The sequence below is a fragment of the uncultured Shewanella sp. genome, assembly GCF_947491715.1.
Taxonomy (GTDB): domain Bacteria; phylum Pseudomonadota; class Gammaproteobacteria; order Enterobacterales; family Shewanellaceae; genus Shewanella.
The window spans coordinates 57,672-112,430 of record NZ_CANLKR010000017.1 but is presented as its reverse complement, the minus strand read 5'-3'; the positions used below and the strand labels follow the sequence as shown (position 1 = coordinate 112,430).

Here is a 54,759-nt window from a genome sequence, read left to right as displayed (position 1 = left end):
GCCCTCAACTCAATGCCTTGCCTAAACGCGTTTTAATTCCAGCTGAATCCTGCATCTTCAAGTGGTTTGGGTATAGAATGACAAAAGCATTGATTTAATGCTTTGTCATTATCGTCAAATCCATTGCTTTAGTAATAGTGATAAAAGTCAGGATAACATTTCTTAGAATTTATAAGATACGCTAGCCATTACACTGCGACCTTGATTGTAATAGCATGATCCCGCGCTGGTGGAGCTACTGTTAGTACAAGTTGTGACAACTTGCTTATCTTCAAGGTTATTCACATGTAAACTGATGTCGTAATCGGTAAATTCATATCCCACCATGAAATCAGCTATTACATAACCATCGGTTTTGGTGTATACAGGGTCATTATAAATGGCTTCTGTATCACCATTTTCTGACATGGCTTCAACATTACGGGTTGTTAACCAAAAGTAATTGTTACCAACATAGCGCGCACCAAGACCCATTTTAAAACCATCAATCTGTTTTGGCCTGTAAGTGACCCAAGTAGAAAGTAAATTATTGGGGGTCGACTCTAATGGGTTACCGACTTCATAGTCATTAACACTTTCCAGTACTTCAGAGTCCGTATAGGCATAACTGGCATAAACATCAAATTCATCCCAAGCAAGTTGTGCTTCTAGTTCAAACCCTTTAATGAGGACTTTACCTATTTGAGAGTAGTTCCAACCAGTATCAGTGTCATAAGTAGAATTGACTCGATTTTTCTGAGTGATGCGATATGCACTCGCGGTGATTAAATGATCAGTCCCTCTAGGTTGATACTTTATGCCCACTTCGATTTGTTTACCGGTGACAGGATCTAACAAGTTGTTGCCGACATCGGATAAATTGACCACTTCAAAAGATTCACTGTAGTTAATGTATGGAGAGATCCCCGCATCCATTAAATACATCAACCCTGCACTTTTTGAGACCGCATCTTGATTTTGCCAGCTGGTATCGAGATTTGTCTGTTGCAGATAATCGTAGCGTAATGCGCTTGATACAATGAACTTATTGGCAATTTTCATCACATCTTGTGCATAGGCGCCTGATTGCTTAAATTTATTTTCTGAAGCGACATTTTCAGACCACCAATTGATATCGGTGCTGGCATTAAAGGCACTATAATCTGGGTTATAAACATTAATTGTGCCGCCGTCACCATAGCTATAAACATTGGTATAGGTCGAGTCTTGATAATCTAATCCAAAAACCAGATTATGTTCTATGAGTCCGGTCTCTATATCACCATTGAGACGAAAGTCTGAGGTCAACGTTTTTGATGTTGCATCACTTGAATAGGCGGTACGGTGCAGTGTTTCATTATCACTTTCAAGGTAATTTGCATACATGGTATCGTATTGGGCGCTGCTGTTCATATAACGCATTGCGCCGCGTATCGACCAATTATCATTTAAGTCATGATCTAACATGGCCGTTAATGCTTGAGATTGGGTGTTGTATCGATCAAAGTCTGGATCGCTAATAAAGGTTGAACTGGAAAAATTACCATAGTTAGGGGAAATAGAATCATCGATTGATACGACAGTGCCTTCCTGCGGATAAAACTGTGTCGTTGAGCCTGTTTCATTTTGCTGAAAATTAGCGAGCAAAGTCAGTGTTGTGTCATCATTGATATTGAAGGTCAAAGAGGGGGAGAAAATATAGCTATTATCATCGACATAATCGACTTGAGTGCCGCTCTTTCTAGCCAATCCTATTACGCGGTATAAAACAGAACCGTCTTCATCTAATGAGCCAGTAGCATCGCCAGATATTTGATAACCATCATAATTTGACATTGAAGCTGTTATACTGCCTGAGGTTTCTTCTTCGGGTAATTTACTCACTAAATTGACAATTCCCCCCGTTGACCCCTGTCCATAAAGCACTGAAGTGGGGCCTTTTAACACTTCTATTTGGCTTAAAGTATAAGGGCTTGGTCGCGTATTGTTGTAATAACCAAATAACATTTTCATGCCATCTAAATATTGTGTTGGTGCGACTCCGCGAATACTGGACCAGTCCCCTCGACTGTCATAGCCATATGTACCATTGTATAACCCTGATACATAACCGAGTGCATCTTGAACTGTCGTTGATCCTAAATCAGCCATGCGTTGTTCGGTGATCACTGATACTGATGAAGGTGTTTCAATAATCGGAACATCAGATTTAGATGCGCTGGCGCTAACATAAGAAATTAATCCGGTGGGATTAACGGTTATCACTTCAATATCATCATTTACAAGGGTAGGATCTTCTTCTGCTAAAGCTGAATTAAGCCATAAACCACTTCCCAATAAAATAATGCTGGCAGTTAATTGATTTATCTTGGGGGTGAATTGATTAATATTATAATAGTAGTGTCTTTGGCTAATTGGTTTTTTAAACATGATGATGCCTTTATAATAATACTTAATTTATAATGCGTTACTATCTGATTTTTATGATTTTATATCTTTCTTATCCTTTGGTTTATATTAAAAAGGATGATGTTAATCTGATTACAATTTGCTTTTTAATATAAAAAACCGCTGCATATTGTCTTAGAAGGTTAACTCGGGTGACTTTCAGGTCAGTTATCTGAATATGATTTGAGTAAGACATATTCACTGAGTGGCTTCCTCCGTTCTTCATCTGAATAGTAATGAAAATGGTTACTATTCGCATAATTGTTTGGTGAAATTTAAGCGTAATTTAACGTTACACCAACTAATTAGGGGTATTAAAAGAACATGCAATACTAAAGTATGAATGATTAAACACTTTTGAAACATGAATAGTGTGTATCTAAGTTTGATGGTCGACGTTTTTTATCGTTAATGTTTCCATTGGTAGGAGGTTGTACTTGAATTTGTGTTTTTACTTACAGAGGTGGGTTTTAGCTGCGTTTTGATGCTCAAGTGACTTCATTTTTCCTAGCGACTCTTGCGGTCTTTACATTTTATATCTAAAGCTGACAGATCTTGACTATGTGTGATCCGGTGCTTTTTTATGACTCTAATCATAATGACTTGTTTATTACTTAAGCTTTTTGTGATTAAGGTGTGAAAATAGCAATATTTAACAGAAATACTATTGCAAATGATAATGGTTATCATTATAGTTCAATTCCTTGTTAAAAGGGGTGCGACTAAAGGCGTACATGAGCTTTTATGATTTGATCATTGAGTGAGTACAGAAAGGCCATTTTGACTGTGTGAAATAGCATCAAGTCGCATGCATCCTAGGATTAGGATTTTTATTTAAATCTGATTTTTTCAATGTCGCTCAAGGGTAAAACATTATGATCAATGCTGAAACATCTGCTGCTGTAAACATGCCATCGGTAGCATTCAATAACGAAGAAAATCGTCAGTATGTTTTTAATAGTGATAACTTAGCTGAATATGAGCAAGGAATATTGCAAGGTTTATCATTGATTAAGAAGCAATTGACCGATCTTGATGGCCCTTTTACAGGGATTCTTCCGCATGAATTAGCCCCTAAATTTGATAATATTGATTTGGACTCGCCCTTTGAGAATATTCCTGATGCATTAAAAGAGTTAGAGGGCGTTTATTTAAAAGATGCTGTTTATTTTAATCATCCTAAATATATTGCGCATTTAAATTGTCCTATTGTTTATCCAGCTATTTTAGCCGAATTAATTTTATCGTCGATTAACTCTTCGCTAGATACTTGGGATCAAAGTGCTGGTGGCACATTAATCGAGCAAACATTACTCGACTGGACCGCGAGACGTATTGGTTTTGGTACAAATGGTGATGGTATTTTTACCAGTGGTGGAACGCAATCGAATTTAATGGCAATGTTGCTTGCACGTGATGCTTTTTGTGCCAATAGAGAACCAGGCTATGAAATCAAAGAGCGAGGCCTGCCCAGCGATGCGAATAAGTTTAGAATTTTCACTTCTGAAAGTAGTCACTTTAGCGTGCAAAAATCGGCGGCTATATTAGGGTTAGGTTACGATGCTGTTGTGTCTATACCCGTCGATAGTAAATTTAAAATGGATACGACGGTGTTAGAGCGCCGAATTATTGAAACATTAAAACAAGGGCTTATTCCTATTGCTGTTGTGGCAACGACAGGAACAACCGATTTTGGCAGTATTGATCCAATTAATCAGATTGCGGATTTATGTGAAAAGTATGGTCTTTGGATGCACGCCGATGCGGCTTACGGTTGTGGTTTATTAGTGACAGAAAATTATGGTCACTTATTAAGTGGTATTGAGCGAGCGGATTCCGTTACTGTCGATTTTCATAAATCATTCTTTCAACCCGTTAGCTGTGGTGCTTTTTTTGTGAAAGATAAGGCTAATTTGTCGGTTGTGACTCATCATGCAGAATATTTAAATCCATTGAGCCAGCAATTAGAAGGTACGCCTAACCTTGTCAATAAAAGTATTCAAACCACTCGGCGTTTTGATTCGTTAAAGCTGTGGTTAACCATGCGTATTATGGGGCCCAATAAAATTGGGGCTATTTTTGAACAAGTGATGGATTTGGCCAAACAAGCCTATGTCTTTTATCAAGCAGACAAGCATATTGAAGTGTTGCATAAGCCTGAAATTAGTACTTTAGTCTTTAGATATATTCCAGATGGTGAATGTTCGCCTGAACACGTTGATAAAGCAAATGAGCATATTCGTAAAGCCATATTTCGCTCTGGAGAAGCCGTTGTGGCGAGCACTCAAGTCCAAGGGCGACGCTATTTAAAATTTACCTTATTAAATCCCAGTACTCAGCTTTCAGATTTAGAAGATGTATTGAATTTAATTAAAGAACATGGCAGTCACTTCTTTAATTTACATGTACAAGCATAAGTCTATCTCAATATTATAAAAAATTAAGGAATGTATGATGCAAGATCCTATTTATGATTTTATCGCGATAGGCTTAGGTCCATTTAATTTAGGGCTAGCGTGCCTGTCTGAGCCCATTGAGGAGTTAACTGGGATATTTTTAGATAAAAATGAAGGGTTTGATTGGCATCCTGGTATGATGATTGAAGGTTCGCATTTACAAACCCCATTTATGGCGGATTTAGTGACGCTGGCTGATCCGACTAATCCTTTGAGTTTTTTAAATTACATTAAAAAACAAGGGCGCATGTATTCTTTTTATATTAAAGAAAGTTTTTTCTTAATGCGTCAAGAGTATAACCAGTACTGTCAGTGGGCGACTCAAGAGTTGTCTAATATTCGTTTTAATACGTGTGTCAATCAGGTAACTTTTAACGAAGATGAACAAGTTTATGTCATCGAAGCAAACGATACTAAGACAGATGAGTTAATTAAGTATAAAACGAAAAAACTGGTGTTAGGCACGGGGCCTGCACCTTATATTCCTGATGCTTGTGAAGGGATTATGCATGTGGCCCATCATTCAGCCACCTATATGGAAGATAAAGCGTCACTGCAACAACAAAAGTCTATTACCATTGTGGGGAGTGGGCAAAGTGCGGCAGAGATATTTTATGATTTGTTACAAGATATTGATACCTATGGTTATCAATTAAACTGGGTTACCCGTGCGCCGCGCTATTATCCACTTGAGTATTCAAAGTTAACCTTGGAAATGACATCACCTGAATATGTTGATTATTTTCACGATTTGCCAGCTCAAAAACGTGATGAGTTGATGAAGAATCAAAAACATTTATATAAAGGGATTAATAGTTGTTTAATTAATGAGATTTATGATCTTCTGTATATTAAACGTTTATCAGGTGATGTGAATGTCAATATGCTCACCAATGCTAATCTCATTGGTGCAAAAATGGACGATAATAATGGTCATATTCAGCTTGAATTTCATCAAGAAGAGCAAGACAAGCGTTATCAACTGTTAACTGAAGGACTCGTTTTGTCAACGGGTTATGCTTATCGTTTGCCTGATTTTCTTGAAGGGATCACCCATCGTATAAAATGGGATCAGCATGGGCGTTTTGATGTTAACCGTAACTACAGTATTGATCATCATGGGCAGGAGATTTTTGTTCAAAATGCTGAGTTACATACCCATGGTTTTGTGACACCTGATTTAGGTATGGCTGCGTACCGTAATTCTTATTTATTAAGAGAAATAACGGGAGTGGAACATTATCAAGTAGAAACACAAATTGCATTTCAGCAATTTGACACGCCTACATCGCCAATTACCCCCTTTAAAATGGTGGACGTCGAGAAAGATAATTCAGCGACATTCACCTCTGTTGAGTCAGCGTTAACATGAATTTAAAACTCGCTTTAATTTTATTGACCTTGGTATCGGTTGTTGCCGATACCATGTTGTTACCTTTCTATCCGCAGTTTTTCTCTCGAGTATTTAATGTTGAGAGCAGTGAACATGTCGGTATTTATATCGCTACCTGTTGCTTTACTGTCATGCTTGCTTTTCCTGTTTGGGCAAAAGTAGCAAAAAAAATCAATGAACTGCACCTTTGGGTCTATACCCAAATTGCAGCAGCAATATTAGGGATTGCTTGTTTTTATAGCACAGATTTGGTGATGTTTTGGATTTTATCCCAAACCATGCTTATTTTTAAAGCCAGCTATTTGTTAATGTACCCATTTATTTTACGTTTAGAGGAGAAAAGCAACCATCTTAATTTAATTGGTATTTTTTCTGCTTTGGTTCATCTTGGCGCAATTGGTGGTGCTGTTGTAGGAGGATTCATACTACAAATATTTGATCCCCAAGATGTGTATTTAATCATGGCCTCAACTGATATTTTACAAGTTATTGTATGTTTGGTTGTCATTCAGACGAGAAATGTGCCTTTTAAGGCTGAGGTTATTAGGTCTACGGAAAATGAAAGTAAGCAGAGATCAAAAGGTTTTGTTTATAAGATAGGTGTCATATCTGCGTTATTTTATTTTAGTGCCTATATTATTAGTCCCTTCTTTTCATCTTATTGGAAAGAGATCAGTCAAATTGATAATGATTTACTTGCAGGTATCGTTTATTCTATTCCCGGTTGGATAGCTTTGTTTGTTTTATATTATAACCATATGAATGGTCAGAGTAAGTCACACTTCAAAGTCTGTTTTTTATCTTTGATCGCAGGCAGTATTGGACTGGCTTTGCAAAGCGTTGAATTAAGCTGGTTAATTATATTGGGTCGAGTTATATTCGGCATATCATTATTTCAAGTAACAGTACGTTTAGAAGTGATCCTTTTTGAAATGAGTACACCTGATGCTTATGCTTCTGATTTTAGCAAGGTTTATTTCATGCAGAATATAGGTTTGATTTTCTCATCATTTATTTCTGGCGTGTTAGTTTTAGGGGATCAATTAAATTTACCATTTTATGTAGCAAGTTTGGGTTTTTTAATGACACTGATTGTTATTATGTCATTATTTAAATCAGAATATTATAACGAGAAAACAGTAGTGCTGTAGTTAGCAGTATTTGAATAGTTAACGGAATCGTTATTTAACATAGGTTATTTAAGATGAAGCATTATTCTCAACCTTTTAAAGGTATAGGTCGATTTTGTATTCAATTAATACAGTTTCCTGAAGATTTAGTGCATATTCATGAGTGGGTTAATATGCCATATGCGGAGTTTTGGGGATTACAAGGAAAGACTAAGGAGCAAGTGGTAGAGGAATATGCAAATATTATAAAAAGTGGTACTCAAGTTTTTATTGGGTGGTTGGATAATGAACCTCAGTTTTTGATTGAAGTGTATGACCCTAAAAAAGATCCGTTAAGCCAACATTATTCTGTTTGTGATGGTGATATTGGTTTACATATTTTGGTGGCACCACCCAATAAGTACGTTCATAACTTTACATTTTTTGTGTTGTGTTGTGTGCTTGATTTTTTATTTAACCATTTTCAGGCCATAAGAGTTGTTATAGAGCCTGATTACCGTAATAAAAAAATGCATAAATTAAGCATTCGAGTCGGCTTTAGCTTTAATGACGTTATTTATTTGAAGCATAAAAAATCCTATTTAGGCTTCTGCTCAAGAGACATATTTTATCAGCAAATATCAATGGAAACTCTAATATGAATCAATCAACTAAGCAATTTTCATCGCATAATGATGCTGATTATGCTTTAAGTGCAATCAATCAAGAGACTTGGAAGTTAGTCAATCGATTACATGTGAAGAAGTGTATAGCAGAATTGGCTCATGAGAGAATTATTTCTCCAGTTTTATTATCTGAAGAAACGATAAGTTTAGAAGAATGGGCATGTTATCGAATAGACGCAGATGAATCCAATGTGAATTATCTCTTCAAAGCTAAAAAATTAGCTTTAGATCATTGGTTTATTGATGCTAAGTCGATTGAGAAAAGAATAAATGATGATGTAGTTTCGCTTGATTCATTGCTTTTTATTATTGAATTTCGAGAGCGATTAGGCATATCTGAAGCCAATCTTGCGACCTATATGGAAGAGATAAGTAGCACTCTATACAGCAGTGCCTATAAGTATACTCAGCCCAGACTGTCATCAAAAGAGCTTGTACATGCAGATCTGCAAAAAATAGAGTCATCAATGAATGAAGGACACCCTTCTTTTATTGCGAATAATGGCCGTATAGGATTTGATGCCGTTGATTATCACCAGTATGCACCTGAAGTTGGCGAAGAAGTTGCTTTAATTTATCTTGCAGCAAAAAATAATAAAGTGTTTTTTTCATCGATAAGTGAGTTAAGTTATCAAACGCTGATCCATAATGAACTTGATATAGAAACGATAGATAAATTTAAAACAAAACTGGCTGAATTAGGTCATTCAATGAATGACGTTATGCTCATTCCTGTGCACCCTTGGCAATGGTATAACAAAATTGTTAATGTGTTTTCAGCTGATTTAGCTGAGGGGAATTTAATCTATTTAGGTCGAAGTGATGATAAATATTTAGCTCAACAATCTATCAGGACTATGTACAATAATACAGCACCTGATCGAAATTATGTTAAAACAGCATTATCTATTTTGAATATGGGATACATTCGTGGCTTGTTTGCCCATGATATGGCAAGTTTACCTAAAATCAATGATTGGTTATATAACTTAATTAATAATGATAATTATCTAGAGGAAAAAAACTTCCATATGTTAAGGGAGGTTGCTGCAGTTGGTTATAAAAGCTGTGTGTATGACTATGATTTCAAAGACTCAAATCCCTATAAAAAAATGCTTTCGGCGCTGTGGAGAGAAAGCCCTGCACATTTAATTGAACCGAATGAAAAAGCATTAACAATGGCTGCGTTGCTTCATGTCGATGTGAAAGGAGATGCATTACTGCCACTCATCATTGAAGATTCTCCATTAAATACAAAAGAATGGTTGATTCAGTATTTAGATGTATATTTGACACCATTGCTTCATTGTTTTTATACCCATAATCTCGTCTTTATGCCTCATGGTGAAAACATTATTTTAGTGATGAAAGATAATGTTCCTGTGAAATCTATTATGAAAGATACAGGAGAAGAAGCTTATTTATTAAATTCGAATTTAACCTTGGATCACCCTGTTAGTAAATTATCAATATCCTTACCAGAAGAGTTGGAATTGTTATCCATATTTATCGATGTTTTTGATGGATTTTTTAGGCATTTAACGGCTGTTTTATTTGAACATATGGGCATTGAAGATGATGACTTCTGGTCTCTTGTTGCAAATTGCGTGAGTGAATATCAATCTACATTCCCTGAGTTATCAGATAGGTTTGAGAAACATGATCTTTTTAAAGATGATTTTTCTTTATCCTGCTTAAATCGACTTCAATTACGAAATAACTTTGAAATGGTCAGTTTATCAGATCCTGCTGAAGCATTGCAGTTTGAAGGTAAATTAATTAATCCGTTGTCAAAATTTAGATAAATATTTTTAAATAAATTAAATTCCATTCCATATGGTTTACTGATTGTGAGCCATTGTGCATTATTATTAAGGGGATAAAATGGCACAGTTAACAACTCATTATTTTCGAAATGTCGAAGGTATTGGGCAAATTGAAATCCGTGATTTGCACGTGCCAGATGATTTAAGCTTAGTTCATCACTGGGTTAATTTACCCTATGCCAAATTTTGGGGAATGCAGGGACAAAGCTTAAACCAAGTGATTAAAGAGTACGATATAAAACCAGATCAATCTTGCCAAGTTTATATGGGGTGTATAGATAATACCCCTCAATTTTTAATTGAACTTTATGATCCTAAAGAAGATATTCTGGGACAACATTATGATGTTCAAAGTGGTGATATTGGTATGCATATTCTTATTGCACCTGCCGATAAACCTATTTCAGGTTTCACATTTGACGTTTTTTGTTCTGTTATGGATTGTATTTTCTCTATTTTTAATGCCAATAGAGTTGTTGTTGAGCCCCATCACAAAAATGAAAAAATATTACGGTTGAATAAAAAAGCGGGATTTATACATGAACGTTTGATCCAATTACCGGAAAAAAGAGCTTACTTAGGCTTTTGTACTCGAGAACAGTTTGATCATGCAATTGATAATCAGTTGGCTAATAAACGTCAACTGGCTGAAATCAAAAAATTTCAATGTTATCCAGAACGAGTGGTTAATTCTATTGAACCTAGTGTATGGGCTTTGGTTAATCGTTTACATGTGAAGAAATGCATCGCTGAATTGGCTCATGAGAGAGTCATTTCACCGATTTTACTCTCTGATGATGCAGATAAAAAAGAGGTTTGGAAACACTATGAACTTCAAGCTGATCAAGCAGGGGTAAGCTATTTCTTTAAAGCACAACAATTAGCATTATCACATTGGTTGATTGATGAAAAATCCATTGAAAAGCGTATTAATGATGAAGTGTCTAAGTTGGACTCTTTATTGTTTATCATTGAGTTTTGTCAAAGCTTGAATATTGATCCTGATAAGTTACCGACTTATATGGAGGAAATAAGCAGTACTTTATGTGGTAGCGCATATAAATACACTAAAAATGGCTTATCGTCTCAAGAATTAACACAGGCTGATTTTCAGCAAGTTGAGACGGCGATGAACGAAGGGCATCCCTCTTTTATTGCTAATAATGGGCGAATTGGTTTTGATGCTATCGATTATCGTGCCTATGCGCCTGAAGCTGCAGCTCCTGTTAGTTTGGTTTATTTGGCTGCACATAAGCGCCGGGCTCATTTTTCGTCTGCTCATGATTTGGATTATGACACATTGTTAGCTGAGGAGATGGATAGAGCTACATTGGATAGTTTTAATCAGGTTATCACTGATAAAGGTTATAATCCCAATGACTATTTGTTGATCCCTGTACACCCTTGGCAATGGTATAACAAACTTGCGACCGTCTTCTCCTCTGATATTGCCTGTGGTGATTTAATTTGCTTGGGTTTTGGTGATGATGCTTATTTAGCTCAGCAGTCTATTCGTACTTTCTTTAATATTAGTCATAGCCATAAACGATATGTTAAAACGGCATTGTCAGTATTAAATATGGGCTTTATGCGCGGTTTATCGGCTTATTACATGCGCACGACGCCTGTCATTAATGATTGGGTGAATAGCTTGGTCAATAAAGATGAATATTTACAGTCAAAAGGGTTTCGAATTTTAAGGGAAGTGGCTGCGGTAGGTTATCGTAATCCTTATTATGAGAATGAAGTTATTAAAGATAGTCCTTATAAGAAAATGTTAGCGGCTTTATGGCGTGAAAACCCAACGTCAGGTTTAAACGACAACCAACGTTTAATGACTATGGCATCCTTACTGCATATTGATCCCAATGGTGATGCTTTGCTGCCTGCATTAATTGCCTCCTCTGGTGTATCGATTGATGAATGGTTAACGCGTTATTTTGATGTTTATCTGACACCGCTATTACATTGTTTTTATCAACACAGTTTAGTCTTTATGCCTCATGGCGAGAACTTGATTTTACAGTTTGAAAATAACCTGCCCTATAAAGCCATTATGAAGGATATTGGTGAGGAGGTGTGTTTATTCGATACAGATAAAGTGTTGGATAAAAATGTACAGCGTATTGTGACTAAGGCATCTGAAGACATGGAAATTTCTTTCATATTTACTGATGTTTTTGATGGTTTTTTTCGTTTTATGTCAGCCATTCTCGTTGAGCAGGCAAATTATTCTGAGCAATCATTTTGGCGCTTGGTCGCTGAATGTATTCAAGGTTATCAAGGTGAACAGTTAGCGCTTGCAACGAAATTCAAACAATATGATATTTTTTGTGAGAGCTTTGAACTTTGTTGTTTAAATCGTTTGCAATTGCATAATAATAAGCAAATGGTTGACTTAGAAAACCCGATAGACAGTTTTCAATTTCATGGCAAACTGGATAACCCAATCGCAAAATTTAAATGATTACATTGAAAGACGACTCAATTTTTGAGTCGTCCTGCTGTTATATACCCGTGATACCTGAAGATGCAGGATTCAGCTGGAATTAAAAGCCTTTTAGACAAGGCTTTGAACAGCATGCCTAGTGATTCTAAGCTGATGTTCAGTAATGCAGTATAAAAGGCTTTTAAACCAGCCCTTTGGGAGTCTGTAAAATCACCTACTTCCGCGTTGCATTACCTTAAAAGGCAATAAGCATTCCAGTAATAATACGCCTTGAATTAGGCACTTTTACAGACTCTGAAAACATGCATCTTCAGGTATCACGGGTATATGGATTGATACAGGAAAGAATATATTGAGTGCTATAGATGCTTTAGCTCGGTTATCACCTCAATTACACTGTGCTTTATGTTATCAAGTGCCTGAACAAAAAGATGTGTTGCTCTGTGCTAAAGCGGATGTTCTGCTACTGCGTCAATTGTATCAATCACATCTTGAACAATACCCTAAAGCGGGTAAAGCTTATGCAGCGACAAGGACTTGGAGCTTAATGTGTTGGCAACCTGTTATGTTGAGTGTGTTGAGCGTTCATGGCCTTAAGATGGTATTGAAGTTGGACGCGTTAAAACAACATACTCAACATGGCAGTATTTATGGTTATTTTATCAGCAAAAATGATGTGGATTTTGCTGATGAGGATGACTTGATTACCGTGGCAGCAGCCAGATTGAAAACCCTGTGTGATGGGTTTTATGACGCTTTATCATCGATTGCAAAGGTGCCGCGCCGAAATGCTTATCGTTTGGTGGCCGATAGCGTATTGACAGCGTTAAGCCGATTAAGCACTTTTTTATCTGTGAGTAACCAACAAGTGCTTGTTTGGTCAGATGCTTGGCTTGAGGCATTAAATTTGGTTGCACAAAGTCGATTAATGTCTATAGAGATTAATCAAGAAAAAAAGATTTTAGGCCTAGATCGCATTGCATGCTGCATGCATTACTTACGGGATCCCGAAGATTTGTGTCAAACCTGTCCTAAGCAATGCAAGACAAGACGTATAGAAAGAATTAAGCAAGCTTATCTCAACGAACATCAATAACATCTCGTAGTTCAATATCTAATATCAATGTGTGTGTCATTTAGTGATACGAGTATGGCATAAACCGATAATAAGAACAGATGGGCAATAAACAGATTTAAAATCAAGGGAATAGAAATGGAAATCAAATCAACAAGATTACAGGCAATTGATGTTGCGCGGGGACTTAGTGTTGTTATCATGATTATGGTGCACACATTATGGATATATGGCGATGTTGCTACCCAAGGCAGTACCGTTTTTGGCAGTGTTATTCATATTTTAGGTAAAGGAACGGCGGCCTTTTTAGTGGCTATGGGGATCTCTTATGTATTGTCCCGTGATCAATCTATACTTGGGACACTTAAGCGCGGTTTTTATACTTTAGGGTTAGGTTACATGATGAATGCGCTTAAGTTTGTGGTACCTATTGCTGTGTTTAATACCATGCCTGAAAATTTCATTGCAGCTTATTCATGGTCATCACCTTTATCTCTACCTCAATTACATTACCTATTTTTGACAGGTGATATTCTTCAATTGGCTGGTTTATCATTGATTTTTATTGCATTTATTGGGTATTTCATTAAAAACAAATGGGGAGTATTTACACTCGCATTGGTGATGATATTGTCTAGTAAAGTGGTGAGTGGATTACGGCTAGATATTTCAGGTGTCGATTATTTACTTGATTTGCTCTGGGGTAACCAATATAGCGTATATTTCCCGTTATTCCCTTGGATGGCTTGTGTACTTTTTGGCTTATTTATTGGTATGGCCTATAAGGAGAGAAATTATGACCAAGGATTTTTATACCGAAGTTTAGGTTTGTCGGGTCTGGTAATGATGCTGCTGGGAGCCGCCCTATGCTTTTATGATTTTAAGTATCACTTTGCTGACTTTTTTCATTTAGGCCCGGGTGGCGCTATTTATTTAATGGGCTTGACCGCTTTTGTTTATTGGGGGATTGATTGGATCATTCGCCATACTAAGCCGAATCGATTTTATGTATTACTGCAATATTGCTCACAAAGAGTGACGTCGATGTACATTATTCAATGGGTATTAATTTGTTGGGGGATGGGTATTTTGGGTTATCAAACCTTCTCAACTTTAGGTGTCATGGCGCTTATTCCTTTGTTTATAACATTAACTTTTTTGGTGCAGTATGTGAAAGACAGAATCCCTCAATTTTGCTCTAGGCTCACAAGAAGGGCTGTATAAAGGGATCGAGGTGTTTTATTTTGTAGGCCCTTGTTGTTAGGCGTTACTTCATTTTTATTATTGTATTGCTCTTGGTCACTATTTGCGACTAAAGTATAAATAATGTTATTAATCTTATTGCGAACGATTATCATTTGTAATATTATTGCTTTGTAATTAAGCATGTCGCAAATAATAATAAATGAAGGTAAATGAACAATGTCTGCAGTAGATCATGGTGTCAAATTAACCAAATTAATGATCGCAATGAGTGTTTTTTGGGGAAGCAGTGTTTTTGCTCAAGAGTCCGCGTTAGAAAAAGAAGATGAAATTGAAATCATTACTGTCAACTCAACGGGCTTGATTGCTTATGATAGTGCAGGTGCATCAAAGTCTGATGTACCTATTATTGAAACGCCTGCTTCTGTTTCTGTGATTACTGAGCAGAGGATAACTGATCTTGGTTCGCAGACAGTACAAGATGCCTTAGGTTATGTGGCAGGGCTTTATAATGGAACATACGGCTATGATAGCCGAGGGGATTGGTCGACTATTCGTGGGGCGGCTCCAACGACTTATCTTGATGGGTTAAAGCTCATGTTTGGTAATTATAATAACACCCGTATGAACCCTTATAGTTTAAGTCGCATTGAGGTGATAAAAGGGCCTGCTTCCGTGTTATATGGACAAGGTACAACAGGGGGGATTATTAACTTAGCCAGTAAGTTACCCCAAGTTGAAACCAGTGGGCAAATTCAAGCTGAAGTAGGTAATAATGACCGCTATCAATTGGCAGGCGATGTTACAGGCTCGTTAAACAGTAATGATTCTGTATTGTATCGTATGATTGGGCTGGTACGTGATAGTGGGACGCAGTTTGATTATGTAGATGATAATGCAGTTATTTTATCTCCTTCGATGACTTTTTATATGGGCGATGCAACAGAGCTGACGTTACTGGGAAATTATCAAAAATTGGAAACGGGCTCTACGGGTCAGTTTTATCCCCACGAAGGCACGGTTGTGCCTGTAAGCGATGTGACTTATGGCGGGCAAGTTTTATATGCAAGCCAGGGTGATCTGTCCAGCACCACCTTTATTAGCGAGCCAGAATTTGACCGCTATGATACAGAGTCATACTCGTTAACGGCGATGTTTAAACATGAGTTTAATGATGTATTGAGTCTGCAAACGGCGATGCGTTATATGGATAGTCAGGCTGATTATGACAGCATGTATTCTTCATTTACACCAGCATTAGCATTTGATAATGAGAGTTTGTCCCGTGCTGCTTATTCCAGTGATGCGACGGCAAAAGCTTTTACCGCTGATACACGCTTGTATGCTATTTTTGATACGGGTGCCATTGAGCATGAAGTGGTTTTTGGCTTTGATTATCAAAATGTTGAATATACCAATGTGTATGATTCTGGTTATGGTGGAACCATTAATCCTTATACACCCGATTACAGTGCATTTAATGCGGCGACCGATATTATTTGGTGGTATCAGGATATTCCTTCGAAAGATGAGGCGAAGCAGACAGGTGTGTATGTACAAGACTCAATGAAAATTGCGGAACGCGTAATAGTGTCAGGGGCGTTACGTTATGATTATATTGAGCAAAAGTCACGTTATTATGATTTCGAGACTGGGATGCTTAATCAAACCGGTTGGAAAGATCAAGAAGCTGTGACTGGTCGTTTAGGGCTAATGTATCTGTTTGAAGTGGGTATTTCACCTTATATCAGTTATAGCCAATCCTTTGAGCCGATTAACGGTCAAGATCCTAGTGGCTTAGCGCTTAAACCTTTAGAAGGTGAGCAGTATGAAGTCGGAGTGAAATATCAACCTCGCGGTACTGAGCATTTAATTACGTTAAGTGCGTATGATATCGATCAGAAAAACTATGTGGTGAATGTGGATGGCACGACTCCAACTCAACAAGATCAAATCGGTAAGGTCAACATTAAGGGAGTAGAGCTTGAAGCTCAGCTTGCTTGGGAACAATTGGATATTTATGCCAGCTATGCCTTTACCGACTCTGAAGTAAAAGAAGGGACGGATGATATTGTTGGTCGCCCGCTTGAATCAACGCCGGATAATCAAGCCTCAATTTGGGCGACTTATCGCCCAGCACAATTAGAGGGGTTTAAAATTGGTGCGGGTGCACGTTATGTGGGCCAAACTGAATTTTTATTACAAACCCGTGATACCGATGCCATGGTGGCGAATTATTTGTTAACAGAGGATGTTACACCAGTATTCAATGAAGGCATCGCTTATCAAACTGATGACTATACCTTATTTGATTTCATGATCGGTTACCAATATGACGATTACAGCATTGCATTAAATGTAAAAAATGTGACGGATAAGGAAGTGATCACGACGTGTATGAGTCGAGGTGATTGTTTTTATGGCCAAGAAAGAACGGTTATTGCCACGTTAACTTATGATTTTTAACGGTGACATTAAAAGCAAGTGATTTTATATAACATATTAAAAGCAATAGGATAAATTTTGCTTTGAGTATAAAGTGCCTAACGTGTATTGTTAGGCACTTTTTGCGTTTTCAGACAGTGTTTATTGAGATGTGATTTGGTATTTGACCAATAATTTTTACTGACTAAAAGTATCAATCAGAGGCTGAGTTAAATGAATAAGAAAAAACTCTTTAAGTTACATTCATGGTCTGCGTTAGTGGCAATGATCCCCATTTTAGTGATCAGCCTAACGGGGAGTATTATTGTTTTTAAGCCAGAAATTGATGCTTGGTTAATGCCTGATAGTGTCGCCTTGACTCAAGTCGCCCCTGAGCGTCAAGGTTTAGATAGTTTAATCGATAGCATTCATACTCAATTACCCGGATATATTTTGGGGACTTGGGAAGTGTTTGATGATAAGCAGACCGCCGATGCTGTTTATGTGATTAAACAAGGCACTTTTGATTGGTTTAAGATCTATTTAAACCCCTATACGGGACAAGTGTTAAGCCAGCCTGTGGCATTAGATCATTATCTCACCGATTGGTTAGTTGAGCTGCATTACACCTTTTTATTAAAGGATGCCGGCGTGTTCGTCGGTTTGTTGTCAGCGATTATCATGTTGTTTCTCGGTATTTCTGGGATTATTATTTATCGCCAATTTTGGAAGCGTTTTTTCACTTTGCGCTGGAATAAGCAAATGCGCGTCTTTTTTAGTGACTTTCATAAAATGGTGGGCATTACCGCTTCACCTGTATTGATCATTTTAGCCGTAACGGGGGGATATTGGAATTTGGCTGAATTTGTTCATGAGATTTCCCATACCGCAGAAGAAAAAAGCTTTGTTCTGCAAGATAAGCGTTATAGTGATGGCATTTCGTTTGATGCATTAAACCTTGATGCAAAACAGCGTATTGAAGGGTTTAAGCTGACTTATTTAGTTTTTCCTTATGAGCCAGACATGAACCTATTATTTAGAGGTTGGGTACCAACAGGCAATGCGTTGATGAGTGATTATTCCAGTGGGGTTAGCTATGATCCTAATCAGGGTGATTTCATCATGAAATGGGATATTCGCAGCGCAGGTTTGGGTGCAAAAACCTTAGACAGTTTTATTAACTTGCATTTTGGTACCTTTGCTGGGCTCACTTCTCGCGTATTGTGGTCCGTTTTAGGCGGTATGCCATTATTCTTATCATTGACAGGTTTTTATCTTTGGTATGGACGTAGAGTGAAAAAGAACCAGTCTAAGCGAAACAGACAGGCTCTGAGTTACACTTAATAACTGCGGAATAAAGATAATGATCCAATGGGCAAAGGCTGGATCATTTATATTTTTGAATGAATAAATTCTCTTGTAAGTAGTGGTATTCTTTTGGAAGTGGAATGTCTTTTACTTTACATGCTTGCATAAAGTTCAATGTAATTTCTTCATTTGCATTTAACGCTTTTGACGCGATAAGGTAAATAATTTTTCCTTTGCGAATGAGCACACAGTTGGGGGTATCTGAATGATTGATATACTGACTGTTTTTAAGTCGATAATAAGGGTGAAAACTAATCTCATGGAAGGGTAAAATGTCATCCTCGAAGAGTCCTATGAGGGACTGATGATATAACACGGGACCAAAATTAAATCCTTTTAGTAAATGTATTCGAGTAAACAACCCTTCTTGGAAAGGCGATTTCGATTTTTTGATGATAACGCCACAATTGACATTTAAAATATGTTTTTTATGCATAGAAAGATAAAAGTAAGTGTCTGTGTAGCTTAATTTATTCTTCTATTTTACATAGAGGAAATAATTAGTATTTCAAATTATGTCAAAATTTACATTTTTAAGAATGATTAATAGCAATAGAAAGCTTTAAATAATTAATAGGTATCTGTTTCAATAACATTTAAGGAGTTTTGTTATAGTGTGCTGTCTGTTTTTTATTTGTTTCTTTAGTTTGTTTTTTTGTTTATCATTTGTTTTTGTCTTTTATTTTTTCTTCTATATGATTGATAATGTGGCTTTTATATTTGGATTAATAAATATCATTGAATATTTCTCTACTATGAATAGAAGGGCTTAGGTTTGAAACAATCTTAGCTTTATTGATGAGTTGTCTATGACTCATAAAAAATATCTTTTATTATTATATAATTGTGTTGGATTTACTTAAATACATGTATTTTTCTGGAATGGGAATATTAATTTCTTTACAAGAAAGAGGAATGTTTAATGTGATTTCTTCATTTGCTTTCAAGGATTTTGATGAGACTAAATGAACCACTTTTCCTTTGTTGATAAGGATACAACTCGGGGAGTCGGCGTGATGGATATATTCAAAATTTTTGATTCGATGAAACGGTTCTAGACTCACATCATGTAATAAATAAACTTCATCTTCAAATAGTCCAATAATGCTGCGATGGTAAAGAACGGGGCCAAAATCAAAACCTTCAAGTAAATTTATTCTGCAGAATAACCTCTCTTCATTATGTTTTACGATTTTCTTTTTAATCACACCATAATTAGTGTTTAAAATGTATTTTATAAACATAATTTTCTCACTACTACATCAGTCAATCCTGATGATAATATAAAGTAAAAAAAAATTAATGTAGAGTTTATTTTTATATTCAAAATATTTCAGAGTATTTCAAATTTTTCATGTTTATTATTTTAACCTTGTATATAAAGGGGTTATTACCTGGTTAGCTTTTATGCTGTTTTAAAATCAAACTTATTTGTATTGAAACTGTGTGTTTTATTTTTTAATTTCGTTGTATTTATGTTATGCGGCTGTGTTTTTGAGCGCATTACCATGCATGGTATGCACAGTAATGCCTATACATTTATTGGCATAACCATTGATTATTGTTGTGTTGATAAATAGCATCATGATGCTGAATATCTATGATTGTGGGTTCTTGTGGCGAACAAATGATATTGTCCATTATGCTTGCCTCATCTGTTCCTTCATATAATCTGACAAAATCTAAATGGTTATAGCCATTAATCTTATTGCCTAGAATGGCATTATTGTCTGCAGTTTGGATTTCATTTTTTCCCTTAGCGATACTGATGGCGGTCCAATAATCACTTAGGGGATGTTGGTCAATGTCATTGAAACGTATCGTTGAATGATGAGCGGACAATACAATTGCAAATTGATTTTGCTCTCCTGTTGCTTCAATAGTATTTTCTTCAAATAGAATGTGGTTGACTTGTTCCCCCTCTTTACTCGTACCGGGACCAATATTGACTATGATATCGGTATTGGCTTGAAAAGTATTATGACGAAGTAATGTCCAAGCAGTGGGGTAATTCTTCGCTGATTGAACAGGATTAATATCACAGTCTTGTAGAATGGCACAATCCCCTTGATTATGAAGCTTGAGTGCATGTTTGTTATTTGATGGGGCCTCTAGCTGATTGTGTGAGATAACAGATTTGTAGGCTAAAGGGATCCGTAATACATGTTCGGCTCTTTGAGTGGCCGCATCTTGCATATATGTGCCCATGATCATGTGCCTATGGGCAGGAAGATAAGCAACATTGCCTCCGCTTTTACACTGGTTATTGGTGGCTAATTGATAAAGTGCTCTCTTGTAGGCTTGCCAATGTGTTTGCCATAGTTCTGATGATACTGGCGTGAGTTTATCACCTGTATGCCATGTTGGCGTGATAGGAGTGTTGCACTGATTGAGATCTGTATTGGTATTTTCAGCTGCCCCCATCTGTTTTAAGTGTGAATTAAAAATACCAATGAGATCGTGCGGCTCAGATTGTCCATAGGTGCTACCAATAATAGCAGTATCAAAATGTTGTATTTTGAGTCGGTTGAAAGTCATGGCATGGTTAGTGCCTCTTAAGCTAATAGCCCTATTTCGATCCCCGCAAAGGTGGCTCAAAGAGAGGTGACTGACATTAATATTATGTGTGTTGTCAGGAAACACCAATAAGCCTTGGTAACTGTCTGAGCCGATTAATTCAAGTTGTGGAGCATTGTCACATAAGGCTTGATTGTCATGTTCTTTTTCACATTCACCATAGGCACCGATATGGTTATTTGTGGTATTAAACACAAGAGGACCTGTAAAGATAAAGCGTTCTCCTCTACGAAATAATATCCTTTGATTGGACTGTAATAATGCTGTGATTTGAGCTGTTGTGAGTAATTGAACTTGATGCGTTTCCAGCGCATTCAAACAGCTCCATTGTTGCTGATAGTCAATATATTCGAAGGTCTCGTTATGGGGCATATTCAGCGCATATTCTTTATAAGGATCCCAGACTCTAAGTTGCTTTTGTTGAATGGCTTGAAAAGGGGCTGTTAAGAGGACTTGAGAAAGAGAGCTTGTGAGTAACTGTACTTGCTGAGCGCCAAATGGACAAGTTTCAAACTGATTACTCACGGAGAGGCAGATGGTCTTGTTTCCTGAGTATACATCATTGGGTTCTAGCACTTGAATAAGGATATTTTTAGTGACAGGGTTAAATACGCCTGTTGGGCTAGATACGGTTAATGTGACTGAGTATTGTCCTGGGGTTTCAAATAAATGTGCTGTAATAAAACCCTTATCTTGAGCTTTAGTCTGGTTGCTAGTGAGCCAGTTTTCTTGCTCGTCATCATTAAAATGCCAAAAATAGTGGACTTCATTGAATGGATCGAGTGTGATTTGATTGAGTGTCACCTTTGATGCGTCAAAGTGAACACTTAAAGGTGCAACACCGACGGTACTTGAAGTCTGTAAGTTTATATGGATATCGCTTTCTGCCATAACCAAAGGTATCGCTAGAATAAAGGAGAAAACGAATAATAAGGTGGGGAATATATTTAATGGTTTCATGGGTCACGTCCTGTGTTAATTCACCCTTTTAATGTGCTGATGTCATTAATTTATCGGCACAAGAATATTTCGACATGTATTTTAAATGAAGGTAAAAACTGGGTGTAAGCAGTAATCTACTCGTATGTAGAGTGTATTAATTATAGCGTACCAGTGTTAAATAATGGCATAGGTCGCGATTTGTTGATAAATCCCTCACTAATTGTCTTACAAATGATATTCTTTGTTTTATTTAGTGATCTTCAGTCATCTTGTATTAGGTAGGTTTCGTTGTGAGTTTAAGGGCATTATTACACACTCAAAAAGTGTTTGATCAATTGATCATATTGCGAGCTTTAGGGCTGCTCTTGAAAGTGGGGTTAACTTTTTTTGCTAGTAGTACCTTTGGCTTGTCATTAGAGCGCCCTGAATTAATGTGGGTGCTTTCCATTGAAGCTTTATATTTACTGAGTCAGTTTTTATTCAAAAGTCATTACTTAGGGTCTAGGGCACTATTTTTAGGGCTGTTGTTTGATACGCTATTTTGGATTGCTTGGCTGTATTTCTCAGGAGGTGCGACTAACGCCTTTATTTCCTTGTTATTATTGCCTATTGCTGTCTCTGCCGTTCTGTTACCTCAATGGGCTGCTTGGCGTCTCACTTTTGTGTCAACTTTAGCTTATACCTTGATGATTTTCTTTGAGCCGGAAAGAGCGATGGCAGTTCAGGGGATGAATATGAGCTCACATTATTTAGGTATGTGGTTTAATTTTGTTATTTCATCTTTAGTATTAACGATTTGTGTAGCATTCATTGCGCAAAGGCACAGAGAGAAAGAGGCGGAATTAAGTGTGATGCGTGAAGCGCAGCTTCGGCAAGAGCAATTATTAGCGTTAGGTATGTCATCTGCGCAAATGGCACATCAATTAGCGACACCTTTATCAAGTTTACACTTACTGGCTGATGAAGTCAGTGAGGCTTTGCCACACCAGCCAATTGTTGTTGATGAAATGAAAGCGGCTTTGGAGCGTTGTGAGCATATATTGGCTGATTTACGATTAGCGACTGAATCAATCAGGCAGCAAAAACAAGTCGTATTCAGTGCTGATGAATTAATAAAGCGTTTGCAGCAACAATTGCTTTTATGGCTTCCTGAGCTCACTCTGAACATTCAGTTTGATAAGGGAGTGAAATTGGATGAAAAAATTAATGCGGATACTTGCTTATTGCCAGTATTAATTGCCTTAGTGGAGAATGCAGCTCATGCGAGTCAGCAGCATTTTGATGATGACCTTGTTAATCCTATGCGTCATATTAACACTAAAGATCACCATAGTGATCGCAAGGTTGAGGATGCACAGCGGGTCGATATTAATATTCATTATTTGGCAGCAAAACAAGCTTTATCCATTGTTATTCGGGATTATGGAGCCGGTATACCGAAGAGCTTGATTGAGCAATTAGGGCATAAAATGCTTGAAAGCACTAAAGGAATGGGGATAGCGTTATTGTTGAGCCATGCAAGTTTAGAACGGTTAGGTGGCTGTTTGTTGTTATCTAATCATGCAGAGGGGGGCGCGATAGCAGAAGTGCAACTGCCTATCTTGTCAATGTCTGCGGAAAGTAAGCTTGACTAAGATGACACTGATGAAAGCACAAACAAAAATTGAGTGAAGCTGATGCCTAAATTATTGATTATAGAAGATGATGTTCCTTTGGCGGCGATATTAATGCGTCGCTTAAGTCTTCATGGCTTTGAATGTCAGACATGTAATAGTGCGAGTCAAGGATTATTGCAGGCGCGTCAATTTAAGCCAACTCATATTCTGTTAGACATGAAACTTGAAAATGAAAATGGCCTGAAATTAATTTCTCCTTTAAGGCAGTATTTACCTAACGTTGTGATGGTATTGCTGACAGGGTATGCCAGTATTGCGACGGCTGTTGAAGCGATTCGTCAAGGCGCCGATAATTATTTGGCTAAACCTGTTGATACGCACACTTTACTCAGTACTTTGTTGCAAGAACAAATGCCGCTTGCCTCGAATATTGTAGAAGAAGCCCCATTGAACCCTAAAAGGTTAGAGTGGGAACATATTCAGCAGGTGCTAACGGCTAACAACGGTAATGTATCGGCTACAGCCAGACAATTGGGCATGCACCGACGCACTCTGCAACGCAAGTTAGAAAGAAAACCCCAAGCGTGCTGAAGGTAAATATCTTGTGTATAGGATATTGCCAAAATTCTCAAAGGAGTCCTAAAAGACTGGCGTGGGAACTACTCTTTCCATGCTCTCGTCATTTCACGGCGACCTAGTGCGCCAGGATAAGCTTTAACGGTAAAGCCTGCTGCTTTTAAGTTACGTTTAAATTGCCCATTGGCACAGTATGATACCAGCATGCCTGTTTTTTCCATGAGCAGGATTATTTTATCAAAATTATCCTGTGTCCACAGTTCAGCTTGCTTGCTGGGAGCAAAGGCATCGTAATAGATTAAATTGAAATCATGTTTACTTGTTTGAAAATCTTGTAATTTTCCATGGGTTTTATGCAGGGTAAATCCCGGTATAATCTCAACATCACAATCCCAAGGGGCGCGATGTAACACATCGAACAAATGAGCGAGTTCTGTTGAAAGCTGATGTTTATAGTTGAGCTGACTGACTATCTCTATGGGCAGCGGGTAGGCCTCGATACTCGTATAATAAATAGGGCGCCCAATTTTTCCTGTTGAGGCCAGTGCGCTTTGTAGCGTCAAAATGGCGTTCATACCTGAGCCAAAGCCTAATTCTAAAATATTCACTTGTTTAAAATGCGTGTTAAGTGCATTAAAACCTGCGTCAATATACACATGTTGAGATTCACTCATGGCACCATTATGGGCATGATAGCTGTCATCAAATAATGAACTCATTAATGTGTGGGAGCCATCTTTAGTTAATTGGATTCTAATCTCATTCATACTGCTAGGGCTTTAGTTGATTAACATCGAATCGATTTTAGCAAAACTAAAAAGAAAACTCACTGAACAGCACTTTTGAATATCAAGCGGGTGAGGGGCATAGAGGAATGGATAGTGAGGTGGACGTTGAGCCTGTCAGGCTCAACGTGTTAAGTATTAATTAATGCTTTTTTTTTCAACGAGTGGGGGGAGATGGTACCCATTTAAAAAGGCTTGTTTAGCGGAGTAGCCTTCACTTTTAGGAAGTTGATCGGAATGACTCTTGCTGCTACTGAAAAATGAACGTTCAGAGGATACTTCTTTTCTTTGTCCTTGTTTATTGGTTCCTATTTCGTCTATTATTTTAACTTGATAATCAACCCATCTTACAAAACTTTTATCTTTATAAATGTCATTGTTTTTAGTTTCACTTGTTAATATTTTTGCAAGTAATTCCACCATGAGTACTTGTTGTCGATTGCTTAATGTTTCAAACTTCTCAAGGCTCACTAAAGAACGGAATCGACTTTGCTCTACAGGTATTAATGGATGAGCTGAGTTTTTTTCTATAGCTTGGTTTAGTTGCATGAATAATTGATGTTCACGATAACGATTAGATTGTTTTAGTATACTTTCTTCATGAGTTGTGGTGCCAAGGCTGATGGTGCTATTGCTGGTTGATGAGTTTTCACTTGGTTCGAAGTTAATACGTGGCTGCTTGAGCGATATTGTTGAATTGTCAAAATGGTTTCGTTTGGCTAATTGTTCTCGTTTCATTTTCTCAACAAGTTTTTTGGTATCACCTGGTTTCCAGTTTCCATAATCACCATAGATATCATCATTACTCTGATTACGATTTAAATTACTCAGCCCAAATTTATTCATCGGCTCTTTTGACTCTTTTTTTGGTGGTGTAGGGTTTTTGTCTGAATAATGGTTGTCTGTTGCATAAAGCATTTGTAGAAAGGGATTACAATGGCCTTTTAAGTTCCATATTAAGTTTCTGCCTTCATCAAAACCTGGAGCTGCAAGACCTGCGAGACGATAGGTTTTACCTGCATTCAAGGGGACATCCCACCCAAGCAATTGCTTGGTGGCTTGTCCTAATAATCTGAGCCCATATTGGGTAGATAATGTATCGTGTTTATGGTTTAGCTGAATAATTTCAGTTTCTTTGGATTTTAGATAATTGTAATGCATGCCGACATACTTTTGTACGCCTTTGCCCATTTGCTCAGAGTTTGAACATACCGCTTTTGTTTCCGTTTTTAATGCTGCGGCTTGGGCCATTAAGCCACCTCTGGAGTGACCAACGTGACTAAGCTTGATAGGTTGTTCTGAAGATTTATTATAATGATTAACGATATTCTTTAAAATATTACCCAAAGCGACGGCTTGCTTGATGCTAGGGGGAACACCGCCAAACCAGTTTGCTGTATTACTGGCTGTTTGTTCGATATTAAATTTATTTTCTAAGAAAGATATTTTCTCATTCAATGAATTTTGTATGCTCTCGAGTACTTTTCTTTGCTCATAGAAAGGAAGCGAGTCTTTCTTCATGCTGTCTAAAAGTTGCTTATTTTTTTCTTGTTGTTTTACTTCTTCTGGAGTTGGTAATATTTTTTTAAATGCTTTTAATTCGTTTTTTGCGATATCAAGCTTTGTTGAGTGATCTGATATCTCCTTTTCAATTTGTTCTTTGGAGGTAGTATTATCTTTATCTTTTAGCGAATCATGCAATTCTTTTATCGCCAGCTTTAGATTAGTTATCTTACTTTCTAATGGGTAATTTCGATTGAGGGCGTTTTTTAAGTGAGTGATGTTTGTTTCTAGCTCTGTGATTTTGTCATCGATCAACTCTAATTTTTTATCAATAGGAGCGAGCAATGCATTTTGTTTTTCTAGCTGCTCAATGACATGGTCTTGATTTAAATATTGATTATTACCTATACCCGTACCACCATGAGAGACAATAAGTTCTTTATTTTTTGTATCATAGAGTAACGCAAAAATGTTGCCAGTATTTTCATCAATAAATTGACCATGAGTATCGAGCAATTTAGTTATCTCAAGAGGGAGGGCCTTTATAATGGCTTGCAGTTCTTTAGGTGCTCCTTGCTGATTGTCTATTGTTACTGGAATGAAGTTCCATTGTTGTTCTTGCTTTAACTGTAGCTGATGTGTACTTTCTTGTAATTTTTGAACTTGTTGCTCTGGGAGCCCGAAGGATTTATGATTTGTAATCAAATGTTCAGTGCCATCGGATAAAGCTTGTTGATTGGACAGTAGGTAAGGTTCTCCATGGCCAACATATTGCATTGCAGCTGCGTAACGTAAGTTATCTGTGGCCAGTTGTTTATCACCAATTTCTGGTTTTAAGCACCTATCCATGGTGATATTAACCAGTTCTTTTGGAGTGGCTCTGAAACAATTTGCCACTGTGTTAGCAAGCAGTGTTATACCAGTGCTAATGGCTCTGAGTAGCGGTTTAATGACTGGTAACGGTATCATTGAATAAGTATATTTAGCTGTATCTTTTAAGCCTTCTTTAGTGGTGAAACAAGCGTAAGTTTTCTCTTTAAGATAACGAGAAAGCGTCATATCTTCATTGTTATTCGTCGTCTCTTCTTTACCTATTTTATCAAACCATGCCAGATCTTCAGTGGATAAATCTGACGTAATGATATCTGTTGTCGGATTTGATTGTAGGGGATGAGATGTCAATGGACTTTGTGGAAGTGGGAGATTTGATGCAAAGTTAGTCATTGATATTCCTATAATAATAGTGAACTTAATTTATTTAATCGTTTTTATCAAACAATTTTTAGAAAAGAGGCTAAATTGATCGGCATTGACGCTTCTTTGAGAGGGGCTTGAAGAGGAAATTCAGTATCAAGTTTTTGAAGTTGATTACTGAGTCCCAATTTTTTACGAATTTGTGCTAATGCATAACGAGCTTTACCGAGTAAGCCTTCAATATCATTAGGTGTGAGTTGTGTGATATTGTAAAAGTGGCAAAGTAATACTAGTTGTTTATCATCATCAATAGAAAGGTTGCCATTTAGCATTATTGACTGTTCTTTATTGAGTTTTAGTATGTTTTCATATAATTGGTATTGATCATTCTTGTCGTCTGGGATCGGACAGATTGGGGTTGCAACGAAAAACTCTTCACTGTCATCTAATACTTGAATCATCGTTAATTCATTATCACTAAAAGGGTAGATGAGTGTATTTTCATCAAATTTCAGTTTAGTATCATATTGTTTATTAAAACGGTTAACCCATTCATGAAGGATGTTTTTAGCATTTAGCATTTCAGGTCTCTTGAAATTAAACTTTAGTAGTGGATTTCTATCACTCTATTTGGTTAACTAAATTTAATCTTCATAAAATGTAATTATCTGTCGATTTTATTATTTATTTTTGTTTTTATTTTTTTATCTATATTATACAGGTGTTTGAATTTTTTTGTTTGTAATGAGGCGTGTTAGTTTAAGTTAATGTTTTTTTGCTTTATCAAGAAAGTGAATTACATGAAGTGAGGTGTTCTCTGAAGAAAAATCAGGCTACATAAAAAATCTGTGTTCAATCATGCCTGGTGTATCAACTTGCATGGTAAACAAGCAGCCAGAATGTGGGTATATGGCGAGTTCAGTGTCGGGCCTTTCGCCTGCGCTGGTAATAAACAAGGTTTGTAAATCTGGGCCACCGAATGCGACCATGGAAGGGCAGTGGATTGGAGTGGGGATCTCTTCTAATATTTTGCCTTTGGGATTGAGTTTGACAATGCGCCCACCTTCAAATAATGCGCTCCAATAATTACCGTTAATATCGATAGCGCAGCCATCGGGCCGACCTTGTCCTATTGGAAATTCATGAAACACTCTTCGATTAGAAACTGCACCTGTTTTGATATTATAATCACATTGGTAAATCGTGTGTTTTGGACTATTCGAATAATAGAAGGTAGTGTTATCTGGGCTAAAACCTATGCCATTTACCGTCAGTAAATTATCGTAAACTAAGTTGGCTTCAAGCTCTGTATTCAGTTGCCATAAGTTGGCTGCACTTTCATCTTTTGGCGCATAATAAGAGCCACAAAAAAAACGTCCGGCTGCATCACATCGGCCATCGTTTAAGCGGTTTTGTTTTAGGTGAACTTCAGGATCGCATATTTTTTCAATTTGTGTGTGCCAGCCACTGGTTAAATAAAATCCACTTCTCATGCCTAATATAAAGCCGCCGTAGGGGCGTAAACTAAAACATCCTATTTCTTCCTTAAAGGTGAGGTATTCATCTTGGTTAGCAACGGGATCGAACCGATGTAATTGGCATCGGTTAATATCGGTCCAATAGAGCACTTGTGTTTTTTCATCCCATCTAGGGCATTCACCGAGTGCGGCTTTTGTATTGAGTGCTATGTCGATCTTTCTCATTGTTAATGACTTTATGACGAGCAGTGAATAAAGAATAGTTCAAAATGAACTGTATACCCGTGATACTTGAAGGTGCAGGATTCAGCTGGAATTAAAAGCCTTTTAGACAAGGTCATTAATTGCTCCTGCATAAATGACATTTCCATCATCCATGATGGTCAGCTTGAACAGCGTGCCTAGTCATTCTAAGCTGATGGAAAGTCAACGCAGTATAAAAGGCCTTGCTTTTACATATAAAGAGGCCAGCCCTTTGGGAGTCTGTAAAAGTGCCTACTTCTGCGTTGTATCAGCTTAAAAGGCAATAAGCATTCTTGCAATAATACGCCTTGAATTAGGCCCTTTTACAGGCTCTGAAAACAGGCATCTTCAAGTATCACGGGTATAATTTCCACTTTTTATTTTCTATACTATTATGAGTGCAAATAAATACAGGTCTTTTCATGCTAAATACTGCTTTGGCGGTACCGCATCGTTCTGTTTTGGATGCCTTACTTATTTTTTCTGTTAGTCTATGTTTAGTGGGTGTTTATTCTGGACTGATCCCTTATTCTAATTCATTAAGTGAGGTCTATAAACACACATTTCCTGTGGCTGTCACCGACGCTGTAATGCTTTCGGTTGTTTATTTAGCTGCATATAGCATATCGCTTATTCCTGCGGGATTACTCATTGATCGTATGGGCGTGCACTGGAGTGTGTTTATTTCTGCTGTACTGTTATCGGCAAGTCTCGTGCTTTTTTCTGTTTCTTCCAGTTTATGGACTTTTTTAGCGTCTCGAGTTTTGATGGGGGTTGCTTCAAGCTTTACTTTTTTATTGGCGATTATGGTGGCTAAACTGTATTTTCATGGTAAATACCTGACTATGCTAGTCGGCTTTGCTGAGCTGGTGTTCTCTTTTTCGTTAGCTGCTTCACCTTTTCTTACCATTAGCATGTCTGAATTGCTGGGTTGGCGGCAGCAAACGATTATGTTTGCGATTTTTTTAATCTTGCTCTGTTTACTTTATTTTATGTTCAAGCTTCACCGATGTCATCCCGCTTATTTAATCATTAAAGGGCACAGTAAGAGAAGTCAACAGCACGCGATGATACAATTAAAGTTTGCTTTATCGAATCGATGGTTTTGGTATGTGTTGTTGATTACGGGAATTTTTAACACACACTTTGCGCTTTATGTTCAGCTTTACGCTCCTACTTATGTACAGGTTTTATATCATGTAAGCTTTGTCGATAGCATATCGCTTAATGATATAGCAATAGCGGGTTACATGTTGAGTTGCTTAACCTTAGGAGTAAGTGAAAAGTTTTTTTCAACGAAAAAAACATTTTTTTTTGCCGCACTTCTTTCTTTATTTATTTATTCGAGTAATTTATTTTTTAATGAATACCTGCTTGATAGCTTTGTATTAAGTGGCATTAATTACTTTCTGTTAGGTTTTTTATCGGCGTACGCTTTACTGACTTTTCGTTTATATGAAGAATTAAGTGGTCACCATTTAAATGCCAGTATCAGTGCAGGCTTAAATATGTTCACTTTGCTGCCGCTTTGCTATGCTTTCCTTTACAACTGGTTGTTTTATCAAGATCCTTTGTATGAACGTATTTTTATATGGGGGACTTACGCTGTTACTGTAGTGCTGATATTTCCTGTTTTATGGCAAAAGAAAAAACCTATGTTTGTTGCTTTTTAGCGCCTTTACAGCGATGTGTCCCCCCTTTTAAGTTAAGTAAATAAAAAGATTTACTTAATGGTTTTTGGCGATTACTCTATAGTGAAATAATGTCATGGGTGTAGAGTGATGAAAGCGTATTTGGTGTTTGCTTCAGTATTATTAGTCACGGTATTGAGTACTGCAGGGATAGCACTGCCTTATCCTATTTTGGCCCCCTTATTTATGGGAGATAACATAAATAAACTTAACCAGTTTATGGGGATCTCTTCGGAGTTATTATTAGGTTTTTCGTTAGCGATTTATCCATTAGGGATCTTCATTGGTGGTTCTTTTATCGGTGCTTTATCTGACCATTATGGTCGGAAAAAACTGTTAGTTTATACACTGGTTTTTAGTGTATTTGGTTATTTTTTAACGGCTTATGCGATTACTTCTGAGGACTACTTACTCTTTATTTTTGCTCGATTTGCTACGGGTTTATGTGAAGGAAATTTATCGATTGCTAGGGCCATCGCATTAGATTTAGGGGATAAAATTGATAAAACCCGTGCGATGTCGCTGATTGCTGCGGCTTCATTTCTAGGCTGGTTAGTGGGCCCTTTAGCGGGGGGATATTTAGCCCAATATGGTGTTGAAGTGGCTTTTCAGGTTGCGGGCATAGCCGTATTATGTTGTCTCTTTTTTGTCAAGATAGTCATTACGGAAACTCATCAGGTCCAAGAGCATCATTCTGTTTTATCCTTATTAAAGTCTAATAACTCATTGGTGTTATTAAAGCAGCCTATTATTTTGAGTATTTTCATATTTCAATTTATTTTTTGTTTAGGATTGAATGCATTTTATGAGTTTTACCCTGTGTGGTTGCTGTTAGAGAGGGGATATGGTTCCAGTATGATAGGGGAAACGACGGCAATAATGACACTTTGCATGATGTTAGCAAGTGTGTTATTAGTGACTAAATTAAAAAGGTTTTTTGGGTTGTTACCCACAATTATAACCGCATTGATCTTTAGTGCCTTCTTGATGGGGATATTGCCATTATTCTCTGGCACTGGCATGTTGGTTATCTTTGCGCTAACGGGGATAACGGTCGCTATTTATAATGGTTTATTACCTGTCTATACATCGGATGTTAATCAGCATATTGGCAATGGTGCCTTAATGGGGTTACTAACGGTGACTTTTTGTATTGCTAATGCAGTGATTGCAATTTTTGGAAGCCTCGCCTTAACAATTTCAGCTGTTTTTCCTTTGTATTTAGGAGCAATTTTGATTGGCCTCTCAAGTTTATTAGTGATCAAGTTTGCTTATCAAAATACGGTTGTTTCAGCGGAGCAAAAGTGTTGATTCTTGTTTGTTAAATTGTTCTCTTTTTGTATTTTATGTCGCACTTTTAAATGTTGGCATGTGTTTTTAGTTATCAATAAGTATTCAATAACTTATCATTGTGTTTTGACTCTCTAGGAGTAGGAAGGGTGAATTTACGTTATTTTAGGTTGGGGCTTTTTTTTGCTTCCATTGCGGTATTGTTTTGGGGGATCTTGCCTATTGCCTTAAAGCTCTCTGCGAGTTTTATTGATCCTGTCTCCCTCACTTGGTTCCGATTTTTTGTGGCTTTAGTGTTCAGTTTATTTGTTCAATTATATGCTGGAAAATTAAATGAATTTAATCAGTTAAATAAGAAAGATTGGCTAATCCTATCGATGACGGCTATTTTTTCTATTGGTAATTATGTCTCAATTGTTTATTCGCTAGAATATTTATCGCCAGGAGAAGCGCAACTTAATTTTCAGACCGCACCGTTTTTTTTAGCCTTAGGTGGAGTCATATTATTTAAGGAGAGGTTAAAGCTAGTTCAATTAGCCTGTTTTGCGACATTGGCAGTAGGAATGGTTATGTTCTTTTACCAACACCTTGATTTCTCAAAAGGTAGTAATTCTCTGATTTGGTTTGGCATATCTATTGTACAGTTTTCTGCCTTATCTTGGTCATGTTTTGCCTTAATGCAGAAATTAATGAGCAAAAAATTGTCCCCTAATAATACATTGTTGTTTGTTTATGGATTTGGGACTGTGATTATGTTGCCGTTTATTTCGACTCAGTCATTTAGCCAGATGTTATTAACAGATTGGTATGTTGCGCTTTTTTGTGCTTTTAATACGGTGATAGCTTATGGCTGTTTTGCGCAAGCGATGCGGTATTGGCCTGCTTCACAAGTTGGACCTATGCTTGCATTGACCCCTATTTTTAGTTTTATAGCGACATGGGCGGTGGTGAAATGGGCTTGGTGGCCTGATATTTTCAGCAGTGATGATTTAGATTTCATAGCCATTTTAGGCATTATTATTGTGATAGGCTCTGTTATGGCTATGCAACTACTGGTGCGTTTTTATTCTGTAAGGCTAACGGCAAAGTCTGTGGTAGAACCATCTTAACAACTGAGCATTGAGGTTTGAATGAGTAAGAAAAGTGTTTTCTTACTCATTTTATTTCTGGATTACTCTGTGGTTAAGTCTATTTGATAAACCGCAAATCCTAGCTCATCTGTGCTGACTTTATTTAAGTTTCGCAATTGATATTTGTTGATAAAATCATCCGCTTTAGTACTGTCTTGAGTTTCAAAACGAATATCCAGTAGGGTGTCTGTTTCAATGGTTTTAAAACGCCAGTTATTATCGGCTGTAGAGGTGACTTCTCCATGAGTGGCGGTTTGTTGCGTAATATAACGCGCAAGCACATCTCGATTTTCATCCGGAAGTTCAAGCACAATATTTGCACTCCCAGTACCTGCAAATTTTTCGCCAAAAGCCCGGTAATTATTGGTGGCAATAATGAACTCCATGGCTGTAAGTTCATCACCTGTATAGGCATAACCACTTGCATCAGTATAAGTTAAGTCGATAATACGTTCGGCATGACTTTGCCCTGACACCAGCTGGCAATCGCTGTTGTATTTACTGGGTTGGGTGACATCTATTTGATAGGTGATGCCGTCAATCACATCAAAATTATAGGTGGGGTGCTCCCCCCAATTGATCAGTGACTGAGGGGCTTCATCATTTGAATTAATTTGGTTAAATAGGTTTGCGCTACATTCCAGCCATTCTTTTACATCAGCACCACTGACTTTCAATGCGACTAAGGTGTTGGGGTAAAGATAAAGGTCGGCTGCATTTTTATAGGTTAAATATCCTTGATTAACTTGTACATATTGTTCACTATCACTGCTTGTACTGTGGCGCCCACCGGCTTTAAAAGGGGCGGCGGCAGACAATACTGGAAGGTGACTTAATGTACTTATATTGATGATTTGTTCTTGCACTTTAGCGCGTTGTGAATCAGACACTATTTGAACGCTAGGATCATCTTGTACAAGGGAGAGAAAGCTATAGAGGTTATCTGAGGCTTTACCTATCGGCTGCTCAACAAAGTCGAGCGTGCCTAAATGATCGATTTCTACTGCCTGGCGAATATCAAGGTCTGCTTCAACCAATGGCTTATCATCTTGGTAAATAGGTCGTGATTCAGATTGGGAATTTTCAACAATCCACTTATCATCCACTCGTTTCAATGAAAGATCAATAATACCTAAATTGTCTCCCCAGCGTCCTGGCATCACTGCAGGAATGCCATTTAATGTGCCTTTAACAATATCGGTCTCGTACAAGCCTTCATATTGCTTATCAGGAAATATTGCATGGCTGTGACCAAATGCAATGGCATCAATGCCCTCAACATAAGTCAGTGCAAATGTGGCATTTTCGATGTTATTCTCTTGAGTGTTATACACAGAGCCAATACCGGAGTGTGGAATGGCGATGATGATGTCTGCGCCTTCTTTTTTCATTAGAGGTATGAATTTTTCTGCTGTTTTAACAATATCATCCACTCGCACTTTACCCTGTAGGTTTTGAGCATCCCACTGCATGATTTGCGGTGGAACAAAACCAATATAGCCGATGTTTATGGTTTGTTTATTCCCTTTATTATCTAAAACAGGTGTTTCTTTGATGAGGTAAGGAGTAAATAAATTATCGCCTTTTTGAACATTGTCCCAGCAAGCATAGGAATCACAATAAACATTGGCATTAATGTAAGGGAAATCGGCACCCTTTATCGCATTTTTTAGGAAATCTAACCCATAATTAAATTCATGATTTCCGATATTACCGACATCATAGTCGAGCGTATTCATTGCCTTATACGCAGGATGAATGTCTCCATCATTGAGTCCTTTATTTGCGATATAATCTCCCATTGGACTCCCCTGCAAGAGATCACCATTATCGACAAGGACATGGTTTTCATTTTCATTTCGAGCTTGTTCAATAAGGCTGGCGGTTCTGGCTAATCCTATTGTGGGATCATCGGCGCCGAGATAATAATTGAAATCCATGATGTTACTGTGTAAATCACTGGTCTCTAATATGCGTAAGGATACTTGTACTTCTTTGCTGCTTTCATTGTCATCATTACCTCTGCTGTAGTCATCTAACCCACAGCCAGTGATAGATAATGTTGAAGTGATCAGTGTTGCCAGTATTTTTTTATTTAACATACCCTATGTTTTTTCCTTGTACATGATAAAGAAATTGATTTCTTTGTCTCCATAATGGCTGATAATAATATCAGCCTGACTTTATCTGTTGTTTAATTATTTGTTAATTTTGGTTAATTCAATGTTTTATTTTTGAGTGGTGCATAATGAGGTGTTAAATAGGAAATAAAAAGGAGCCAAGAAAGGCTCCTTTGAATAGCTTTACATCTTGATTATCCTTTTTTAGTAAACCAAGTAATGGCTGCAAAAATGTCGTTGTAGTCATTATCGGTCCAATCTTCTCCTGCAAACTGGAATGTTTGGCTCACAGTATCTCCCCAATCACTGGTGATGGTGGCGGTATCTGAAACCACTTCGACCATGTCCGAGAAAATCACAGTATAACGTTCGGTTGTTGGGGCTATAAAATCACCGCTACTCTTGTTATTCAAGTCTTTAGAGTAAACGGTTGTTTTAGCCATTAATTCACCATCAGGACTGATAATCTTTATGCCTGGATTTCCAGCCGTTTGTGAGGTGATATACCAAGATACAGCTCTGCCTTCGACAATGGGGACTTTAAAGGTACAGGCTCTGTCTTCACAGATACTTTCAATACCGATATCAAGCTCTTCTGCAAAGGAAGTGCTTGATACACACAATAAAGCCGTTGTGGCCACGCTAGATAAAAATTTCATTGTTAACATCCTTATTAGTTCATTAGACTGATATTCTGTCTTATTAGCAGCGTTAATGATTGCTGCAGTCAATTGAGTAGCGCTTTAATATCCTGAAAGGCTACGAGTCAATTTTAGTCGCTACTGTTTGATTTTGAGTACTGATATATAGATTAATATGAAGTAATAAAATGCAATTTAGTGATAGAAAAAAGAAAAGTCCCAGAGCTTGGAGGAAGCTCTGGGAGGGAAATGAACAGTGATTGAACTTCCCTAAGATTAAGATGAACCCTATTGATTGTGAGTGGACGTGTCGATTAAAAACGGTAAGCGCCAGTGACCCAAGTCGTCAATCCCATGCCAGGCATGCGTGAACCGACTCCAATATCTGTGTTATAAACACGATTATAGCCCGCTAAATGATCTTCATATTCAGTATCAAAAAGATTATTAATACCTGCTCTGACTGTCCAACTCTCTACATCATAACCTGCAGAAATATTCATGATGGCATAGCCAGAAGTGGTTTCTTCTAGTTGGGTTTCAGAGACTTTATTTTGGGCGGCATTGGCAACACCTTCTATCCGTGCTATCCAGTTTCCTTGCTGAAAATTGAGTCCCAAATTGACTTTAAGTGGAGCGATACGATAGAGATTATCATCAATATCTCTGCGCTCGCCTCTCACATAGCTTCCAAGTAAATCAATATTCCAGCGTGTCGATAATTGGTAACTTGCGGTTAAATCCATGCCGTAAAGTAAGGCATCTACATTACTAAATTGCATTGGGTTATCATCCCCCATCATGGCAGCAACAGCGATAACATTGGCATCGGTTGCTGGGGTACCTTGAATATAGTTATCAATGCGATTAACAAATGCTCTAGGGCTAACTTTCCACTGACTGTGTTCAAAATCAAAGCCCAGTTCGAGTTGATAAGCGGTTTCTAAATCAAGATCAACTTGACCGACGTAAGTCCGTCCATCAGCCAGTCCACCTGTTGACTGCATCGGCAACCATAAATACCTTTCTTGATAGCTGGCACTGTCTTGCTTACGGGCAAGACCAATAATACCGGTCCAATCATCATTAAATTGATATTGACCATTGATGGTTAAATCGAGCCCTGTTTGCACTTGCGAACGATCGCTATTGTTGAAATCATCAACAAGCGCTTGGACGGCGGTCATGGTGTTGGCCATTGAGGTGTTAATGGTCCCTGAATTGGTTCGGTAATTTTTAACCCTACTACCAAATTGCCAATTCCATAGACCGATATCTTGTTGCCATTGAGCGAAAACACTGTAAACATCGTCTTGAATGTCGTTAAAGTTATCGATATAAAAACTGGCATTAGTGGGATCGGTTATAAGAGAATTATGTTGACTCATTCGAGCATCTAAACCAAATAACCAAGCATCTTTAGCGATGGATATTTCACTGTCAAAGCTATCACTAGTGGCACTATTGTATCGAGCACTTGAGGTATCGGGTTTATCTCGCTGGCTATAATTATCCATACCGTGATTTGCATCGCTATAGGCCATGTGCCAGTTGAGATCCCAGCTATTGATATTATGCTCTCCCTCCACTTTAAATCTGTGTGTACGAATAAAATCAATATCCATAGGGAGAGCTGGGGTGCCAGCATTATTGGTTTCTAAAAACTGATACCCAAAAGCAATGGACTCTTCATTGATGTCATTATCACTTAAATTAAGGCGATACTCGCCACCTGCCATGGTTTTTTCATAAGTTGTCGGTGCAATAGTGTCTCCGTCACCTGTAGTGACGTCTGTATTACCTTCTAACTTTTCGGCGTAAAGTAATACCGCTTGTTCTTTACTGCCTAGGTTTACTTTTCCACCTAGATTGCCTCTGTCTCCATTGGTTTGATATTGTCCAGAGACTTCGCCACTGGTTTCATCAAAGCTAGCTTTTGATTCTATCACTTCAATGCTCCCGCCTAGTGTATCAATTCCTGAGGAGACAGGCGCAATCCCTCGAGTCATACTGACGCCCTCGGTTAATATCAAACTGGCGTAACTTAATGGTGTGTCCATTGCGTTAGGGCCTGCACCCGCTAAAGATACGCCGTTAATTTGAGTGTTAACTCTATCACCATATAGTCCTCGATATTGTGCAATTCCGCTCAACGGGCCATTACCATTGACTGCGGCGCCCGGTAATTTTTTGAGTAAATCACTGGCATCAATTTGAGGAATCGATGTGGATGGGTCGGCAACGCTAAAATTTTCTTGAGGGCGGCCTTTGACTTCGATGATTTCCATATCGCCTTCGTCAGCAAAAACGGCCGAAGGGAAAATGAAAATTGTGATGATAGAAATGGATAAAGATGATAGACGCAGCATGGTAATGGCATTTTTTGGATCATTGTAAAAGTGAAGGTTATATTCTCAGTCCAAAATCTGCTTGGCAAAGCTTTATTCCTTAACTGCGACAAGCTGTCGCAGTTTTTTTGCACATCTTTGTCAAAATAGTGAACTTCTTCTTATTTTTAATGTCTGCAGGCGATATCTTGCTGAGACAAAGGTCGAATTGCATAAAGATTTTCTTATTGTTAAAAGTGATGCTTAGTTATCAATTTGTTTGTTTTGTTGTTTATTTATTAGTTAAATAAAAGGAAGTTGATATGAAGTGTTTCTCAATTGCGATATTTTCTGCTGTTTTTAGCCTAAGTCTATTCACTTTTCATGTGGGTGCGAAAGAGCAAAATACCAACAGTCTGGCTAACGATTTAAGCTCACTCTCTTTGTTAAATTCTGTAAAAGAAAATAAAAAGGCCATCGCACAGGCTTTGGCTAGAGACTACACCAATATAGAGGCAAGTATTAGAGAGTCCTTTAATGAGTATCGTTTGAGTATACCTGTTAATGAACTGATTGGATTATCGTTATCGACCGTTAGGGTCATTGGTCATTCTAGCGTTAATATCAATCGACTCAAAGGCATTGAACAGCAACTTAAGCAGAGCCCAGAGAGTATTATCCTATTACGTTTGGCTGATGACAGTATGTTGGCTCAGTTGCATGGGGGGCAGCTACCTCTATTTACTTTTGCTACAAGTAATGACGATGGAAATATAGAAGCTTTTGCTATTGATGGTGAAATGACATATTTAGATGCTTATAGTATGCCGACTCAACCTGTTTTTATTATTGAATTGAATAAAGAAAAAACAATGAAAGCAGGACTTAAAGCAATGAATGCTGTTTTTGATCAATTTGATGATCAATTTGAACAGGGCTTAGTCAAACCACTTGTTAATCAACCTCGCTCAGAGTTGATTGAGCCTTTATCTATGACGGTGATTAAAAACATTGAAGTGCAAGAAATAAAAGAATCATGGATCTCCGGACCTGCGGAAGTGTATGCGATTATTACTGGTGTGAATGCTTTAAGTGATGAGTTAATGCCAAAAATAGAGGTAGTTGAATTACCTTATTTGGATAAAGCGCAAAAAGAGTACACACCAAATCAAATTATTGTGCATTGGGATAATTATCGTTGGCAGGCCGTCGATATTTTATTGATGGAGAGCGATGATAACGTTAACTATAAAGCGTTAGCAACAGTGTTATTAGAGGTAACGGCACAAGTATTACAATTTATTCCAGAAGTCGGCGCGCAAACTGTTGCGCTTATTACGCGATTAACCAATGCGGTTATACAAGCAATGCCAGATACATTGATGACAAATGAAGATGACTTTATTGATGTTTTTTATACCATTTTTGAAGGGGAAAGTTATAGTGAACATCATGGAGCCAGTCAAAATGCCAAAATGACATTAGAACCGTTATTGATACAACCGAGAAGATAGTCATTGTCACAAAACCTGATGGGTATATTCAGGTTTTGTGTTGGCCTGTTGGCTTTTCATGATATTTAGGCCTTTATGATTTTACACTGAAAGGTACTTGTTTTCATTTTGAAAGTGATAAAAGAGAAAGATAAGCCTCAATAGCGTTATTGAGGCGAGGTACTAAGGCTATTGAAACTGGCCAATGTCAATTAAGGTTGTTGACGAGTGGCTGCAACAACGATTTCTCTCACGCAGACACTTTGGGGTTGTTCATAGGCGAATAACGCGGCTTCAGCAATGGTCTCTGGGGCAATGACGCCACCCATATCTTCTTTCCAATCGTTATAACCTGCTTTAATTTCATCATTAGTGGTATGCGATAATAAATTGGTTTCAACGGCACCGGGAGAAATCGTGATGACACGGACATCATCCATAGCAACTTCTTCGCGAATATTTTCTGTTAACCCATGAACGGCAAATTTGGTGGCGCAATAGGCGGCATGATTGGTGAACGTCTTAAAGCCTGCAATAGAACTGATATTGATAATCGTACCGGTATTACGGGCTTTCATATCGGCAAGTACGGCATGGATCCCATTGAGCACACCCATGACATTGATATTCAGCATTTGGCTCCATTCACTAGGATCTTGCACATCAGCTTGGCCAAGTAGCATGGTACCGGCATTGTTGATTAACGCGCCCACTTTTCCATATTGTGCTTCTGCTGTAGCAATAGCCTCTTTGATGGATTGAGCATCAGTAACATCAACACTGATGCATAAGCAACGGTCAAGGTCTAATGCTTGCATAGGTTCTACTCTACGTGCCAGTAACAATAAAGGGTGGCCTTTAGCATGAAATGCTTTCGCCATTGATGCCCCAATACCTGATGATGCACCAGTGATCACAATAAGGGCTTTTTCTTGATTAAGTGTGTGTGTCATCATTTGTACCTCTTAATAATGATTAATTTTTAATTTGTTGATTATTATGGTTTAAATAATATTTTAAGCATAATGCTATTGAATGAGATTGAGTATAGGCGCTTAGTCTCAGATTGAAAAATACTAATTTTTACTGGATATGATAGGCTCAGCCTATAACAAAGTTTGGAATATTATTTATGATAGATTTACGTTTGTTACGTTTTTTTATTGCGATTTTTGAGGAAAAAAACATTACCGCAGCAGCGCAGGCCTGCCATGTGAGTCAACCGTCTCTTTCGGCAGGATTAAAACAGTTAGAAGAAGAGCTAGGTGGGCCATTATTTTCTCGAAGTAAAAAAGGAGTACAAGCGTTAGACAGTGCTTCTTACCTGTATCCATTAGCGTTGAAGCTGGTGGAAGAGGCAAAATTATTACCTAAGCTATTTCAAGAGAAAGCGACGCGGCAAACATTGAAAATTGCGGTAATGCCAGACTTAAGTCAAGGGCGTTTATCGGCATTTTTGAAAACGATAGCGGCGAAGTTAACTCGACTCGATCTTGAATTAGTGGATTACAAAAGTCCTGCGGATTGTCGATTAACCTTAGATGCACTGCGTGAAGACGATGAGATTTTTTTCCCGCTTTGGGAGGAAGATTACGTACTGTGTGTGCCGACTGAGCATGAGTTAGCGAAACAAGAAAGCATTAATGCGACTCAATTACATGGCTATGACTTTATTGAGTGTCCGCCCTGTGAGGCTCATCAGCAAACCATAGGCTTACTGGCTTGTAATAATATGTCACTTAATTTAGTGGCTAAGGCTGAGTCTAAGTCTTTAGTGATGTCTTTAGTACTTGCAGGCTTTGGGATCAGTTTCTTGCCTGATGGTTTGATAGAAGATGAACCTAGATTAACGCAAGTCATGTTTGATGGGCCAAGAATGTTTCGCCGTATCGGTTTGTGTTACCCCAGTCATCAAAGTGTTGAGCCAGTATTAGCGACCTTATTAAGGGAGTTATCCTGAAGTCACGGTACGATTTCAAGATAAAATCATTTTCTTCTGCCATTAACTTAAAGGATTTTTTCTCATAGTGGCCTTTTTTGTCATAAAATAAGAAAGCATGTTTAACGTTTTCGATAAAGGTGTTGTAGAAGGGGAAGCGTTACTTTTCGCTATCATGTTCCAGGGAAGAAAAAATGATGAAATATAGCCTATTTAGGTTGTTAATTAGCGTCTTTTCTTATTTTTCATTGAGTCATATTGTTTTTGCGGGATCTACTTTTAATCAGTCTACAAATGACTTGTTGATAGAAAATAATGAGAAGGGGTTAATGCTTGCACCGCTTATTGCTTTGAATGCAAAAAACTTTCCCTCGTATCAACCCATAGTATTGTTTGGGAAGGAAAAAGAAAGTTTACAAGTCAATACTACTGTAACAATTCCCACACTATCGGATATTGAATTTAGCACTTTTGTGTACGATTATACCTTCTCTCAATCAGTGCCACAGTTTGATAGGATAATGAATACACCTGTGAATGTGATGGCTGCGACTCAGGTCAAAGAAAGGGGTTTATTGATTAATATTCCTTTATCCATTGTCAATATGCCTATCAATATTGGTGTGCTTCCCAGTGTTATACATGCTGATGTTGAGGATTTATCTTATCAGTCGGCCGTTAATCTTGATATGCAGCTTTCGATGAAACTAGCTGATAACTTGCAATTCGCTGTTTCTGGTAGTCATTTATTTTCTCGCGCTCAATTTTTAGAGACAAACTTTACTCATGAACTGGATAAAGCAAGTCTTACCATGTTAACTGCTGGTGTGGCGTATGATTGGAATACTATGCATTTTTCTACCGACATTGATTTATATCGACAGGCAGAATGGGATGATGCTCATCCAGCACAATTTTGGCGTGTTGGGGGGGATTTAAATATGTTTTCTTGGTTAGATGTTAATCTAAGTTATTATTATAATATGAAAAATAATCAGGAAAGCCTTTATTCTATGGGCTCTGAGTTTAAATTTGGAGATAAGTTTTCTGTCGATTTTTCGGGTATTTATCGTCAATCTAATCATATCGAAGGCTTGCTAAGAACCTCATATGATTTTTAAGTACTGACTTTTGAGTGATTGTTATCTCTGTTTTATCGATTTAATTCTATCAATGACTCGATGATGATAATCAATGCGCTGACTGTGCAGAGAATATGTGTGGCGGTTCGAATCGTATTTTTATTGGTGTGCTTTGCTAATTTTTTTGCCGTTAAATGGCCTAATAGTACTGCAGGCAGTAATAATAATGCGGTGATAAGATGATGGAATGTGATTAAGCCAGCAATGCCCAATATCACTATTGAAATTAATGAACTAAAAATAAAAAATGCGGATAAGGCTGCTCGAAATTGATTGGCTTCTTTATTAGCAAATAATAAGGCCATTGGCGGCCCCCCAATGGCGGCGACATTACCGAAAATACCTGACAGCACTCCAGCAATAAATAAACTGAAGCGGTTAATCGGACAATGAAATTTGAGTTTATTAAGGCCAACGGCTAGAGCGACAATGCTTCCAATGATTAAGCCTAAAATGGGTTTTGGCGCCATTAACAATAAAAATGTGCCTAATATTCCACCAGGAATACGGCCGAGTAAGGCAAATGTTAACCCTTTAAATTCTAAATGCTGCTTTGACTTTAACAGTGTTAAACAGGCAATGGTGAACCCCATGAATATCACTGGAACGGGGACCATTGTGGGATCAATCAGGTATAATAAAGGGCTGGCAACGATTGCGAGTCCAAAACCAATCAAGCCTTGTGTTAAAGCCCCGCAATAAACAATCAATAACGCAAAAAATAAAGTGTGTACTTCGGGCATATTCACTTCCTACAAATCATACAGTAAGAGTAAAAAGAGACGTTTATTTATGGTCTAGTTCAATTAAATAGTGCGGATAGAGAAAAGGTAAGGCTTTTATGAACCTTACCTCTTTCCATCTGAGGTTATTCCATTTCTTCCCATTCTATGCCCATTTCATTCATTAGGCGTTTAACTTCTGCCGGCATACTATCTGGTTTGTCTTTGGATAAATCGTCATCATTTGGCAGCGGTTGACCAGTATAAGCATGTAAAAATGCTTCACATAATAATTCGCTGTTTGTTGCATGACGAAGATTATTGACCTGACGACGTGTTCGTTCATCCGTTAATATTTTCAACACCTTTAATGGGATTGAAACGGTAATTTTTTTTACCTGTTCATTCTTTTTGCCATGTTCGGCATAAGGGCTAATATAGTCGCCATTCCATTCAGTCATTAACTCACCTAAAATTTCATAATTCGGGGCAGATTTTAACCCTTTACTAAGCACAGTCAAACTTTGCTTTTAATTTAGCGCAATTGAGGTTGGATTTCTACATGTTTAGACGTCTAAATGGCCGAAACTTGGTTGACGTTAGCGATTTGCTTAGGTACATTTAGACGTCTAGACATCTTTAAAGTTATTTGTTGATCAGGAGTCGTACATGACAGAGCAAAAGCTAGCCACATTAGCAGTGCGTCAGGGCATTGAATCTGACAAGCAGCATGGGGCAGTTGTCCCCCCTATTTACCTATCAACGAATTATTCTTTCGATGGTCATAAAAATCCGAGAGAATTTGATTATAGCCGCTCGGGAAACCCGACTCGAACCGTTCTAGGTGATGCCATTGCAAGCCTTGAAAAGGGGGAAAGTGGCATTGTGACATGTACAGGTATGGCTGCGATTACTCTAGTGGTAAGCTTGCTGGGTCCTGAAGATTTATTAGTGGTTCCTCATGATTGCTATGGGGGCAGTTATCGTTTATTTACCAATTTGGCTAACAAAGGGCAATTTAAGCTATTAGTCGTCGATCAAACTGACCCAGCAGCACTTGGTGAAGCGATTGCTCAGCAGCCTAAATTGGTGTGGCTAGAAACTCCCTCTAATCCACTTTTACGTGTGGTGGATATTGAAGCTATTGCTGCTGCTAGCCATAAAGTCGGTGCATTAGTCGCTGTCGATAATACTTTTTTATCACCTATTTTACAGCAGCCATTACTTTTAGGTGCTGATATTGTTGTGCATTCAACGACTAAATACATTAACGGACACAGTGACGTTGTTGGCGGTGCTGTTGTGGCAAAAAATCCTGAGTTGAGTGAAAAATTGCATTGGTGGTCAAATACCTTAGGATTAACGGGTTCTGCACTGGATAGCTACTTTACGCTCAGAGGGATCCGCACATTAAGTGTAAGAGTGCGTGAGCATCAAGCTAATGCACAGCGTATTCTTGCTATATTGACCACAAGTGATGCAGTGTCCAATGTCTATTACCCTGGCCTTGCTTCTCATCCTGGGCATGAAATTGCAGCAAAACAACAAAAGGGTTTTGGTGCCATGTTGAGTTTTGAGCTTAAAGGTGGTGAAGCGCAGTTGGAGGCATTTTTACAGGCATTAAGCTTGTTTTCATTGGCTGAAAGTTTAGGCGGCGTTGAAAGCTTAGTTGCTGTGCCTGCTACAATGACACACAGAGCAATGGAGCGAGAAGCGCGTTTAGAGGCTGGAGTGAAAGATACGCTAATTCGATTATCAGTAGGAATTGAAGATGCCGATGATTTGGTCGCTGATCTTCAAGCAGGCTTAGCTGCCGCAAAAGCACTTTGATCGCGTTATTGGTTTTTACTGTCAATATTGGTGATTGAGAGCTGCGTCACTGACATGGTGTGTTTACTCTTTGTAAATTGTACGCCGAATTATTTGAGTTGTTGTATAGGAGTTATCCATGGCACGTTGTCACTTACATAAATTTGGTGGCTCCAGTTTAGCGGATGCGGATTGCTATCGCCGTGTTGCGCATATTTTATTAACCCATGGTCACAGTGATGATCTTGTTGTGGTTTCTGCCGCAGGGAAAAGTACCAATTTTTTATATAAGCTATTGTCTTTAAAGGCGAGTGGTTTGCTTTGGCAAGAAGAGTTACATGATCTTATTCATTACCAGCAAGATTTAATTGAGCAGTTATTATCCAGTGGTTCAGCGCGCAGTTTACGCGAACGTTTGTCAACGGATAAAGCACAATTAATGAGTTTACTTTCATTAACAAAGTTAAGTGAATATCAAAGCCACCAAGTGGTGAGTTTTGGGGAGCGTTGGTCCGCTCGCTTGCTGGCTGCATTGCTTAGAGAGTCCAGTGTGGCTGCTATTGATGTTGATGCGCGTACCTTGTTAATTGCTGATGAGGGAGCGGTGCCGCAAATACAAGAGTCAGTGTCGCGTCAAAGAGTGCAGGCTCTTCTCGATGCTCACCCTAATGAGCGGATTGTGATTACTGGTTTTATTTGTGCAAAGGAAACCGGAGAAACATTACTACTGGGTCGAAATGGTTCTGATTACAGTGCGACATTAATTGCTCGTTTAGCAGATATAGAGAGAGTCACGATTTGGACGGATGTCGAAGGGGTATTTAATGCCGATCCGAATAAAATTAATGATGCGACACTGCTAAAAAGTTTATCCCTAGATGAAGCAGATAGACTGGCGCATTTGGGATCCCCTGTATTACATAATCGTACTTTACAACCTTTATTTGATACAGAAGTGAGTCTGGCGGTTCGCTCAAGTTATGCTCCTCATACTGACTTTACGCTTATCGCCCCCAAAAGCTCATCAGCGAGCGCCCCAGTGGTCACAAACTTGAGCAGTGTGGCTTTATTCAGTATGCAGATTAAAGGGGATTTATCGGCTTTACTGAATGAATTAAGGCAAGCTGAGCTAGCGCCTTTAGCGCATTGGTCATTGAATATGAATAAGTTGGAGTTAGCCTTTATTCATGAAAATGAGAAGCAAGCAATGGCATTGCTGGAGCGCTTACAAGGTGTTTATCAGATTGAAAATGTCTCCGTTAGGACTGATTTTGGCTTGGTGGCATTAGTGAGTGCGGATGTGCAATTGTATCGCCGTGGTTTTGCTCGCTTGTTGAGTCGAGATGCAAAAGCACTGTTTAATGATACATTGAGTTTGGTGACTTTAGTGCCGCATTCACAAGTTAACTTACTGACGCAAAAGGTGCATAGGCGTTGTGCTGGTCCTCGAAAACGCATTTGTGTTGTATTATTTGGAACGGGCAATATTGGCTCTGCTTGGATTGATTTATTTCATCAATCAAGAGAGCGCTTAAATACTGAGTTAGAAGCCAGTGTTGAGCTTATTGGTTTAGTGAGTTCGAAAAGAGCACTCATTCAAGATGAGAAAATTGCGCTAAATCAATGGCAAAACACTTTTGAGCAGAAGGCTATTGCTTGGGATTTTGAGGCGTTATTAGCTGAGTTAGATGCGGTGGAATGTGATGAGTTGGTTGCATTAGATATTAGTGCCAGTATGGCGTTAACGAATAAATATTCTGCACTTTTTGCTCGCGGTATTCATATTGTGAGTGCAAATAAGTTAGCGGGGTCGGGGCCTTTATCCTTTTATCATGAATTAAAATCACAGTTAGGTAATCGCCGACTTTTTTGGCGTTACAATGCAAGTTGTGGAGCGGGTTTGCCTGTGCAACATGCGTTGAATGATTTACATCACAGTGGCGATCGTATTCAAGCTGTGGGGGGAATATTTTCGGGAACATTATGTTGGTTATTTGAACATTTTGATGGTGTCACACCTTTTTCTCAACTTGTACTGGAAGCGAAATCGCTAGGTTTGACAGAACCGGATCCTAGAGATGATTTATCTGGGCGAGATATGCAGCGTAAGTTGCTCATATTAGCTCGGGAAATTGGTTTATCATTAGAGCTTGATGATATTACTTTGCACTCTTTGGTTCCTGAGGCACTGGCAACTTTACCTTTAGCGCAATTTCTTGAGCGTATCAGTGAGCTCGATACGTTATTGCAGCAGCAATTTGAAGCGGCTCAAGAACAGAATCAAGTTCTGCGTTATGTCGCGGCACTTGATAACGTGGATGGCTCATTAAAGGCTGAAGTACGCCTTCAATGGGTCGATGCGAGTCATGCCTATGCAAATTTGACCCCTGGGGATAATGTGTTTGTGATTAAAAGTGCATTTTATCAGGATAATCCGTTGATCATTAGAGGACCGGGTGCGGGTAGAGAGGTTACCGCTGCTGCAGTACAGTCGGATCTTGCCCATATTTGTCATGACTTATTGAAAGAGTAATTTGCTTGTCACCATTAAAGGGCCTAATGTTGGCCCTTTTTATTTTTCATGTGTAATCGATTTTTGATTGACTAATAACATGTGGAATATGATTGAAGCAATAATATAGATAATATAATAGCTTAAATCATGTTGGATCAGTGCATCTGCAATGCTGTATACAATAACAAATAGCATGTAGGCGAAGATAGTCCATGCTGAAGCAAGAGCTTGTAAGATAGACAATATTTTATTATGGGGATGTATACTGCAAGCGTAGCTGATGAAAAAGGCGACATGCAGTAAAAGGGCAACAGTGAGATTTTTAATTCCACACAATAATAAAAAATAAGAGAGTACAATGAAGGTCAAACAAGAGAATAATTGTGAATAAGGCAATATTCTAACGGGGAAACCTTCCGTTGACTTTAATAACTTTGAATAGGTTACCGGGAGTGCAATGCAGGATATAATAATGAAAGTCGTTGTTAACCCAGCTATTAGCTGCCAATTTCGAAAGAAGAAAATTAATACTAATGAGCAAATAAAACTTAAAATCAATGCTCGTCTTGAAAAAAGTATCTTTAGATCTCTTGTGCCAAAAAATGCAGGCATTTGTTTATGTTTAACCATTTCATTGAGTTGGCGAGAGGCTATGCCTAGATATAATAATCCTGTTCCTGTTGGGCTTATCACAGAATCTGTGTAGAGAATAATAACAATAAAATTCAGTCCAAGAATAGCAGCGAGTTGAGCGAGGGGAGATTCAAAATTTAAATGTGTCCACCCCTGTGTTAGCATTTCTGAGGGCAATGCTCCAATAAAAGCGACTTGCAGTAACAAGTAAATGATCAATACAATAACGACGCTACTGATAAGCGTGATGGGAATATTTCTTTTAGGATTTTCCAGTTCGGCACAAAAAGACACGGCAGCTTGAAAGCCAAAAAAAGAATAAAAGATCCCACTGGATACGATAGCGGTTAATACACTATTAAAGCCATAGGGCATGAAACTATTTTGATAAGCCGTAAAGTTGCTTGTATCGAATGCAGTAATGATGAAAATAATCGCCACACTGGCAGGGACAATAATTTTGATCCAGGTAATGGCATTGTTGACGCGCGCTAAAAAGTGGATCCCCCAATAATTAACCAGTAAATAAAATAACATAAATAATGTTGTTAGGCCCATTCCTAAGCTTGTAATCTCTCCATTATTAAATAAATAAGGGGTCCATATCGGGTTGACTGTGGCGACGTATTGCGTAGAGGCTATGGCCTCAGAAGGAACGAGAATGAGGCCCAGTAACCAATTTGATATGCCAGTGACAAAACCAAAATGTTGATTATGTGATAAGCTGAGCAGCCGAGTAAATAAGCCATTTACTGGATATTTGATGGCAATCTCAGATAATAAAACCGCCATAATTAAGACAATGATCGCACCGATTATCCAAGATAAAATGGATGCAGCCCCCGCTACTTGAGATGAGTAGTATGCGGCAAATAACCAGCCACTGCCTATCATAGTACCGATACTAAGAAAAATGGTTGAAAGTAAACCTGGTCGATTTTGTTGAGGCACTTGTCACTCCATTATTTCAATGAATCTATGGTTGAAGTGGGGGGAGGCTGAATTATAGGTATAATTGCTTTTTAATGTCTTCGCAAGCGTGATCGCAGCTATATCTCCAAGCGGCCAGAATATCGCTCTTCTTTTGGTCGCTTAGTCATATTGTCTTTTAATGGGGATTGGTGATCATGTGATATTTTATTAGCAGTGCATCACGGGTTTCTTGATGAGCGGGATCCGGGTCAATACAGGTAATAGGGCACACTGATTTACAGGTCGGCTTATCATAATGCCCCACGCATTCAGTGCATAATATGGGGTCAATTTCAAAAATTGACTCGCCTAATGTGATAGCTTGATTGGGACACTCAGGCTCACACATATCACAATTAATACATTTATCATTAATGAGTAACGCCATGATTAAGCGCTCACAGTGTGCATTTTCTTGCCTTGTGGGTGAGGTTGCCGAGTATCGTGTTCTTGGGGTAAGTTGCGAAGTAATATGGCTTTGTGAATATTCATATCAGCGGGTACGTTTAAAAACACAAAGTGACCAGAGCCTAAGCCGAAGGTGACCGTTTCATTTTTTCGATTTAACAGTGTTTCAATCGTCAAGGTAAGGTTACCTTGAGGTGTCATGATTTCAACACTGTCACCCACTGAAAATTTATTTTTTACATCGATCTCTGCCATGCCAAATTCATTATACTTTCCTGTAAACTCACCGATAAATTGCTGGGTATCGCTGATTGAGTAGCCATAATCATAGTTTTGGTATTCATCATGAGTATGTCGACGTAAAAAACCTTCAGTATAGCCGCGATGGGCTAAGCCATCTAAGTTATGCATTAAGCTGCGATTAAAATCTTTACCAGCGCTGGCATCTTCAATGGCTTGGCGATAGAGCTGCGCGGTGCGAGCCACATAATAAAACGACTTGGTTCGCCCCTCTATTTTTAGTGAATCTATGCCCATTTTTGTGAGTCTTTCTACGTGTTGAATGGCTCGGAGATCTTTTGAGTTCATAATATAAGTACCGTGCTCATCTTCAAATGCAGGCATATATTCGCCTGGGCGACTCGCTTCTTGCAATAAGATAATATCATTAGTGGGCGCTGTTATATCTTGAGTTTCATTTAAGTCAGGGGAGTGGAGCTGAACGTCTGGTTTGATTGCGACAATATCACCATTGTTGGTTTCTTGAGCGCTGTGAACATCATATTTCCAGCGGCAAGCGTTCGTGCAAGTGCCTTGATTCGGATCGCGTTTATTAATATAGCCTGATAATAAGCAGCGACCAGAGTAGGCCATACATAACGCGCCATGAACAAAGACTTCAAGTTCAATATCGGGGCAACGTTGGCGAATTTCTTCAATTTCATCAAGGGATAATTCACGGGATAAAATAACGCGCTTAATACCTTGTTGCTGCCAGAATTTAACTGACGCCCAATTAACGGCATTGGCTTGCACTGATAAATGGATCTCTTGCTCTGGAAAAGCCTCTCTCACCATCATAATAAGCCCTGGATCAGACATAATCAGCGCATCAGGCTGCATTGCAATGACTGGCTGCATATCTTTAATATAGGTTTTCAGTTTTCCATTATGGGGGGCAACATTACTGACCACATAGAGTTTCTTATTTAATGAATGGGCTTCTTGAATGCCTACTTTCAAGTTTTCTAAGCTAAAGTCATTATTTCGTACTCTTAAGCTATATCGAGGTTGTCCGGCATAGACCGCATCGGCGCCATAGGCAAAGGCATAACGCATATTCTTTAAGGTGCCAGCAGGCGATAATAACTCAGGTGTAGACATAATGACCTCAACAAAAAGGAATGGTAAAAAGCAAACTATAGTAATTCACCGTCAATCCGCGAGATCCTACTTTACGTTTGAGGATTGAATCAAATGCTTCTGGTGCTTATTAAAATGCAATGACGGTTTCTTTGATTAAGATCAATTAAGTTTGAGAATGTTTAATGAAAAATAAATTGATATTTATGGCTTGATGATTTTTTAAATTTTCTAATAAACAACCTCAATCCTTGAACAATGTTTGAGTCTAGTTCAAGTAAAAGTCCACTTTAATTATGTCTAACAGTAAATGAATGTAACTAGATATTTCTATTTTAATCGCTATTAATTTAATAAAAAGTTCATTTTCATAAGGAGTATTAACATCAATTTAAATATTTATGTTTTGTTACATTCATTGTTTATTTTATTTTGTTTTTTTTACAATTAATTGTGATTGAGTAAGTAATCTAAACTGAATACTTCCTTAATATATTATGTGAACTGATATTAATCTTGTTGACGATTATATATTATTCTTCGCCTTACGTTTATTACTCGGTAATTGTTTTTCACCGTGTTATGACGTTATACAAGATTATTTCAATTAACACAGAGGTTAATCGTTTTGAAAAAACATATATTCTCTTTAAGTACGTTGATTATGAGTATGGGGGCTTTTCTGCCTTCTATTGCTTCAGCGAGTCTTATGTCATGTTCTACTTATAATACTGCTGGATTAGAATATGTGACTTGCCACTTTGGGGCAAGTAGTGATGATCGTCCAAATCAATTAACTCTTAAACAAATTATCGAATATGCTAATGAGGATCGAAATGATGATGAAGGTGAAGCAATAACGGAAGACACGCTGTCTTATTGGCAAGCTTGGGGAGCGAAAGGCGGTAATCAGGGGGGGGGTAACGGAGGGAAGCGTGGTTATAGTGAATTCTTTACGACTTTGGCAACATTAGGTCAATATGAATACCGAGACGGATGGTCTAAAGGGCTCGACCAAAAAGTGAATATGTTATGGGGAAGAACTGGGAGTAATAAGCAAGGTGCATCTTCGACTATGTTTTGGTTACTCGATGATCCAGCTACTATGGGAAGTGCACCAGATAAAGACTCGTTATTATTAATTGCTGGAGGTGGGGGAGGTGCGGCTGATGCAGCTTTCTCTTCAAATAAAGATGGAGGGGATGGTGGGCAAGTTTGTCGTTATATATTAGATCAAAATAATGTGTCTTTTTGTGGTAGTAAGCATGCGATTGCTCTTGACACCAATGCCGATATAATTAAAGGAGTTTATGCTAGAGGGAATAGAGGCCGTGGAGATGGAGGTAAAGGAGGTGGAGGATCGAAGGCCGAATCCGGGGCTGAAAATTATAGACTCGATTATGGAATCAAGGAAGACGATAGTGGAGATAAGCCTGAAGACGATGCAGGCTATTCTGGGTTTGGAGGTAAAGGAGGGGGCACTGATTGGGATAATAGTAAATATAGCTATACTGGTAGTGATGGTGAATCCGTTACGGATTATCGATTCTCTTTTGTGAATGGTTATACAGCAGGCAAAGGAGGGGTTGGCTCCTACGGAAATGGTGGTGGCGGATTTGGAGGAGGGCAGGGGGGAACATCGAACGGAGAGGCAGGTGGTGGCGGTGGAAGCTTTGCTATAAAAGGTATGACACCAAGCGCTAAGATAAAAATGTTACTACCTGATTTAAGAGTATCTAATCGTACATCGGGAAAAACAGGGGCTGAAGCGGCGATTACTTTTTTTATTGGTGAACGAGGAGATATTGAGTGGAGTAGAGCTTTAGAATCGACCTCATTTTCTTTACCGAATAAAAACCAGCGAACTCAAAATTTTGCGGCGGACTTTGTTAATGAAGGTGAAATAGGAGGCGGGGTAGTTGCTTATTTGAAAGATGATCAAAATTTAGTGTATTACCGAGTGAAAACTTGGAATAGCATTAGCCATCCCAATAGCGATAATGACGAAGGTGATAGCAATCAAGATACTAATCTGAGTGAGACTGACAATCTCTATACCACTGTTTGGGGGCCTGAAAAGTTAATGTCAGGCAGTCAAAAAAGTTTACAGGCATTATCGGTGGCTATCGCGCCTAACGGTGTTGATGGTAAACACACGGTGATATTAGTGGGTACTGGTAATGAAAATAATCCGAACTTATATGTTCAAACAGGATTGTTTGATACTGTAACGGGTAATGTCACGTGGAGTGGCGTTTACACTGAGCTTGATAAGAGTGAAAATAAAGAGAAAAAATATCCAAGTGTCACAATTTCTCCGACTTCGGGTCGGCATGCGGTGTTAACGTATCGCACCAATGGCTATACACGAGTGATGTTAGGTGACATTAGCCGAGATGCTAATAACCAGCCTATTGTTACGTGGTCAGACAGAAGTAAGGTGGGCTTTGGCAATACTTACAATGTGAATACCCGCTTTGTTTCAGATGCTCATGTTGTCTCTGTGGGGACTAATAGTAAAGAAAATGATTCTACCTTTAAATTAAAGATAGGACATATCAGAGAAGAGGACAATGACGTCGATTATCAAGACAATACGATTGAGCTGGATAATATTAACGGACGCATACCGCATATTATTGCAGACAGAGTGAGTCAGGTTGATGAAAGTTCAGGAAATAGTGACACTTTGGGTAAGCTTATCTATACAGATATGGACTATACGACAAACAAAACATGGTCATTAAATGTCGTTTATGTTAGCCATTTATCAATGAAGCTTAATCAAAATTTCGTGAGCGATGCTTATAGAGAGGTTGAAAGTGAATTAGTCATAAGAACTGAGTACGTTCCTGAATTATGGCAAGAACCCAATGATACCGATATGATGCAAACAGTGAGCAATATTTCTTACATCAATAAAAATAACGTTGAATCAACGAGGCTTATAGTATTAAAAAAGGATTTCGAAAATATTATTAGGACTTATATTGGAGGTTCTGAATACTAATATGCAAATAGGATGTTTGAGTTAGATGAATATGTGTTCTTTTTAATTGGCATTGATTAAATTAGTCAATGCCAGTTTTTATGTAGAATCAACCTAAGTAGGCTCTACCCGTTAATTCATCAATATTATTCGCGCCCACTTGCTGCATCACTTGTGTGAGCTGCGCTTTGAGCATGGCAATGGCGTGCTGGCCGCCCTCATTGCCCAGAGCACAAACACTGTACA

Annotated in this window: 39 protein-coding genes (1 of these 39 cut by a window edge); 21 read left to right on the top strand and 18 right to left on the bottom strand. The window is 38.2% G+C overall.

The features are described from left to right. Positions 1-162: 162 nt before the first annotated feature. The gene (locus Q0779_RS13040; RefSeq protein WP_298773161.1) at positions 163-2,409 is read right to left on the bottom strand and encodes a TonB-dependent siderophore receptor; all 2,247 of its coding nucleotides are present in this window, start codon (positions 2,407-2,409) and stop codon (positions 163-165) included. An 893-nt stretch (positions 2,410-3,302) separates the two neighbouring features. Between Q0779_RS13040 and Q0779_RS13035 the strand changes: the two genes are divergently transcribed. From Q0779_RS13035 to Q0779_RS12990, 10 genes are all read left to right on the top strand, one after another. Then, a complete protein-coding gene (locus tag Q0779_RS13035; protein ID WP_298773159.1) occupies positions 3,303-4,844 on the top strand; it encodes an aspartate aminotransferase family protein in 1,542 nt (513 codons plus the stop codon). 34 nt (positions 4,845-4,878) lie between these two features. Then, a complete protein-coding gene (locus Q0779_RS13030) occupies positions 4,879-6,255 on the top strand; it encodes a SidA/IucD/PvdA family monooxygenase (RefSeq protein ID WP_298773158.1) in 1,377 nt (458 codons plus the stop codon). Continuing rightward, positions 6,252-7,427 (top strand): MFS transporter, encoded by a 1,176-nt coding sequence (locus Q0779_RS13025; protein WP_298773157.1) that lies wholly within the window; start codon positions 6,252-6,254, stop codon positions 7,425-7,427. Before Q0779_RS13030 ends, Q0779_RS13025 begins: the two co-directional genes overlap by 4 nt. Before the next feature lie 53 nt (positions 7,428-7,480). After that, entirely contained in the window at positions 7,481-8,047 is a 567-nt protein-coding gene (locus Q0779_RS13020) for a GNAT family N-acetyltransferase (RefSeq protein WP_298773156.1), read from the top strand. Then, a complete protein-coding gene (locus tag Q0779_RS13015; RefSeq protein ID WP_298773155.1) occupies positions 8,044-9,876 on the top strand; it encodes an IucA/IucC family siderophore biosynthesis protein in 1,833 nt (610 codons plus the stop codon). Before Q0779_RS13020 ends, Q0779_RS13015 begins: the two co-directional genes overlap by 4 nt. Positions 9,877-9,955: 79 nt before the next feature. After that, positions 9,956-12,364 (top strand): GNAT family N-acetyltransferase, encoded by a 2,409-nt coding sequence (locus Q0779_RS13010; protein WP_298773154.1) that lies wholly within the window; start codon positions 9,956-9,958, stop codon positions 12,362-12,364. Positions 12,365-12,698: 334 nt separating this feature from the next. Beyond that, positions 12,699-13,442, top strand: coding sequence for a siderophore ferric iron reductase (locus Q0779_RS13005; protein ID WP_298773153.1), 744 nt, complete (start codon positions 12,699-12,701; stop codon positions 13,440-13,442). A gap of 117 nt (positions 13,443-13,559) precedes the next feature. Further along, complete coding sequence (locus tag Q0779_RS13000; RefSeq protein WP_298773152.1) at positions 13,560-14,645, top strand: heparan-alpha-glucosaminide N-acetyltransferase domain-containing protein; 1,086 nt, start codon at positions 13,560-13,562, stop codon at positions 14,643-14,645. Positions 14,646-14,843: 198 nt separating this feature from the next. Continuing rightward, positions 14,844-17,090 (top strand): TonB-dependent siderophore receptor, encoded by a 2,247-nt coding sequence (locus Q0779_RS12995; RefSeq protein WP_298773151.1) that lies wholly within the window; start codon positions 14,844-14,846, stop codon positions 17,088-17,090. Between the two features lie 192 nt (positions 17,091-17,282). Beyond that, a complete protein-coding gene (locus Q0779_RS12990) occupies positions 17,283-18,392 on the top strand; it encodes a PepSY domain-containing protein (RefSeq protein WP_298773149.1) in 1,110 nt (369 codons plus the stop codon). A 43-nt stretch (positions 18,393-18,435) separates the two neighbouring features. Here Q0779_RS12990 and Q0779_RS12985 read toward each other — a convergent pair whose 3' ends face one another. From Q0779_RS12985 to Q0779_RS12975, 3 genes are all read right to left on the bottom strand, one after another. Continuing rightward, entirely contained in the window at positions 18,436-18,852 is a 417-nt protein-coding gene (locus tag Q0779_RS12985) for an SET domain-containing protein (RefSeq protein WP_298773148.1), read from the bottom strand. A gap of 400 nt (positions 18,853-19,252) precedes the next feature. Beyond that, entirely contained in the window at positions 19,253-19,660 is a 408-nt protein-coding gene (locus tag Q0779_RS12980) for a hypothetical protein (protein WP_298773147.1), read from the bottom strand. Positions 19,661-19,955: 295 nt separating this feature from the next. Then, entirely contained in the window at positions 19,956-21,953 is a 1,998-nt protein-coding gene (locus tag Q0779_RS12975; protein WP_298773146.1) for a PKD domain-containing protein, read from the bottom strand. A 272-nt stretch (positions 21,954-22,225) separates the two neighbouring features. Between Q0779_RS12975 and Q0779_RS12970 the strand changes: the two genes are divergently transcribed. Both Q0779_RS12970 and Q0779_RS12965 read left to right on the top strand, forming a co-directional pair. Continuing rightward, on the top strand, positions 22,226-23,569 hold the full coding sequence (locus Q0779_RS12970; protein ID WP_298773145.1) for an ATP-binding protein: 1,344 nt from the start codon (positions 22,226-22,228) through the stop codon (positions 23,567-23,569). Between the two features lie 42 nt (positions 23,570-23,611). Beyond that, complete coding sequence (locus Q0779_RS12965) at positions 23,612-24,142, top strand: response regulator (protein ID WP_298773144.1); 531 nt, start codon at positions 23,612-23,614, stop codon at positions 24,140-24,142. A gap of 68 nt (positions 24,143-24,210) precedes the next feature. On the opposite strand, the gene mnmD is transcribed toward Q0779_RS12965, so the two are convergent. The 4 genes from mnmD to Q0779_RS12945 all read right to left on the bottom strand — a co-directional run bounded on the left by mnmD (position 24,211) and on the right by Q0779_RS12945 (position 29,312). Continuing rightward, positions 24,211-24,894 carry a tRNA (5-methylaminomethyl-2-thiouridine)(34)-methyltransferase MnmD gene (gene mnmD, locus Q0779_RS12960; RefSeq protein WP_298773142.1) on the bottom strand — a complete coding sequence of 228 codons (684 nt, stop codon included), beginning with the start codon at positions 24,892-24,894 and terminating at the stop codon, positions 24,211-24,213. A 156-nt stretch (positions 24,895-25,050) separates the two neighbouring features. After that, positions 25,051-27,474 (bottom strand): hypothetical protein, encoded by a 2,424-nt coding sequence (locus tag Q0779_RS12955; protein WP_298773141.1) that lies wholly within the window; start codon positions 27,472-27,474, stop codon positions 25,051-25,053. Positions 27,475-27,686: 212 nt separating this feature from the next. Beyond that, positions 27,687-28,190, bottom strand: coding sequence for a CesT family type III secretion system chaperone (locus tag Q0779_RS12950; protein WP_298773139.1), 504 nt, complete (start codon positions 28,188-28,190; stop codon positions 27,687-27,689). A gap of 252 nt (positions 28,191-28,442) precedes the next feature. Continuing rightward, a complete protein-coding gene (locus Q0779_RS12945) occupies positions 28,443-29,312 on the bottom strand; it encodes an SMP-30/gluconolactonase/LRE family protein (protein ID WP_298773138.1) in 870 nt (289 codons plus the stop codon). 440 nt (positions 29,313-29,752) lie between these two features. On the opposite strand from Q0779_RS12945, the gene Q0779_RS12940 reads away from it, so the two are divergent. The 3 genes from Q0779_RS12940 (at position 29,753) to Q0779_RS12930 (ending at position 33,420) form a co-directional block, all read left to right on the top strand. Next, positions 29,753-31,003: an MFS transporter gene (locus Q0779_RS12940; protein WP_298773136.1), complete on the top strand. Its 1,251-nt coding sequence runs from the start codon at positions 29,753-29,755 to the stop codon at positions 31,001-31,003. Between the two features lie 108 nt (positions 31,004-31,111). Further along, on the top strand, positions 31,112-32,332 hold the full coding sequence (locus tag Q0779_RS12935) for an MFS transporter (protein ID WP_298773135.1): 1,221 nt from the start codon (positions 31,112-31,114) through the stop codon (positions 32,330-32,332). A 128-nt stretch (positions 32,333-32,460) separates the two neighbouring features. Continuing rightward, positions 32,461-33,420 carry a DMT family transporter gene (locus Q0779_RS12930; protein ID WP_298773133.1) on the top strand — a complete coding sequence of 320 codons (960 nt, stop codon included), beginning with the start codon at positions 32,461-32,463 and terminating at the stop codon, positions 33,418-33,420. A gap of 62 nt (positions 33,421-33,482) precedes the next feature. Here Q0779_RS12930 and Q0779_RS12925 read toward each other — a convergent pair whose 3' ends face one another. From Q0779_RS12925 to Q0779_RS12915, 3 genes are all read right to left on the bottom strand, one after another. Continuing rightward, on the bottom strand, positions 33,483-35,543 hold the full coding sequence (locus tag Q0779_RS12925; protein ID WP_298773131.1) for a bifunctional 2',3'-cyclic-nucleotide 2'-phosphodiesterase/3'-nucleotidase: 2,061 nt from the start codon (positions 35,541-35,543) through the stop codon (positions 33,483-33,485). 212 nt (positions 35,544-35,755) lie between these two features. Beyond that, positions 35,756-36,220, bottom strand: coding sequence for a hypothetical protein (locus tag Q0779_RS12920; protein ID WP_298773130.1), 465 nt, complete (start codon positions 36,218-36,220; stop codon positions 35,756-35,758). 296 nt (positions 36,221-36,516) lie between these two features. Next, positions 36,517-38,571: a TonB-dependent receptor gene (locus Q0779_RS12915; protein ID WP_298773129.1), complete on the bottom strand. Its 2,055-nt coding sequence runs from the start codon at positions 38,569-38,571 to the stop codon at positions 36,517-36,519. Between the two features lie 281 nt (positions 38,572-38,852). On the opposite strand from Q0779_RS12915, the gene Q0779_RS12910 reads away from it, so the two are divergent. Next, complete coding sequence (locus Q0779_RS12910) at positions 38,853-40,043, top strand: DUF3103 family protein (protein ID WP_298773127.1); 1,191 nt, start codon at positions 38,853-38,855, stop codon at positions 40,041-40,043. A gap of 191 nt (positions 40,044-40,234) precedes the next feature. On the opposite strand, the gene Q0779_RS12905 is transcribed toward Q0779_RS12910, so the two are convergent. Beyond that, positions 40,235-40,978: an SDR family oxidoreductase gene (locus Q0779_RS12905; protein WP_298773125.1), complete on the bottom strand. Its 744-nt coding sequence runs from the start codon at positions 40,976-40,978 to the stop codon at positions 40,235-40,237. 176 nt (positions 40,979-41,154) lie between these two features. Between Q0779_RS12905 and Q0779_RS12900 the strand changes: the two genes are divergently transcribed. Continuing rightward, positions 41,155-41,982 (top strand): LysR family transcriptional regulator, encoded by an 828-nt coding sequence (locus Q0779_RS12900; RefSeq protein ID WP_298773124.1) that lies wholly within the window; start codon positions 41,155-41,157, stop codon positions 41,980-41,982. A gap of 173 nt (positions 41,983-42,155) precedes the next feature. Further along, positions 42,156-43,082 carry a hypothetical protein gene (locus Q0779_RS12895; RefSeq protein ID WP_298773122.1) on the top strand — a complete coding sequence of 309 codons (927 nt, stop codon included), beginning with the start codon at positions 42,156-42,158 and terminating at the stop codon, positions 43,080-43,082. Positions 43,083-43,114: 32 nt separating this feature from the next. Here the strand turns inward: Q0779_RS12895 and Q0779_RS12890 are convergent, their stop codons facing one another. Together Q0779_RS12890 and metJ are read right to left on the bottom strand one after the other, a co-directional pair. Next, complete coding sequence (locus Q0779_RS12890; protein ID WP_298773121.1) at positions 43,115-43,846, bottom strand: sulfite exporter TauE/SafE family protein; 732 nt, start codon at positions 43,844-43,846, stop codon at positions 43,115-43,117. A 125-nt stretch (positions 43,847-43,971) separates the two neighbouring features. Next, a complete protein-coding gene (gene metJ, locus Q0779_RS12885) occupies positions 43,972-44,286 on the bottom strand; it encodes a met regulon transcriptional regulator MetJ (RefSeq protein WP_298773119.1) in 315 nt (104 codons plus the stop codon). Between the two features lie 208 nt (positions 44,287-44,494). Here metJ and metB point away from each other — a divergent pair, with 208 nt between their 5' ends. Beyond that, entirely contained in the window at positions 44,495-45,655 is a 1,161-nt protein-coding gene (gene metB / locus Q0779_RS12880) for a cystathionine gamma-synthase (protein WP_298773117.1), read from the top strand. 118 nt (positions 45,656-45,773) lie between these two features. Further along, complete coding sequence (locus Q0779_RS12875; protein WP_298773116.1) at positions 45,774-48,167, top strand: bifunctional aspartate kinase/homoserine dehydrogenase II; 2,394 nt, start codon at positions 45,774-45,776, stop codon at positions 48,165-48,167. A gap of 39 nt (positions 48,168-48,206) precedes the next feature. Here Q0779_RS12875 and Q0779_RS12870 read toward each other — a convergent pair whose 3' ends face one another. From Q0779_RS12870 to yegQ, 3 genes are all read right to left on the bottom strand, one after another. Beyond that, complete coding sequence (locus tag Q0779_RS12870; protein ID WP_298773114.1) at positions 48,207-49,733, bottom strand: APC family permease; 1,527 nt, start codon at positions 49,731-49,733, stop codon at positions 48,207-48,209. 157 nt (positions 49,734-49,890) lie between these two features. Continuing rightward, positions 49,891-50,142 carry a YfhL family 4Fe-4S dicluster ferredoxin gene (locus tag Q0779_RS12865; RefSeq protein ID WP_298773113.1) on the bottom strand — a complete coding sequence of 84 codons (252 nt, stop codon included), beginning with the start codon at positions 50,140-50,142 and terminating at the stop codon, positions 49,891-49,893. A gap of 2 nt (positions 50,143-50,144) precedes the next feature. Then, a complete protein-coding gene (gene yegQ, locus Q0779_RS12860) occupies positions 50,145-51,545 on the bottom strand; it encodes a tRNA 5-hydroxyuridine modification protein YegQ (protein WP_298773111.1) in 1,401 nt (466 codons plus the stop codon). 607 nt (positions 51,546-52,152) lie between these two features. Between yegQ and Q0779_RS12855 the strand changes: the two genes are divergently transcribed. After that, entirely contained in the window at positions 52,153-54,534 is a 2,382-nt protein-coding gene (locus Q0779_RS12855; RefSeq protein WP_298773110.1) for a hypothetical protein, read from the top strand. Positions 54,535-54,622: 88 nt separating this feature from the next. Here the strand turns inward: Q0779_RS12855 and Q0779_RS12850 are convergent, their stop codons facing one another. Next, a protein-coding gene (locus Q0779_RS12850; RefSeq protein ID WP_298773109.1) for an alpha-hydroxy acid oxidase crosses the window boundary here: on the bottom strand, positions 54,623-54,759 show its 3' portion. 1,042 nt of this gene lie beyond the right edge of the window; 137 of the gene's 1,179 nt are visible here — the last part of the coding sequence; its start codon lies beyond the right edge, outside the window; its stop codon occupies positions 54,623-54,625.

Coding starts and splice junctions, on each gene's coding strand:
- Q0779_RS13025 (WP_298773157.1), top strand. CDS start 6,252: ATGAATTTAAAACTCGCTTTAATTTTATTGACCTTGGTATCGGTTGTT.
- Q0779_RS12980 (WP_298773147.1), bottom strand. CDS start 19,660: ATGTTTATAAAATACATTTTAAACACTAATTATGGTGTGATTAAAAAG.
- Q0779_RS12925 (WP_298773131.1), bottom strand. CDS start 35,543: ATGTTAAATAAAAAAATACTGGCAACACTGATCACTTCAACATTATCT.
- Q0779_RS12865 (WP_298773113.1), bottom strand. CDS start 50,142: ATGGCGTTACTCATTAATGATAAATGTATTAATTGTGATATGTGTGAG.
- Q0779_RS12895 (WP_298773122.1), top strand. CDS start 42,156: ATGATGAAATATAGCCTATTTAGGTTGTTAATTAGCGTCTTTTCTTAT.
- Q0779_RS12975 (WP_298773146.1), bottom strand. CDS start 21,953: ATGAAACCATTAAATATATTCCCCACCTTATTATTCGTTTTCTCCTTT.
- Q0779_RS12945 (WP_298773138.1), bottom strand. CDS start 29,312: ATGAGAAAGATCGACATAGCACTCAATACAAAAGCCGCACTCGGTGAA.
- Q0779_RS13000 (WP_298773152.1), top strand. CDS start 13,560: ATGGAAATCAAATCAACAAGATTACAGGCAATTGATGTTGCGCGGGGA.
- Q0779_RS12890 (WP_298773121.1), bottom strand. CDS start 43,846: ATGCCCGAAGTACACACTTTATTTTTTGCGTTATTGATTGTTTATTGC.
- Q0779_RS12955 (WP_298773141.1), bottom strand. CDS start 27,474: ATGACGCTTTCTCGTTATCTTAAAGAGAAAACTTACGCTTGTTTCACC.
- mnmD (WP_298773142.1), bottom strand. CDS start 24,894: ATGAATGAGATTAGAATCCAATTAACTAAAGATGGCTCCCACACATTA.
- Q0779_RS12950 (WP_298773139.1), bottom strand. CDS start 28,190: ATGCTAAATGCTAAAAACATCCTTCATGAATGGGTTAACCGTTTTAAT.
- Q0779_RS12990 (WP_298773149.1), top strand. CDS start 17,283: ATGAATAAGAAAAAACTCTTTAAGTTACATTCATGGTCTGCGTTAGTG.
- metJ (WP_298773119.1), bottom strand. CDS start 44,286: ATGACTGAATGGAATGGCGACTATATTAGCCCTTATGCCGAACATGGC.
- Q0779_RS12995 (WP_298773151.1), top strand. CDS start 14,844: ATGTCTGCAGTAGATCATGGTGTCAAATTAACCAAATTAATGATCGCA.
- Q0779_RS12900 (WP_298773124.1), top strand. CDS start 41,155: ATGATAGATTTACGTTTGTTACGTTTTTTTATTGCGATTTTTGAGGAA.
- Q0779_RS12905 (WP_298773125.1), bottom strand. CDS start 40,978: ATGATGACACACACACTTAATCAAGAAAAAGCCCTTATTGTGATCACT.
- Q0779_RS12915 (WP_298773129.1), bottom strand. CDS start 38,571: ATGCTGCGTCTATCATCTTTATCCATTTCTATCATCACAATTTTCATT.
- Q0779_RS13030 (WP_298773158.1), top strand. CDS start 4,879: ATGATGCAAGATCCTATTTATGATTTTATCGCGATAGGCTTAGGTCCA.
- Q0779_RS13020 (WP_298773156.1), top strand. CDS start 7,481: ATGAAGCATTATTCTCAACCTTTTAAAGGTATAGGTCGATTTTGTATT.
- Q0779_RS12985 (WP_298773148.1), bottom strand. CDS start 18,852: ATGCATAAAAAACATATTTTAAATGTCAATTGTGGCGTTATCATCAAA.
- Q0779_RS13040 (WP_298773161.1), bottom strand. CDS start 2,409: ATGTTTAAAAAACCAATTAGCCAAAGACACTACTATTATAATATTAAT.
- Q0779_RS13010 (WP_298773154.1), top strand. CDS start 9,956: ATGGCACAGTTAACAACTCATTATTTTCGAAATGTCGAAGGTATTGGG.
- Q0779_RS13015 (WP_298773155.1), top strand. CDS start 8,044: ATGAATCAATCAACTAAGCAATTTTCATCGCATAATGATGCTGATTAT.
- yegQ (WP_298773111.1), bottom strand. CDS start 51,545: ATGTCTACACCTGAGTTATTATCGCCTGCTGGCACCTTAAAGAATATG.
- Q0779_RS13035 (WP_298773159.1), top strand. CDS start 3,303: ATGATCAATGCTGAAACATCTGCTGCTGTAAACATGCCATCGGTAGCA.
- Q0779_RS12935 (WP_298773135.1), top strand. CDS start 31,112: ATGAAAGCGTATTTGGTGTTTGCTTCAGTATTATTAGTCACGGTATTG.
- Q0779_RS12940 (WP_298773136.1), top strand. CDS start 29,753: ATGCTAAATACTGCTTTGGCGGTACCGCATCGTTCTGTTTTGGATGCC.
- Q0779_RS12875 (WP_298773116.1), top strand. CDS start 45,774: ATGGCACGTTGTCACTTACATAAATTTGGTGGCTCCAGTTTAGCGGAT.
- metB (WP_298773117.1), top strand. CDS start 44,495: ATGACAGAGCAAAAGCTAGCCACATTAGCAGTGCGTCAGGGCATTGAA.
- Q0779_RS12910 (WP_298773127.1), top strand. CDS start 38,853: ATGAAGTGTTTCTCAATTGCGATATTTTCTGCTGTTTTTAGCCTAAGT.
- Q0779_RS12965 (WP_298773144.1), top strand. CDS start 23,612: ATGCCTAAATTATTGATTATAGAAGATGATGTTCCTTTGGCGGCGATA.
- Q0779_RS12920 (WP_298773130.1), bottom strand. CDS start 36,220: ATGAAATTTTTATCTAGCGTGGCCACAACGGCTTTATTGTGTGTATCA.